This is a genomic window from Vibrio sp. SCSIO 43136 (assembly GCF_023716565.1).
Taxonomy (GTDB): Bacteria; Pseudomonadota; Gammaproteobacteria; order Enterobacterales; family Vibrionaceae; genus Vibrio.
Genome location: NZ_CP071848.1, coordinates 1,671,822 through 1,725,729, shown reverse-complemented (window position 1 = coordinate 1,725,729; position 53,908 = coordinate 1,671,822). Strand labels below are relative to the sequence as shown.

69 protein-coding genes and 1 pseudogene (1 of these 70 running past the window's edge) are annotated in these 53,908 nt (G+C 44.6%); 57 read left to right on the top strand and 13 right to left on the bottom strand.

Translation table 11 applies throughout. The features are described from left to right. The first annotated feature begins 1,035 nt into the window (after positions 1-1,035). Both J4N39_RS08020 and J4N39_RS08015 read left to right on the top strand, forming a co-directional pair. Positions 1,036-1,389, top strand: coding sequence for a hypothetical protein (locus J4N39_RS08020; RefSeq protein ID WP_252017856.1), 354 nt, complete (start codon positions 1,036-1,038; stop codon positions 1,387-1,389). Between the two features lie 1,180 nt (positions 1,390-2,569). Beyond that, positions 2,570-3,175, top strand: coding sequence for a hypothetical protein (locus J4N39_RS08015; protein ID WP_252017854.1), 606 nt, complete (start codon positions 2,570-2,572; stop codon positions 3,173-3,175). A 116-nt stretch (positions 3,176-3,291) separates the two neighbouring features. On the opposite strand, the gene J4N39_RS08010 is transcribed toward J4N39_RS08015, so the two are convergent. From J4N39_RS08010 to J4N39_RS08000, 3 genes and pseudogenes are all read right to left on the bottom strand, one after another. Beyond that, entirely contained in the window at positions 3,292-3,582 is a 291-nt protein-coding gene (locus J4N39_RS08010) for a type II toxin-antitoxin system RelE/ParE family toxin (RefSeq protein WP_252017852.1), read from the bottom strand. Next, entirely contained in the window at positions 3,575-3,796 is a 222-nt protein-coding gene (locus tag J4N39_RS08005) for a TA system antitoxin ParD family protein (protein ID WP_252017850.1), read from the bottom strand. Before J4N39_RS08005 ends, J4N39_RS08010 begins: the two co-directional genes overlap by 8 nt. Positions 3,797-4,286: 490 nt before the next feature. Continuing rightward, positions 4,287-5,441: pseudogene (locus J4N39_RS08000) on the bottom strand (IS110 family RNA-guided transposase). Between the two features lie 181 nt (positions 5,442-5,622). On the opposite strand from J4N39_RS08000, the gene J4N39_RS07995 reads away from it, so the two are divergent. Beyond that, positions 5,623-5,904 (top strand): type II toxin-antitoxin system Phd/YefM family antitoxin, encoded by a 282-nt coding sequence (locus tag J4N39_RS07995; protein ID WP_252017848.1) that lies wholly within the window; start codon positions 5,623-5,625, stop codon positions 5,902-5,904. After that, entirely contained in the window at positions 5,901-6,188 is a 288-nt protein-coding gene (locus J4N39_RS07990; RefSeq protein ID WP_252017846.1) for a type II toxin-antitoxin system RelE/ParE family toxin, read from the top strand. Before J4N39_RS07995 ends, J4N39_RS07990 begins: the two co-directional genes overlap by 4 nt. Positions 6,189-6,333: 145 nt before the next feature. Here J4N39_RS07990 and J4N39_RS07985 read toward each other — a convergent pair whose 3' ends face one another. Beyond that, on the bottom strand, positions 6,334-6,612 hold the full coding sequence (locus tag J4N39_RS07985; protein WP_252017844.1) for a type II toxin-antitoxin system RelE/ParE family toxin: 279 nt from the start codon (positions 6,610-6,612) through the stop codon (positions 6,334-6,336). After that, entirely contained in the window at positions 6,609-6,893 is a 285-nt protein-coding gene (locus J4N39_RS07980) for a type II toxin-antitoxin system TacA family antitoxin (RefSeq protein ID WP_252017842.1), read from the bottom strand. Before J4N39_RS07980 ends, J4N39_RS07985 begins: the two co-directional genes overlap by 4 nt. 292 nt (positions 6,894-7,185) lie before the next feature. Here J4N39_RS07980 and J4N39_RS07975 point away from each other — a divergent pair, with 292 nt between their 5' ends. From J4N39_RS07975 to J4N39_RS07960, 4 genes are all read left to right on the top strand, one after another. Next, entirely contained in the window at positions 7,186-7,644 is a 459-nt protein-coding gene (locus J4N39_RS07975) for a GNAT family N-acetyltransferase (RefSeq protein ID WP_252017840.1), read from the top strand. Between the two features lie 37 nt (positions 7,645-7,681). Continuing rightward, positions 7,682-7,927: a Rho-binding antiterminator gene (locus J4N39_RS07970; protein ID WP_252017837.1), complete on the top strand. Its 246-nt coding sequence runs from the start codon at positions 7,682-7,684 to the stop codon at positions 7,925-7,927. 90 nt (positions 7,928-8,017) lie between these two features. Beyond that, positions 8,018-8,803 (top strand): protein-tyrosine phosphatase family protein, encoded by a 786-nt coding sequence (locus J4N39_RS07965; protein WP_252017835.1) that lies wholly within the window; start codon positions 8,018-8,020, stop codon positions 8,801-8,803. 46 nt (positions 8,804-8,849) lie between these two features. Then, the gene (locus J4N39_RS07960; protein ID WP_252017833.1) at positions 8,850-9,455 is read left to right on the top strand and encodes a sugar O-acetyltransferase; all 606 of its coding nucleotides are present in this window, start codon (positions 8,850-8,852) and stop codon (positions 9,453-9,455) included. A gap of 11 nt (positions 9,456-9,466) precedes the next feature. Here the strand turns inward: J4N39_RS07960 and J4N39_RS07955 are convergent, their stop codons facing one another. Both J4N39_RS07955 and J4N39_RS07950 read right to left on the bottom strand, forming a co-directional pair. Continuing rightward, positions 9,467-10,120 (bottom strand): cupin domain-containing protein, encoded by a 654-nt coding sequence (locus tag J4N39_RS07955; RefSeq protein WP_503063912.1) that lies wholly within the window; start codon positions 10,118-10,120, stop codon positions 9,467-9,469. A 248-nt stretch (positions 10,121-10,368) separates the two neighbouring features. Next, entirely contained in the window at positions 10,369-11,676 is a 1,308-nt protein-coding gene (locus tag J4N39_RS07950; RefSeq protein ID WP_252017829.1) for an outer membrane protein transport protein, read from the bottom strand. Positions 11,677-12,089: 413 nt separating this feature from the next. Between J4N39_RS07950 and J4N39_RS07945 the strand changes: the two genes are divergently transcribed. From J4N39_RS07945 to J4N39_RS07850, 20 genes are all read left to right on the top strand, one after another. Next, entirely contained in the window at positions 12,090-12,578 is a 489-nt protein-coding gene (locus tag J4N39_RS07945; protein ID WP_252017827.1) for a DUF1993 family protein, read from the top strand. A gap of 36 nt (positions 12,579-12,614) precedes the next feature. Then, positions 12,615-13,214, top strand: coding sequence for a GNAT family N-acetyltransferase (locus J4N39_RS07940; RefSeq protein WP_252017825.1), 600 nt, complete (start codon positions 12,615-12,617; stop codon positions 13,212-13,214). 68 nt (positions 13,215-13,282) lie between these two features. Further along, positions 13,283-13,582, top strand: coding sequence for a N(4)-acetylcytidine aminohydrolase (gene yqfB, locus J4N39_RS07935; RefSeq protein ID WP_252023671.1), 300 nt, complete (start codon positions 13,283-13,285; stop codon positions 13,580-13,582). Positions 13,583-13,590: 8 nt separating this feature from the next. Next, positions 13,591-14,205, top strand: coding sequence for a DsbA family protein (locus J4N39_RS07930; RefSeq protein WP_252017823.1), 615 nt, complete (start codon positions 13,591-13,593; stop codon positions 14,203-14,205). 51 nt (positions 14,206-14,256) lie between these two features. Further along, the gene (locus J4N39_RS07925; RefSeq protein ID WP_252017821.1) at positions 14,257-14,592 is read left to right on the top strand and encodes a DUF2834 domain-containing protein; all 336 of its coding nucleotides are present in this window, start codon (positions 14,257-14,259) and stop codon (positions 14,590-14,592) included. 114 nt (positions 14,593-14,706) lie between these two features. Continuing rightward, positions 14,707-14,949: a hypothetical protein gene (locus tag J4N39_RS07920; RefSeq protein WP_252017819.1), complete on the top strand. Its 243-nt coding sequence runs from the start codon at positions 14,707-14,709 to the stop codon at positions 14,947-14,949. Positions 14,950-15,126: 177 nt separating this feature from the next. After that, positions 15,127-15,693, top strand: a complete 567-nt coding sequence (locus J4N39_RS07915; protein WP_252017817.1) for a hypothetical protein — start codon at positions 15,127-15,129, stop codon at positions 15,691-15,693. A 112-nt stretch (positions 15,694-15,805) separates the two neighbouring features. Further along, positions 15,806-16,210 carry a GFA family protein gene (locus J4N39_RS07910; protein WP_252017815.1) on the top strand — a complete coding sequence of 135 codons (405 nt, stop codon included), beginning with the start codon at positions 15,806-15,808 and terminating at the stop codon, positions 16,208-16,210. A 35-nt stretch (positions 16,211-16,245) separates the two neighbouring features. Then, complete coding sequence (locus J4N39_RS07905) at positions 16,246-16,566, top strand: heavy metal-binding domain-containing protein (protein ID WP_252017812.1); 321 nt, start codon at positions 16,246-16,248, stop codon at positions 16,564-16,566. A gap of 88 nt (positions 16,567-16,654) precedes the next feature. Then, complete coding sequence (locus tag J4N39_RS07900; RefSeq protein WP_252017810.1) at positions 16,655-17,023, top strand: VOC family protein; 369 nt, start codon at positions 16,655-16,657, stop codon at positions 17,021-17,023. 67 nt (positions 17,024-17,090) lie between these two features. Then, a complete protein-coding gene (locus J4N39_RS07895; RefSeq protein ID WP_252017808.1) occupies positions 17,091-17,312 on the top strand; it encodes a VF530 family protein in 222 nt (73 codons plus the stop codon). 56 nt (positions 17,313-17,368) lie between these two features. Further along, a complete protein-coding gene (locus J4N39_RS07890) occupies positions 17,369-18,145 on the top strand; it encodes an aminoglycoside phosphotransferase family protein (RefSeq protein ID WP_252017806.1) in 777 nt (258 codons plus the stop codon). Positions 18,146-18,198: 53 nt separating this feature from the next. After that, the gene (locus J4N39_RS07885; RefSeq protein WP_252017804.1) at positions 18,199-18,930 is read left to right on the top strand and encodes an SDR family oxidoreductase; all 732 of its coding nucleotides are present in this window, start codon (positions 18,199-18,201) and stop codon (positions 18,928-18,930) included. Positions 18,931-19,034: 104 nt separating this feature from the next. Then, positions 19,035-19,877: an alpha/beta hydrolase family protein gene (locus J4N39_RS07880; RefSeq protein ID WP_252017802.1), complete on the top strand. Its 843-nt coding sequence runs from the start codon at positions 19,035-19,037 to the stop codon at positions 19,875-19,877. Then, positions 19,874-20,161, top strand: a complete 288-nt coding sequence (locus tag J4N39_RS07875) for a hypothetical protein (RefSeq protein WP_252017800.1) — start codon at positions 19,874-19,876, stop codon at positions 20,159-20,161. The genes J4N39_RS07880 and J4N39_RS07875 overlap by 4 nt, the downstream gene beginning before the upstream one ends. 50 nt (positions 20,162-20,211) lie before the next feature. Further along, positions 20,212-20,721, top strand: a complete 510-nt coding sequence (locus J4N39_RS07870; protein ID WP_252017798.1) for a GNAT family N-acetyltransferase — start codon at positions 20,212-20,214, stop codon at positions 20,719-20,721. A gap of 72 nt (positions 20,722-20,793) precedes the next feature. After that, a complete protein-coding gene (locus J4N39_RS07865; RefSeq protein ID WP_252017796.1) occupies positions 20,794-21,126 on the top strand; it encodes a zinc ribbon domain-containing protein YjdM in 333 nt (110 codons plus the stop codon). A gap of 147 nt (positions 21,127-21,273) precedes the next feature. After that, positions 21,274-21,612 (top strand): hypothetical protein, encoded by a 339-nt coding sequence (locus tag J4N39_RS07860; protein ID WP_252017794.1) that lies wholly within the window; start codon positions 21,274-21,276, stop codon positions 21,610-21,612. A 23-nt stretch (positions 21,613-21,635) separates the two neighbouring features. Beyond that, the gene (locus J4N39_RS07855) at positions 21,636-22,325 is read left to right on the top strand and encodes an SDR family oxidoreductase (protein WP_252017792.1); all 690 of its coding nucleotides are present in this window, start codon (positions 21,636-21,638) and stop codon (positions 22,323-22,325) included. Positions 22,326-22,420: 95 nt separating this feature from the next. Beyond that, complete coding sequence (locus J4N39_RS07850) at positions 22,421-22,870, top strand: YHS domain-containing (seleno)protein (RefSeq protein WP_503061866.1); 450 nt, start codon at positions 22,421-22,423, stop codon at positions 22,868-22,870. A gap of 43 nt (positions 22,871-22,913) precedes the next feature. Here J4N39_RS07850 and J4N39_RS07845 read toward each other — a convergent pair whose 3' ends face one another. The 3 genes from J4N39_RS07845 to J4N39_RS07835 form a co-directional block, all read right to left on the bottom strand. Further along, entirely contained in the window at positions 22,914-23,435 is a 522-nt protein-coding gene (locus tag J4N39_RS07845; RefSeq protein ID WP_252023667.1) for a YeeE/YedE family protein, read from the bottom strand. A 6-nt stretch (positions 23,436-23,441) separates the two neighbouring features. After that, positions 23,442-23,864, bottom strand: a complete 423-nt coding sequence (locus J4N39_RS07840; RefSeq protein WP_252017789.1) for a YeeE/YedE family protein — start codon at positions 23,862-23,864, stop codon at positions 23,442-23,444. A 231-nt stretch (positions 23,865-24,095) separates the two neighbouring features. Further along, a complete protein-coding gene (locus J4N39_RS07835) occupies positions 24,096-24,617 on the bottom strand; it encodes a DUF2058 domain-containing protein (RefSeq protein ID WP_252017787.1) in 522 nt (173 codons plus the stop codon). Positions 24,618-24,727: 110 nt separating this feature from the next. On the opposite strand from J4N39_RS07835, the gene J4N39_RS07830 reads away from it, so the two are divergent. From J4N39_RS07830 to J4N39_RS07810, 5 genes are read left to right on the top strand one after another with little or no spacing between them, the layout of a single operon-like run. Beyond that, positions 24,728-25,156 carry a GNAT family N-acetyltransferase gene (locus tag J4N39_RS07830; RefSeq protein ID WP_252017785.1) on the top strand — a complete coding sequence of 143 codons (429 nt, stop codon included), beginning with the start codon at positions 24,728-24,730 and terminating at the stop codon, positions 25,154-25,156. Continuing rightward, positions 25,156-25,524 carry a VOC family protein gene (locus J4N39_RS07825; RefSeq protein ID WP_252017783.1) on the top strand — a complete coding sequence of 123 codons (369 nt, stop codon included), beginning with the start codon at positions 25,156-25,158 and terminating at the stop codon, positions 25,522-25,524. Before J4N39_RS07830 ends, J4N39_RS07825 begins: the two co-directional genes overlap by 1 nt. A 30-nt stretch (positions 25,525-25,554) precedes the next feature. Further along, positions 25,555-26,253 (top strand): aspartate/glutamate racemase family protein, encoded by a 699-nt coding sequence (locus J4N39_RS07820; protein WP_252017781.1) that lies wholly within the window; start codon positions 25,555-25,557, stop codon positions 26,251-26,253. Further along, positions 26,240-26,722 (top strand): GNAT family N-acetyltransferase, encoded by a 483-nt coding sequence (locus J4N39_RS07815; RefSeq protein WP_252017779.1) that lies wholly within the window; start codon positions 26,240-26,242, stop codon positions 26,720-26,722. Before J4N39_RS07820 ends, J4N39_RS07815 begins: the two co-directional genes overlap by 14 nt. A gap of 33 nt (positions 26,723-26,755) precedes the next feature. Then, the gene (locus J4N39_RS07810; RefSeq protein ID WP_252017777.1) at positions 26,756-27,697 is read left to right on the top strand and encodes a CE1 family esterase; all 942 of its coding nucleotides are present in this window, start codon (positions 26,756-26,758) and stop codon (positions 27,695-27,697) included. A gap of 370 nt (positions 27,698-28,067) precedes the next feature. On the opposite strand, the gene J4N39_RS07805 is transcribed toward J4N39_RS07810, so the two are convergent. Further along, entirely contained in the window at positions 28,068-29,030 is a 963-nt protein-coding gene (locus tag J4N39_RS07805) for a calcium/sodium antiporter (protein WP_252017775.1), read from the bottom strand. A 331-nt stretch (positions 29,031-29,361) separates the two neighbouring features. On the opposite strand from J4N39_RS07805, the gene J4N39_RS07800 reads away from it, so the two are divergent. The 17 genes from J4N39_RS07800 to J4N39_RS07720 all read left to right on the top strand — a co-directional run bounded on the left by J4N39_RS07800 (position 29,362) and on the right by J4N39_RS07720 (position 41,576). Further along, positions 29,362-30,987 carry a mechanosensitive ion channel family protein gene (locus J4N39_RS07800; RefSeq protein WP_252023665.1) on the top strand — a complete coding sequence of 542 codons (1,626 nt, stop codon included), beginning with the start codon at positions 29,362-29,364 and terminating at the stop codon, positions 30,985-30,987. Positions 30,988-31,262: 275 nt separating this feature from the next. Then, entirely contained in the window at positions 31,263-33,014 is a 1,752-nt protein-coding gene (locus J4N39_RS07795) for an ABC-F family ATP-binding cassette domain-containing protein (protein WP_252017773.1), read from the top strand. Between the two features lie 124 nt (positions 33,015-33,138). Further along, a complete protein-coding gene (locus J4N39_RS07790) occupies positions 33,139-33,504 on the top strand; it encodes a GFA family protein (RefSeq protein WP_252017771.1) in 366 nt (121 codons plus the stop codon). Between the two features lie 97 nt (positions 33,505-33,601). Then, positions 33,602-33,979, top strand: coding sequence for a VOC family protein (locus J4N39_RS07785; RefSeq protein WP_252017769.1), 378 nt, complete (start codon positions 33,602-33,604; stop codon positions 33,977-33,979). Positions 33,980-34,153: 174 nt separating this feature from the next. Then, positions 34,154-35,119: a D-2-hydroxyacid dehydrogenase family protein gene (locus J4N39_RS07780; RefSeq protein ID WP_252017767.1), complete on the top strand. Its 966-nt coding sequence runs from the start codon at positions 34,154-34,156 to the stop codon at positions 35,117-35,119. Continuing rightward, positions 35,119-35,502: a nuclear transport factor 2 family protein gene (locus J4N39_RS07775; protein ID WP_252017765.1), complete on the top strand. Its 384-nt coding sequence runs from the start codon at positions 35,119-35,121 to the stop codon at positions 35,500-35,502. The genes J4N39_RS07780 and J4N39_RS07775 overlap by 1 nt, the downstream gene beginning before the upstream one ends. A gap of 32 nt (positions 35,503-35,534) precedes the next feature. Continuing rightward, positions 35,535-35,993, top strand: a complete 459-nt coding sequence (locus J4N39_RS07770; RefSeq protein ID WP_252017763.1) for a GNAT family N-acetyltransferase — start codon at positions 35,535-35,537, stop codon at positions 35,991-35,993. Next, the gene (locus tag J4N39_RS07765) at positions 35,990-36,580 is read left to right on the top strand and encodes a class I SAM-dependent methyltransferase (RefSeq protein WP_252017761.1); all 591 of its coding nucleotides are present in this window, start codon (positions 35,990-35,992) and stop codon (positions 36,578-36,580) included. The genes J4N39_RS07770 and J4N39_RS07765 overlap by 4 nt, the downstream gene beginning before the upstream one ends. Before the next feature lie 35 nt (positions 36,581-36,615). Beyond that, the gene (locus J4N39_RS07760) at positions 36,616-37,002 is read left to right on the top strand and encodes a tautomerase family protein (RefSeq protein ID WP_252017759.1); all 387 of its coding nucleotides are present in this window, start codon (positions 36,616-36,618) and stop codon (positions 37,000-37,002) included. A 2-nt stretch (positions 37,003-37,004) separates the two neighbouring features. Next, positions 37,005-37,535, top strand: coding sequence for a GNAT family N-acetyltransferase (locus J4N39_RS07755; RefSeq protein WP_252017757.1), 531 nt, complete (start codon positions 37,005-37,007; stop codon positions 37,533-37,535). 3 nt (positions 37,536-37,538) lie between these two features. Continuing rightward, positions 37,539-38,138, top strand: a complete 600-nt coding sequence (locus J4N39_RS07750) for a LysE/ArgO family amino acid transporter (protein ID WP_252017755.1) — start codon at positions 37,539-37,541, stop codon at positions 38,136-38,138. Positions 38,139-38,162: 24 nt separating this feature from the next. Further along, positions 38,163-38,453, top strand: coding sequence for an antibiotic biosynthesis monooxygenase family protein (locus J4N39_RS07745; RefSeq protein ID WP_252017753.1), 291 nt, complete (start codon positions 38,163-38,165; stop codon positions 38,451-38,453). A 25-nt stretch (positions 38,454-38,478) separates the two neighbouring features. After that, a complete protein-coding gene (locus tag J4N39_RS07740; RefSeq protein WP_252017751.1) occupies positions 38,479-39,102 on the top strand; it encodes a LysE family translocator in 624 nt (207 codons plus the stop codon). 9 nt (positions 39,103-39,111) lie between these two features. After that, positions 39,112-39,723, top strand: a complete 612-nt coding sequence (locus tag J4N39_RS07735) for a GNAT family N-acetyltransferase (RefSeq protein WP_252017749.1) — start codon at positions 39,112-39,114, stop codon at positions 39,721-39,723. Between the two features lie 12 nt (positions 39,724-39,735). Then, positions 39,736-40,053, top strand: coding sequence for a YciI family protein (locus tag J4N39_RS07730; RefSeq protein ID WP_252017747.1), 318 nt, complete (start codon positions 39,736-39,738; stop codon positions 40,051-40,053). Between the two features lie 134 nt (positions 40,054-40,187). Then, positions 40,188-40,733 (top strand): GNAT family N-acetyltransferase, encoded by a 546-nt coding sequence (locus tag J4N39_RS07725; protein ID WP_252017735.1) that lies wholly within the window; start codon positions 40,188-40,190, stop codon positions 40,731-40,733. 45 nt (positions 40,734-40,778) lie between these two features. Further along, on the top strand, positions 40,779-41,576 hold the full coding sequence (locus J4N39_RS07720; protein WP_252017733.1) for a substrate-binding periplasmic protein: 798 nt from the start codon (positions 40,779-40,781) through the stop codon (positions 41,574-41,576). A gap of 21 nt (positions 41,577-41,597) precedes the next feature. On the opposite strand, the gene J4N39_RS07715 is transcribed toward J4N39_RS07720, so the two are convergent. Continuing rightward, positions 41,598-42,362, bottom strand: coding sequence for a TetR/AcrR family transcriptional regulator (locus J4N39_RS07715; RefSeq protein ID WP_252017731.1), 765 nt, complete (start codon positions 42,360-42,362; stop codon positions 41,598-41,600). Positions 42,363-42,518: 156 nt separating this feature from the next. Between J4N39_RS07715 and J4N39_RS07710 the strand changes: the two genes are divergently transcribed. The 7 genes from J4N39_RS07710 to phaC all read left to right on the top strand — a co-directional run bounded on the left by J4N39_RS07710 (position 42,519) and on the right by phaC (position 52,283). Further along, positions 42,519-43,598: an efflux RND transporter periplasmic adaptor subunit gene (locus tag J4N39_RS07710; RefSeq protein WP_252017729.1), complete on the top strand. Its 1,080-nt coding sequence runs from the start codon at positions 42,519-42,521 to the stop codon at positions 43,596-43,598. Beyond that, complete coding sequence (locus J4N39_RS07705; RefSeq protein WP_252017727.1) at positions 43,598-44,662, top strand: efflux RND transporter periplasmic adaptor subunit; 1,065 nt, start codon at positions 43,598-43,600, stop codon at positions 44,660-44,662. Before J4N39_RS07710 ends, J4N39_RS07705 begins: the two co-directional genes overlap by 1 nt. Continuing rightward, entirely contained in the window at positions 44,659-47,712 is a 3,054-nt protein-coding gene (locus J4N39_RS07700; protein WP_252017725.1) for an efflux RND transporter permease subunit, read from the top strand. The genes J4N39_RS07705 and J4N39_RS07700 overlap by 4 nt, the downstream gene beginning before the upstream one ends. 386 nt (positions 47,713-48,098) lie before the next feature. Beyond that, positions 48,099-48,839, top strand: a complete 741-nt coding sequence (locus J4N39_RS07695; RefSeq protein ID WP_252017722.1) for an SDR family oxidoreductase — start codon at positions 48,099-48,101, stop codon at positions 48,837-48,839. 10 nt (positions 48,840-48,849) lie between these two features. After that, positions 48,850-50,055 carry an acetyl-CoA C-acetyltransferase gene (locus tag J4N39_RS07690; RefSeq protein ID WP_252023663.1) on the top strand — a complete coding sequence of 402 codons (1,206 nt, stop codon included), beginning with the start codon at positions 48,850-48,852 and terminating at the stop codon, positions 50,053-50,055. A gap of 41 nt (positions 50,056-50,096) precedes the next feature. Beyond that, positions 50,097-50,444: a phasin family protein gene (locus J4N39_RS07685; protein WP_252017720.1), complete on the top strand. Its 348-nt coding sequence runs from the start codon at positions 50,097-50,099 to the stop codon at positions 50,442-50,444. Positions 50,445-50,507: 63 nt separating this feature from the next. Next, positions 50,508-52,283: a class I poly(R)-hydroxyalkanoic acid synthase gene (gene phaC, locus J4N39_RS07680; RefSeq protein ID WP_252017718.1), complete on the top strand. Its 1,776-nt coding sequence runs from the start codon at positions 50,508-50,510 to the stop codon at positions 52,281-52,283. Positions 52,284-52,422: 139 nt separating this feature from the next. Here phaC and pulA read toward each other — a convergent pair whose 3' ends face one another. Beyond that, a protein-coding gene (gene pulA, locus J4N39_RS07675; RefSeq protein WP_252017716.1) for a pullulanase-type alpha-1,6-glucosidase crosses the window boundary here: on the bottom strand, positions 52,423-53,908 show its end. 2,480 nt of this gene lie beyond the right edge of the window; 1,486 of the gene's 3,966 nt are visible here — the last part of the coding sequence; the start codon falls outside the window, past its right edge; its stop codon occupies positions 52,423-52,425.

The window sequence follows — 53,908 nt, the reverse complement described above, 5'->3', positions numbered from 1 at the left end:
TCATTTTTTCTAGTTTGGTTCGTCGTAAGGGTACTGAGTTCTACGTCAGTGCTTTTCACCTTTCAGTCTTCAAAATTTTTGGTGTTCAAGCACGCTGTTTCTTTGGGGGGGGGGATGCCCGCCTGTAAACCGAAATTTCCGTGTTCGCTGTGGTCAGCTTCAGTGAAAGTATCCTTGGTCATGTGAGTGCAACTGGTGTGGGAACGTCCTCAAATGTCGCTTCATTGCCAAGTGCGTTAATCGAGTCAGTTCAACTTGGGCAGCTGTCCGTTTTACTTCAGTGGCAGGGTCTAGTAATGTATTCTAAATCAACACCTTGTCACTATGCCTTTAGGTTCATCGCACTGTCTCGCAACATAACAAATTGCTCAAGAATGACGGCTAACCTTTGGCATTTTTAGTTCGTTGGGTTTAGTGATTACGGTGGCTTTGCTTAGGTTTTGTGGCAGTTAGCCGCATCTTAGCAAGGCGTTAGTTTGCGGTTAGAAAAAGCCAATTCAAATAAGAGCTTAGTTCAGTGTTCTGGGTGTTCACCTGTCCTTTCTCACCAAGCCATATTCTTTCCGGTGGCACTTTGATTTAGGTGTTTGTGGTTCGCTCGTCATTTACTGTAGCTTTCATTCGTTTGGTGTTCGGAGGCGCTGCTTCTTTTTCGCTGAAACAGTGTCGGTAGAGTAGGGGCTTTTCTGGTGCTGTTGTTGGCAACAGTGAAAGTATCCTTTGCCATTTTATCACAGTGTTTGATCGCAAAACTCTGCGATTGTCTCTTCATTCCCAAGTTCGTTTGAGCTGTGTATTCAAGTTGGTCAACTGTCCATTTACATCAGCGTACGGTTTAAGTATTGTATTTTAAATCAGCACCTTGGCACCCAGCCTTTAGCTTAGGGTGTGTTGGCAAACTAACAAGTGCTTGAAGTCGGACTGCCAACCTATGGCATTTTTGGTTCGAATTGGGTTTAGTGATTACGGTGGTTTGTTTGGGTGCCGTGCATTGGCAGCCGCTTAAGCAGGCGTTAGTTTTCATTTGGAGTTACAGTGATAAAAGTACCTGATTATTGGCTAAGTTTCCTTCGAGACAACGAATTGACGGGTAAAACATGTGAAATCCCTGATGAGCATGATATCTCAGAGTTGGGAGCGGATTTTCAGCTGTTCAGCGAATTAGAGATTGTCGATGAAACAGATAACTGTTACCCAGGTATAGCAGTGTCAAGTATGGGGTACATCGCAGTAGCTAGTTGTTTGACGGGTTCAGGTGATCCATATTTCATAAACACAAACGATGGTGAAGGCGGTAAGTTGTATCGCATCTACCATGATGACAACTCTGTAGACATTGTCGCTGAAAAGTATCAAGAAATCTTAGGCTTCATCGAATCAGAAAACTAACAATCGCTTCAACCTGACTGCCAACCTATGGCATTTTTGGTTCGGTTTGGCTTATGTGATTATGGTGGTCTGTTTAAGTATGGTGCAGTTGGAAAAAGCTAATCCAAATAAGAGCTTAGTTCAGTGTTCTGGATGTTCACCTGTTCGTCTTCACCAAGCCACGTTCTTTCCGGTGGCACTTTGATTTAGGTGTTTGTGGCTCGCTCATCGTTTACTGAAGCGACCATTCTTTTGTTGTTCGAAAGCGCTGTTTCTTTTTTGCTGGAACACTGTTCATCGAGTCTGGGTTTTACTAGTGCTGTTGTTGGCAATAGTGAAAGTATCCTTTGCCATTTTGTCACAGTGTTTGCTCGCAAAATTCTGCGATTTTCTCTTCTTGCCACGTGCGTTTGTGCGGTGTGTTCAAGTTGGTCAGCTGTCCATTTACATCAGCGTACGGTTTAAGTATTGTAAGTTAAATCAGCATCTTGGCACCAAGCCTTTAGCTTAGGGTGTGTTTGCAAACTAACAAGTGCTTGAAGTCGGACTGCCAACCTATGGCATTTTTGGTTCGGTTTGAGTTTAGTGATTACGGTGGCTTGTTTGAGTTCGGTGCAGTTGGCAGCAAGTTAAGCGGGCGTTAGTTTGCGTTTAGAAAAAGCCAGTCCAAATAAGAGCTTAGTTCTGTTTTTCGGGTGTTCACCTGTTCGTCTTCACCAAGCCACGTTCTTTCCGGTGGCACTTTGATTTAGGTGTTTGTGGTTCGCTCGTCGTTTACTGTAGCTTTCATTCGTTTGGTGTTCGGAGGCGCTGCTTCTTTTTTGCTGGAACACTGTTCATCGAGTTTGGAGTTTACTAGTGCTGTTGTTGGCAACAGTGAAAGTATCCTTTGCCATTTTATGCCGGTGTTTGGTCAAAAAACTCTGCGATTGTCTCTTCTTTGCCACGTGCGTTTGTGCGGTGTGTTCGAGTTGGCCAGCTGTCCGTTTACAACAGCGTACGGTTTAAGTGTTGTATTTTAAATCAGCACCTTGGCACCCAGCCATCAGGTTAGGGTGGGTTGGCAAACTAACAAGTGCTTGAAGTCGGACTGCCAACCTATGGCATTTTTGGTTCGAATTGGGTTTAGTGATTACGGTGGTCTGTTTGAGTGTTGTGCATTGGCAGCCGCTTAAGTAGGCGTTATGTGCTAGGAGGAGTTATGTCATCGGAAGATTGGTACAGAAATGAAGACTGGAATGAAGCTATAGAGAAGGCGTTTTACTCTAAGCTGAAAAGAGCACGAACTCAAAGGTACCAATATTTGGTAATTCAAGCATTGAGTTTGAGTGGAAATCATCCAGATGTAACGCTTAGGTTGGTAGAAGAATACTTCGAAATCAGGATAGATGCCTCTGAAGATGTTCGTGCTTTGTTAGCAAAAGCATCAGCCTACAAAAAACTTAATCAATTAGATAATTGCATTTCAACTTACAAAGAAATTATAAAACGTGAAAAAGCATCTAACACTTACCAGACTCAAGCATATTTAGATTATCCATATTTGGTGGCAACACAGAAAATTGAAAGTGAATACACTGAAGCTTCAAACGTCTTACGAGAGTGTTTTGAACAATTAACGTTTCCGTTGGATTATTTTAAGTGGCATACGACTTTCGCAATAATTAATCACGACAGTTTAGAAGCTCAAAAAGCTTTAGATGTAGCTCAGATTAAACGTTCAGGGTTTCGTTTTCACCAAAGTTTAGGGTTGGTTGGTAAAGAGCATGAGAGGGCTGTACGTATATTACGCAAACTAAGCACATAACAAGCGCTTGAAGTCGGACTGCCAACCTATGGCATTTTTGGTTCGAATTGGCTTATGTGATTACGGTGGTCTGTTTGGGTGTTGTGCATGGCAGCTGCTTAAGCAGGCGTTATGGCTCAGTAGAACCTTTTGACATCCCGGTAGAAATTTTCGTGAGAGCCCAGTGCAATTAGCTCTAAAGTAACAGTACCGTCTTCGTAGCTGTATCCGAGTAAGGTAAGTTGTTTTACCATCTTGAACTTGTGTACACGAAGAAAGGATAGATCGCCTTTCTTTTGCTCGCCCAAATACGGATCTTTCAGAAGTTCTCTGATAGCGTTATCAAGATCCGTTTTTTGGTTTTTGTGCAGCTTTTTGACTGCTTTTTTGAAGCTAGGGGTTTGAAGTACAGAGGTGATCTTAGTCAAAACTGTATTCCTCTAACTTGCCAGCTTCTTTTTCAGCTTTTGCAATAATCGCTTGTTTTACAAATTCATAAGGTAGGTCTGGGTTATCTTCCATCATTTCACCGATTTTAGCCCAGTGTTCAATTTGCTTTGGAGTAGTGCGGTTAAGTGCTTTCGCCATGATAGCGGCTTTGTCAAAAAGGTCTTGGTCAATACGTACGCTTGCAGTTGGCATATTTGTAGTCCTATGGGTGTGTATATTTATCCAATTGTAGTAACCTGCTACAATTGTTGCAAGTGGATCCGTAACAAATTGCTTAAGAGTGACGGCTAACCTTTGGCATTTTTGGTTTGGTTGAGTTTAGTGATTACGGTGGCTGTGCTCAGGTTACGTGGTGTTAGCCGCACCTTAGCAGGGCGTTGATATGACCCCCACTGTCAATTAAAACGTAGAAGTTTCTGCCCCTACATTTTCAGAGCCTTTGTCTTTATGAGAGATAGTGTTAACGCATAGATGAAGCAAGTAATTTCGTCGGTTCTCATGCTGATATCCGTGGATTACTCATCGCTGATGAGCAGAGCCTACCTTACTTGTTCCGTCGTGGCACCTGGCTTCAGTCTATGCTCGTGGTTCAATAAAGCTTTTGCTTTACTGCCGTCCTAACGCCTTCGGTGGTTTTGCCACACCCGATGCTTCATCCAATGCATTAACACTAATTCGATTTTCATGATGGCAACCTTGCGATGCGAGCTTTTTGGTCGGCTTCGCAGATGATTACCTCTCGAGCAATCGCCCAGATATAGGCGATCATCTCTCTGGCGATGGCCGTGACAACGACATTTCGATGCTTACCTCTTTGAAGCAGTCGCTGGTAACGGCGACAGAGTCTTTGCTGAGCTCGCCAAGCAATATCAATGACTTCTTTGGGTAAACACTCTTGCCGACGCTGTAACTCAACAGAGATGTTGGCTTTATGCTTGTAGGTTTGCGCACCTTCAATCAGTAGTCGCCTTGCTCGGCTATTGCCACATTTTGTTAAGCTTCCTCGCCTTGTTTTGCTTCCACTTGAGCTTTCAGTTGGTACGAGCCCTAGGTAGGCCATCAACTTCCTAGGGTGGTCGAACCTACGCAAGTCTCCGAGTTCGGCGACGGTTCCGAGTGCGACTAACAAACGGACGCCTCGCATGGCTTGTATGGCCTTAACGACAGGATAATATCGCCAGTTTTTGGCTTGCTGTAGCAGTTCGTTGTCGAGTCTTTGCAGGCGTTGGATTCGTTCGCTGATGGTAATAATCATCTCTTGGTGAACGATTTGTTGGCTGTGATGAGGCATGATGAGGTCAGTCAGCCACCGTAGATGCTTTTTAGACCAGTTGTCGTTCACAGTGGCTTGAACATTATTGCGTAGAAGGAAGCCTTTGAGCTGGAGCTTGGCATCCTTTAAATCCTGCATGGCAGTTTCTCTAGCTCGGGATAAGTCTCGAATGGCTTCATCTTCTGCTTCAGGGACGTAAATAGGGGGTAAGTTCTTCAGCTTTAAAAAGCTTGGCGAGTTTAGCCGCATCACGCTTGTCGGTTTTGATTCGGTCGCCAGACTTTTTAGGAATGAGGGAGGGGCCACGACATAGCAGCAGTGCCCAAGGCTAGTAAGTAGTCGGTAAGTCCAGTATCCACATGGTCCTGCTTCGTAGACAAAGTGTAAGGTTGCCTTGGGAAACTTCGATTGTAATTGCTGAGCTAATTTAATGAGAGCGGACTTATTGGCCTTAATCTTTCCAAGGTGCTCTGGCTTAGCACCACGATGACCTTGTAGAACTGCGACTTGAATAAATGACTTGTGCGTATCTAAGCCTATGAAAATTATGCTATCGTTACTCATGCTAGCCTCCAAATTTAGCTGTTTGCACACTAATTATGGCTCTGGCTTCAAGCTAATCCACGATATTGGAGGCTAGCACCTCGTGGGGGGCATTATGTCTATAACACAGTGCACTGTTCTTGCTCATGATGACGAATTGAACTATCATTTGTACACTATTTTGTACCATTAGGAGTTCAATATGAGCCGTATTCATTTCGATCAGGACATTCAGCCGCTATCTGAGTTCCGAGCAGGTGTAGCTTCATACATCAAACAAATCAATGAAACTCGTCGGCCTTTGGTTATTACGCAACGTGGCAAAGGGGTTGCAGTTGTTTTGGATGTTGCTGAATACGAAGCTATGCAAGAGAAGATTGAGTTACTTGAAGAGATGCGAACTGCTGAGGCTCAGTTAGCTTCTGGCTTAGGTGTAACAAATGAAGATGCTCGTGCTCAAGTGCTAGGGCGCATTAAAAATTGAAAGTAGTTTGGTCTCCTTTAGCCCTTCAAAAGCTCGGTGATGCTGCCGAATTCATATCTTTAGACAATCCACCTGCTGCTGAAAAATGGGTTAACGAAGTTTTCGACAAAACGGAGTTGCTTGGAAGCATGCCCGAAATGGGGCGCTTTGTTCCAGAAATGCCTAATACCAATTACCGTGAAATCATTTTTGGCCACTATCGTATTATCTACAGCTTGAGCCACGAGGTACGAATTCTTACAGTGAGAAACTGTCGTCAAATTTTGACAGAAGGTGATGTTTAACAATGTGTTATAACAAATTGCTCAAGAATGACGGCTAACCTTTGGCATTTTTGGTTCGGTTGGCTTTAGTGTTTACGGTGGTTTGGTGTGGGTTCCGTGGTGTTAGCAGCACTTTAGCAAAGCGTTAGTTACCCAGCGCCGGAAGTTAGCTTATCGGGAACTTCTGCTTTTGATGGAGTACACGCATGATACGAATGCTCTCACCCTCAACCCAGTACGAGACAATCATCGAAATTTCAGGAATGATAAGCAGCCTGCCTTGTATTCCATCTCGCTGAACTCCCATTAATGGTTGCTCTAACGAGCACTCAACCTTTGACTCAATGAGGTCATCAGTTTTCTCGGCCGCTGCTGGGTTAAAGTCGTATAGAAATTCAAAGATCTTCTCACGATCATTTAGAGATTCTTCTTCCCAGACAATCATTGGTTGCCTCGGTTACGAATTCTTGCTTTACGCTCTTCCATTCGCAACTTTGCTGTATCGTGGTCAATAAAAACGGCTTTACCTGAGTCATACTTCTCAAATGCTAGGTTTACCTGTTCTGTCAACCAAGCATCATGCGATAATGCTTTTCTTTGCTGTTCAGCTAGTTGCTCAGTGAGTTCACGGCAAGCATCACTAAGTGTTCGGCCTTGGCTCTCAGCCATTTGCTGGGCTAGACGTTTGGTTTCCTCGTCAACACGAAATTGAATTCTAGTGTCCATAATGCATTCCTCTTGTGTGTGTACAAATGTTAGCACCACGCATTGGGGCGGGCAACTAACAAACGACTATGGCGTCAAAAGCTAATTTTTAACTGTGTTTTCATCCCATACGGCGCTAACTCGCGGTTTCACGCTTTTAACCTTCGACTCTTTTGCCTGGCCTTTTAGTAGTAAAAGAAGCTGCCAACCTATAGAAAACTTAGTTCGGTATAGTTAATGTATTCACACAAGCCAGCTTAGTTTGCTAGAGGCTTCAAGTGACTGAACCAACATACTTTACTATAGGGCGAACATGGAAATTTCAATTAAGCGGATCGACACAGGAAATGCTGAGGAACAGCAGATTTTTGAGGGACTGTTCAGTGACTATGTAGCTGGCTCAACTCTAGAGGTAGACTCCAATGTAGTTAACCAGCTATTTGCATTGCCTTATTTTCATGGATTTGTCAGTTCTGTAGACAGCAAGCCTGCAGGTTTTGCGGTTTGCTTTGAGTCGTTCTCAACGTATCGAGCGCAAAGAGTGATGAATATCCATGACTTTATGGTGTTGGATAACTTTCGTGGTAAAGGTGTTGGAAAGGCGCAACTCGATGGTATAGAACGGTATTGTCGCGAACACGACTATTTGAAAATAACACTAGAAGTCGGTGAGGATAACCTCGCAGCTAAAAAGCTATACAGCTCATGTGACTACGAAGACTACCGAGTGGTCTTGAAAGCTCAGCAACATTGGCAAAAATACCTAAACTAGCACACATGCAAAAAACAACCTCTAGCAAGGAAAATTCATGATCAGCTGCGAAAAATACGATTACGTCGAGATAGCCTGTATGCATCGTTATCCAGTTAAACTCTCCTTGAAATCAGGTGGCGTTGTGATGGGCACGGCACTTGATACTGCTCGCAATGACGATAAGCAAGAATGCATTTTGCTCCAAACAGATGAGCAACAAACACTTGTGGTACTGGATAAAATTTCTGTACTGGAGGTTTGTGTTGATAACCCCCACTTTGTGCGTGTAAACCTCAGTTAAGTCCTCTACTAGGCGTTGAACGCTAGGGATTATGCATTGTTACTAAGGTGAAGTAGAATTGGGCTGGAACGTATTTCTATTGAGTGAACTATGCAAGACGATATCCCTTCAACAGCGCAGCTGCTAATGGGAATAAAAGGAGCCGCTCGACGTATTCCTTTTAACCCTAAACGTGACCGATTTAACCTCACCTTCAGTTTGAACACGAGTGTTCGTCAGGACTTAAACGCCAATTACATCATGGTTGATGGCAAAAATGTCGCCATAGCAACCCAATACCCATTCCCCCACCAAATTGAAGCGCAGTTGCAACTTATCGTCGACAACAGGACACCTGTTTTAGTTGTTCTGGCCAGTTATCAAGATATGGATCGAGGTCAACTGCCTGAGTACTTTTCACAATCTGCGAGCTATGGTGGAATTACTACGCATTCAGAGTTACTCGACGTTGTTGATTTAGGGGAATCAATAGAGGCTAAGATTTATCAGCTCAACATCGTCGGGTATCAAGCAACAGTCAGTGTGCCTGTTGTGCACGTACACAATTGGCCAGATCATCATACGATTCCTGCTGCTGTTACGATGAACTTAGTGACATTGATAGATTCCATTGTCGAAGAAAAGAAAGAGTTTTATTTCCAGCGAGGAAGTCGAGCCGTGACGGACCCAGATAAGTTGCTGCCTGTGATACATTGTCGGGCAGGGGTTGGTCGCACCGGGCAAACCATCGCAGCTATGGTTATGCGTCGAAGTCCCAGTTTGAGTCTGTCATCAATCACTAGGGATCTAAGAGTGTCTCGAAATGACTACATGATCCAGACACAGGTCCAGATGGAAACCTTAGTTGAACTAGAACGCAAGGTACGCAATTCCTAGTAAATGCAGCGATATCAGCTCGGGAATATAATTGAGGAGGGAAGTGATGGGTTTTAAAGAACAAATGCATAGTCAAAAAGTTTACTTCTGTGAGGATGAAGCGCTATTTGCTAAACAGCAACAGTGTTTGGAAGTTTTATACGACTTTAACCACTCACGCCCGTCAGAAACCGTCAAACGCAAAGAGTTAATGAACCAGATCTTTGCAGAAGTTGGTGATGATTGCTACATCGAACCACCCTTGCAAGCCAATTGGGGAATACACACTCATCTAGGCAAAAATGTGTATGCGAACTTTAACTTAACCTTGGTTGATGACAATCACATTTATATTGGTGACTATGTGATGATTGGCCCTAACGTGACCATAGCAACCGCAGGGCATCCGATTGACCCGAGCTTGAGAAAGCGTGTTGCTCAATTCAATATTCCTGTGACGATAGGCAATAATGTATGGGTGGGTGCAAACTCAGTTATCCTGCCGGGGGTTAGCATTGGGGACAACTCAGTGATTGGAGCTGGCAGTGTTGTGACGAAAGATATTCCGGCAAATGTGGTAGCGGTAGGTAATCCGTGCCGTGTCTTGCGAGAGATAGGTGAGCACGACCGAGAGTTTTACTATAAAGATCGACGTATCGAGATTGAATCGTAGAACAGTCGAGCCTACAAATGTCCAACTTTTACCAATATCAACGCCCCATCTTGCTTGGTAAATGGGGTATGTTGGCTTAAATGAGGGCTACGGATCCAACTGCCGGCTGGGTATTGACCATGTTCGTCATGAAAAGATCCTTCGAGCACAAATATCTCCTCGCCTCCCCAATGCTTATGGGCATGAAATTGAGTATTGGGGGCCCATTTGACGAGGGCAACTTGTTCAGTTTGGAAGGAGTGCAGTGGCATGACTTCGAGCCCCTTAGCGACACCCTCCTGCAATGGTTGTTCTAGGGTGTTGATGACTTTTTGTTCGTTATCATCTTGATCAAACTGTTGCAGTTTCACCAGTATGGTTGCGCCTTCTTTACCGATCTTTGGGGTATGAGATGTGCCAATGGGGTTTCGTACATAAGTCCCCTTGGGATAGTCACCGTGTTCATCTGAAAATACCCCATCTAGTACAAAAAATTCTTCACCACCAGTATGGAGGTGTTCTGAAAAGCGGCTGTTTGGTTGGTATTTTACAATCGAGGTGGCTCGGGCAACTTCATCACCGATGCGATCCAACATCATACGTTGTACGCCAGGCATTGGTGAATCTACCCATTGGTAGTCGTTGGGAAGAATGACTACTCGTTGGTCAAAGTTTGCGTTAATCAAAGTGCTCATGTTGGTGGCTTATCCTCGATATTGAAACAACAGCCCTTTGTGCTGGAATTGCTTGAAATGAATGATGAACCTTTTCATATTAGTTGATTCGTAACGGTTTAAGTAAAAGATCTTGGCCAACGGGGGAGAGTAGAGAAATGTTATCCTGCTGGCTGCGGGCCCAAGTTATCTTTGCATCAATAGGATAAAGAAGGCTTGGATAGTGCCAAGCCTTTGTTTCATCGATAGTAGTTACCGAGTTAGAAAGTGTAGTTAGCTTGCAATCCAATCAACCATACGCTACCTGATACCTCACCTGTAAAGGCGCCACCAATAGCCGCCGCAGTTTGGTCCGAGGCATCACGAGGCTCATTAACAGAGGCATCTTTTGCGATAATGTACGTTGCACCTAAATCAAGCAAAAGTGATTTACTTGCTTGGTAGGTTGCACCCACGCTTAACCATGTACGGTCAGTCTCTGGGATTGTGGCTGTTCGGTTTGCATCAGACACCGCAGAGGTGTCGTAGGCAATACCAGAACGTAAGGCAATTGCTGGGTCTATTTGATAAGTCGCACCCACGGCAAAGCGATAGTTGTCTTTCCAATTTTCAGACTTAATAAGGTCAGAGCTGCCATCATCAAACTCCGCTCGCAGTTCTTTAAAGGAGCTCCAGTCGGTCCAGTTTACACTGGCATGAACGGCAAGTTGTTCATTTAGCTGATGGAAACTCGCAATTTCGGCAGTCGCTGGTAGAGCGATAGAGAGTTTGCCTGGTTTATGGTCGCCGTAGGTTAATCCTTTGGCAAAGCCTTTGAAGTCCATCATTACTTCAGATTTGTAGGCAAAGCCAAGACGATTGTCGTCGTTGATCTGCCAAGCTGCACCGACTTGCCATCCCCAAGAGGTGTCATCGCCTTCCATGTATTTCAAGGTGGTGCCTTGTGGTACGGAGATAGGTGCTCCGGTAGTCGGGTGTTGGCCGACAATGTTTGTGGCCGGTGCCGTTGCACCAAAGTTTCCTTCACCAGTGACGTAACGAAGGCCACCACCAAGGCTTAACTGCTGAGACACTTGGTAGGCCAAGTTGAGGTTAGCTTCCATTGTGGTAATACTCGCTTCATTGCCAAAGTGAGATGCCGCAAAGTCAGTGCCAAGGTCAGTTTTCATGCCGTAATTGGTGCTCAGCGCAAAACCGACTGCCAATTTGTCTGAATATCGGTGCGAGATGTAAAGATTAGGGATGACCGCATCATCAGCAAAATCATTAGCGTTCGCGGTTGTGGTCTTACCGAGAGTTTGATGATCAACTTGGCCAGAGATATCTATATTTGGGTTTACGTAGATAGCACCTGTCGAAATCTGCGTGCCTTCCAAATACATAAGCATGGCTGGGTTGCGCCATTGTGCGCTTGCATTGTCTGCTATCGCCGCTTCTCCGGCATAGGCTCTCCCTAGACCCGTCGCTGAGTATTCAGCGAGCTGAAATCCTGCTGCGTTAACGTGTTGAGAGGCGCATGTCAGGCCGATGGTCACTGCTAGTGATAAAAGCTTTTTATTGTTCTTCATTGAGATGTTCGCTGAACTGATATTATTTGTGAGGCGCAATCATAGGGTTAGAGCTATTACTTTAAAAGCAAAATTCTGCATGATTCATCAAATTGGTGACTAACACTATCAAGTTTATTCTTACAGGTAATAGCTCTGTTTGTTGGCGATTTGTTGAATTTTTTGGGCGAACATCTGTAGCTTGTTTTTCGTGGTTATGGCTAACGTATGTACGCTGAAACCGGTGCGTAAAGGATATCTTTCGGCCTTTCCACCGAAGTTTCTAGGCTAATACACCCGGACCTTCAGATTGAGATAGAGGCAGTTGTTGCACTTTAGGTACACTCAGGTAATTGAATAAACGTTAGTTTGTATTAATCTCACTCACATGGTTACACTGACACTTCATTGTCGGTGTAACACATGGAGATGTGATGGACAGTTCAATTCAGTCACTATTTATCGGTTATCTTGACCAACTATCTACCGTTATTGAAAAAGTACCTGTAGACCTATTTGGGGAAACTCTCGTTGAAGGGATGTTCCCATTGGGTGTGCAGGCACAAGTTGCGGCGAATTTTCTGATTCGAGGTTATTACCCGCTAGTTGGGAAAAGTGTTGAATTGGTTGAACCTTCCACCCTAGACAAGTCGTCGATTCAAGCCATGCTGGCTGAAATCCAACTCCAGTTAAAAAGCCTTCCAAAAATTGATGAGTTAGACGACAGCATAACCCTTTCAGACAAAGCCGGTTTTAATCAGGTTAACTTACCTCAAAGCAGCTATATCTTTCGATATATCATTCCTAATTTCATGTTTCATCAAAGTATGGTTTACGCCATTGCAAGGGCGCATAACGTTGCGTTGAGTAAAGGGGACTTTGATGGATTCCATTCCTACCCTGATGGGTTTCGCTTTACTTAGATGAACTGCATGATTGACAGTGAGTAGGTGGCTTTTATGAAGGATATATCTATTGAACAAGGTTGGAGCAGAGTACACGCAATAAAAGTGGCTCAGCTCTACGAAGAGGCCTTTGGACGCAAATTTCTGCTCGCGATCCCTAGTAGAGCTCAGCGTATTGAAATACTTGCAAAAAGTTTTCAACCGGACTTCTCCTTTGTTGCCATTAAAGATGGTCGAATAGTAGGGTTAGCGGGTTTTAATGTTACGTCAGGCTCACTGACGGGTGGAATCGATGCGCAGGGTCTGATTAATCACCTTGGTTTGTGGAGTGGGTTAAGGGCATGCGCTATTTTTGGCTTGTATGAAAGAGCGGCAAGTAAAAATCAGTTGGTTATGGATGGTATTGCGGTTGAAAGTGACAGCCGAGGAGCCGGAATAGGTTCGTTGTTGCTCGATGCGATTATTGCCTACGCCACGCAAGAAGGATATCAATCTGTCCGGCTTGATGTGATTGACAGTAACCCAAGAGCCAAAAGGCTTTACGAAACCAAAGGATTCGTTGCGACCAAGGTGGAACATTTCCCATATTTAAAATGGCTGCTGGGCTTTTCTGGGTCGACCACAATGTTATTAAAGCTTGATAGTAAGCATTAAACGACGATTGAAAACCGTCCCACATAATACAAGTAAGTGAGTTTGGAGCTGATATGAGTTTGACTGAAATGACCTTTTTTGAGCGCTTTGAGAGTGACATTTTGTCAGGAAAAAAGACGATTACCATTCGAGATGCAGCTGAAAAGGACTATGCACCCGGTTCGGTCGTTCAGGTATCGGCATTTGAAGATGGGAGATGGTTTTGCGCTTTGCAGATCGTCTCTGTTACCCCCGTTCTGTTTGAACAATTATCTGATTTTCATGCCACCCAAGAAAACATGACCTTAGAGCAACTACAGCTGGTAATTCGAGAAATATACCCAAACACTGACGAGTTGTATGTAATTGAATACCAACTGGTAAGTTAGGAGCAAAGATGAGATTTGTTTACGTGATGGACCCTATGTGTGGCTGGTGTTATGGATTTCAACCCGAGTTAGATAAGCTAATTGCACAGCACCCAACCGCTCAAATTGATTGGATTATGGGAGGATTAGCGCCAGATACCGACCAACCAATGGACGAAAGCCTTAAACAAACCATTGCATCGTATTGGCATGACATAGAATCTAGAGCCGGCGTCACCTTTAATCATGATTATTGGCGAGTAAACACTCCGTATAGATCCACTTACCAAGCTTGCCGAGCCGTGATAGCAGCTGAATCTCTTGAAGAAAATAGTTCAGTAAAAATGGCTAAGGCAATCCAAGCTGCTTATTACCAACAAGCTAAAAATCCGTCATTGGATGAAGTTTTGATTGGCTGCGCTACATCTTTTGGACTCGATGCTACGACCTTTGATCAATCGCTTAAAAGCAAAGAGACAGAAACACGATTTCAGCAGCATTTATATATTGCCCATCAACTGCAGGTAAGGGGTTTTCCAGCACTGTTTTATGTCGACGAAAACCATCAGGCGTACTCGCTAGCTCAAGGCTACTGTACTGCTGAAGATCTAGAACAGCGTCTTGCACATGTCACTGGAAGGTGAAGTCCGTTGAATTTCTCAATAGATACGATAGTCTCGAGGTAGTTTAAACTTATGACGAAATTCTACCTAGCATTAACAATCCTTGGTGTGATACTACCTTACGGTGCGCTCGTACCTTGGCTAGCGACGAATGGATTGGATGGCTGGCGATTAATACAAGATGCGATTGCTAATCCAATCAGTACCCTAGCGTGGTTGGATATTTTAGTTGCGGCGGCAGCATTAATTGGGTTTATTATTGTTGATGGCAATCGTCATCAAGTCAGGTGGCGTTATTTTGCTATTCTTGGCACGTTGACTGTTGGGGTTTCATGTGGGCTACCGCTTTATCTGTATTTAAGAGAATTACAGCTCTCTCAGGCTATGGAAAAAAGTAAATGCAATTAATCATTGAACAGTGGTTTATAAATTCCAGGGCCAATCGAGAAAAATAATTACTTCTCTCAACTGGGTTTAACTTGAGGGAAGTATGGTAAGAAATTAAATAGTCGAGAGTATTTGATGGATGAGTTATTTAATGCAGTGCTAAAAGGCATTGCGTGGTTTGTTAGGATTACAGTACAGTTTTTTATTATTGATTTTATTGCTTATGGCGTCGGGTACGTCACGTGTAAGTCTTTGACTCTTGGTCGGTTCCCTTCGGGTGAAAAAACCGAGGCAGATAAAACGAAAGTGGCTGTTGTCGGGGGAGTAATCATCGCCTTAGTTCTGCTCGCAATTGCTAGTTATAACAGTATGAGTTAGCTAACACTGTTACCTTCTCACCACACAATCAGCATATTTATATTCCAATTCTCAGTTTAGATTCGAAAATTGCATTCAGTACTGACGTAGAATGAGGTTAGCTCCTATTTCAAAATACATTCACTAAAAAGAGCGGGACAACTCGTCAAATATGGATGTTTAAACTAAGGATTTCTTATGATGTTTCCCCGTGCTCATCAACCGTCAGGCAAGCTAGTGTTGGTGTTATTCTTTGTGACCAATGCTGTTTTTTCGCTCATGCTTATCTATTCCATTCCTAAGTTAATGTCTTATGCATCTGGCTTGGAAATATTTGATATGTCACCCACAGGTTATAACTATGAAATGGCGGTGGCGCTATTGAATGGATTGGGAGAGGAGGGGCGAGCCTTTTACTATCGTCATCTTATGCTTGATACTCTATACCCAGCACTATTTGCGGTATGTTACTACCTACTATTTCATTGGGTAGCAAATAAGTCACAACTTCAAAGTAATGGATGGTTGTGGCTGTCAGCCTTACCTCTACTCTCGGCGCTTTTTGATTACCTAGAAAATATTGGCATATATGCCATGTTACAGAGCTACCCAGATCTTTCGGCGAATTTGGTTGAGATGACCTCTTGGTTTACGGTGGTCAAAAGCATGTCGGCGACACTGTATTGGTTTGCTTTATTGACGGTTGCCGCAGTTGGCTTGGTGAAATGGCTCAAGAAGCGGCGTGTAGCGACGGCTGGTGGCTAATAATGTGAGGTCATTTATCGGTCACTGATCGAGCCCATCAGAGCTTATCTTAAGTGACTAAGATGGATTAGGCTTGATGCCAAAGGTAAGTTGAATATTAAGGGAGGGCATTATGGATATTACTGGAGAGTGCTTTTGTGGCACTGTGTCGTACAAGATCTCAGGCAAGCTTCATGATGCTCGCTCATGTCACTGTTCACGATGTCGTAAAGCATTTAGTTCGCAGGCATCGGCTTATGCTTTGGTCAAAGATGATGAATTCGAGTGGGTAACTGGCGAAGAGAAGCTGACCTCCTATGTAGGGAAGCATGGATTTGGCTTACAGTTTTGCTCGATATGCGGGTCGACCTTAGTTGGCGTGTTTGACGGCAATGTTCACGGTGTGACATTAGGGTGCGTCAATGGCGACCCAGAGGTGACGCTAAGTCGACATATCTATGTCGATTCCAAGGCTTCTTGGGAGCTTATCGCTGATGGCATACCACAATATAAAGCTGCTGGGCCCGAAAGGAATTGATAATTGATATATCAAAACAAATCACTGAGGTATAAATGATTTTTACAACGACAGAATATGTACCAAACCGTGAGATTGAAGCAGTATTAGGCGTAGTGACGGGTAACGTCGTGCAGTCTAAACACATTGGCCGAGATATTATGGCAGGTCTCAAAGGGATCGTTGGTGGTGAACTTAAGGGATATACCGAGATGTTGACCGAAGCGCGTAATACGGCGATTCAACGTTTGGTTTCCGACGCTAATGATCTTGGTGCAGATGCGATAGTCGGTATTCGATTTACCACCAGCGCAATCATGGACGGCTCGTCGGAAATTATGGCATTTGGTACTGCGGTGAAACTAAAGGCCGATTAGATATCACTCTCAAATTTTTCTGAGTGGTTTGTCAAAGTGCAGTGATGGTGAATATTCTAGCCAGATAGTGATGGTATGGAGTAGGTTCATGATCTTAAATCATATTTCTTTGGGAACAGAAGATGTTGGTTTAGCAGCCACATTCTATGATGCCGTATTAGAAACTTTGTCGATAAAGCGCACCCATAGCATTGAAGGTGTTGCCATCGCCTATGGTGAACAGTTCGAATTTTGGGTTGGCTTGCCAACAGAAGGGCGGCCAACGGCAGGTAATGGCGTGCATATCGCTTTTAATGCGCCGGATAGGCAAGCGGTTGATAAGTTCTACCAAGTGGCCCTGAACCATGGTGCAACTTGCGAAGGCAAGCCTGGGCTTCGGCCTGAATATGGTGAAACATACTACGCCGCTTTTGTCCGTGATCTTGATGGGAACAAAATTGAAGCTGTTAATAGCTAAGTGATGAGGTGTTTTAGTGGGAGTTCAGGTAGTATGGCGCATTAATTGAGGCTAACTGGACTTTGTGATGAGCCAAGAACAACCAAATAACCCGCTGCATGGGGTAACGCTTGAAATGATGTTGGTGCGATTGCAGGAGCATTATGGATGGGAAGGCTTGGATGCTGAAATTCAGATCAACTGTTTTTACAACAATCCATCAATCAAATCTTCTCTGAAGTTTTTGCGTCGTACGCAGTGGGCCAGAGATAAAGTAGAGGCGCTCTACTTGGATACATTTTGCAAGTAATACATTATTGGGTGCTATAAATTAGCGCCCAATTTTTACAATCAACTAGGAGAATTATGGAAGAACTTTCTGGCGGAAGAGAAGCGGCAATATATCGCAAGGGAGACGTTATTTATCGTAAAGCACAGCGGTTTAGCCCGACAATTCATCGAGTCCTTGAACACCTACACTCCCAAAACTTTTTACAATCCCCCCAGTTTTTAGGCATTGATGGACCTTATGAGAAGCTCTCTTATGTCGAGGGTGACTGTTACAACTACCCACTTCGAGGAGCTATTGCATCGGATCAAGCGATTATCTCTTCAGCCAAGCTTCTGCGTAGCCTTCACGATGCAACGGTCTCTTTTATTCACCAGAATGACATTGAGCAAATGGATTGGATGTTAGAGGTTAGAACACCCGTTGAGGTGATATGCCACGGCGATTTTACGCCTTATAACGTGGCATTAAAGGGCAACGAAGTGACGGGTGTGTTTGACTTTGATACCGCACACCCTGGGCCAAGAATTTGGGATCTTGCGTATTCTATCTACTGCTGGTCACCATTTAAAACAGACCCAAACGATAAGCTAGGCAGTCTTGACGACCAAATTGCTCGTGCCAAGCTGTTTTGTGACAGTTACGATGCCTCAACATCGATGCGTCAGCAACTTGCGGCAGCCATGATTGAACGCCTTCAAGCCTTAGTTGATTTTATGCGCCAGCAAGCCGCTCAAGACAATCAACAGTTTGCACAAGATATAGAGCAGGGTCACTTAATCGCTTATCTCAATGATATTGAGTACATTAAGGAGAATCGTGTTGCGATTACACGGGGCTTGTTAGGTTCTTAATATAGGGCCGCTTTTTAATGAATAGCTCTCACTAAAAGAATAAGGAATTTCAGATGGATAAAGTTGCTATTGTGACGGGTGGTAGCCGCGGAATAGGCGCAGCGACATCAAAGCTGCTGGCAACGCAGGGGTATGCTGTGTGTGTCAATTACCTCAGTAACCAAACTCGTGCAGAGCAAGTGGTGCAAGATATCCTTGACCAGGGCGGCGAAGCATTTCATTTTCAGGCGGACGTTTCCATCGAAGAGGAAGTCTCGCAATTGTTTAGTGCAGTATCTAAGCGGTATGGGCGAGTCACTCATCTAGTGAACAATGCTGGGATCTTGTCCACCCAATCTCCGCTTAAAGAGATTGACTATGCCCGTTTTAATCAAATCATGGCGTCTAACGTCGGCAGTTGTTTTCTCTGCTCAAAAGCCTTTATCAACCAGCAAGATGCTAGTGGAGCAATAGTGAATGTCTCTTCTGCGGCTTCTCGGATTGGCGCACCATTTGAGTATGTAGATTATGCAGCGTCAAAGGGTGCCATGGATACCCTTACTAAAGGGCTATCATTAGAGCTTGCATCAGAAGGTATTCGTGTCAATGCGGTGCGTCCAGGCTTTATCTACACTGAAATGCATGCAGATGGTGGGGAACCTAACCGGGTAGATCGCCTTGCTCCCAACATACCAATGCAGAGAGGTGGCAGCGCAGAAGAGGCGGCACAGGCGATTGCATGGCTGCTGTCGGATGATGCATCTTATGTCACGGGCACCTTTATCGACGTGGCTGGTGGTCGATAACTTGCTGATTGTTTTAACTAGGTCGAATTTTAACTAGTGGCTCGGAGATAATATGCGCTCAGTTGTTTAATATGGGCGCAAATTCCTAAATTGAGCAAGGTGTTATGAAGATCCTTCCACCGTTACTCGTCTCTGTTTGTGTAGCGTCTACCAGTGCTATCGCCAATAACTATGGTGATATCGTCAAAATTCCCTTGCAAGAAGATGATGGACAAATTCTGCTTGAAGCTCGAGTGTTTAAGCCTACTGGGGACGGGCCATTCCCTACCGTCATATTCAGTCATGGCTCAACTGGGCCAAATGCAATTCCGTTAGACTACACGGTTAACCCTTGGGTGTTTGGTGACTATCTTAACCAGCGCAATATTGCATTGATTGCGCCTATGCGACGAGGCAGAGGAAACTCTCAAGGTCAGTATGAAGAAGGTTATACCTGCTCTCCTGAAGGGATAGAGAAAGGTATTAACTATGCCGACAAATCACTAGATGCCACATACCAGTACTTAGTCGGCCAGCCTTGGGTCGATAAGAGTAATCTTGTTTTATCGGGTAACTCTAGGGGCGGGATACTATCGCTCGTTCATGCAGCAAGGCAGCCCGAAAAGTTTGTTGGTGTGATTAACTTCTCTGGTGGCTGGGTAGGTGATGTATGCAAATACCAAAATGTGTCGCCCAACGAGTCCATATTGTCAATGATTGCCAAGTCTCTCAAAACACCAACGTTATTTATCTATGGACGAAACGATCCTTATTACGCTGACCAGACTATTCAAAACATGGTTAAAGCGTATACGGATGCCGGTGGTAACGTCGATTTTAAGTTTTACTCCTTCGGTCAGGGTGTCTCTGGTCACAATGTGTTTTACGAACAGTTAAGTCGTTGGAGTAATGCCGTTGAGCGCTATCTCGAACAAGTGATGGAAAATAAATTGGAGGGACGCAAATGAGAAAATTATGGGTATTAGTTGCAGTATTGGTTGTAAGTGCGCCATGGGCTGCGAAGGCGGATATCAAGCTCAATCTAAGCTGTGAAGGAGAGGTTTACGTTTGTTCTTTGACTCCTTTTAATGAAACCCATATCGAAGTGGGTGTAACGGAAGAAATCGCTCGTTATAAAACTGCCAAGTTATGTCAGGAATCGCAAGGTGAATACAGTATTTTCTGTAAGCCCCAAGATGCAGAGTGCAAAAAGAGCTCAATCTCACTTGGACTGGGTGACGCCTTTAAGTAATCTATTTGTGGCTATCGGCGATTTGTTTGGATTGAAGGGAAAACAAAGTGATGGACATTCGGTTTGGCAGATTAGGGGACATTGAAGGTATCACCAAAATCTTCAATTACTACATAGAGCACACCAACGCACGTTTTGAAACTCAGCCTCTGAGTGTGAGTAACCGAACCGATTGGTTTGCCCATTTCTCTCCTCAAAGCAGATATCAGATATTTGTGATGGAAGATGAACAGGAGATTTTGGGGTTTGCTTGCTCTCAGCCTTACCGACCATTAGAGGCATTTGATGATACTGCTGAAGTGAGTGTCTATCTGTCCCCTCATGCGGTAGGTAAGGGGGTAGGAAAGAAGCTTTACACCGCACTATTTGAGGCTCTTGCACAATCTGGTTTACATCGGGTGCTGTCAGCCATTGCACTCCCTAATGAGGCTTCTGTTCGATTGCACCAATCCTTCGGTTTTCGAAAAGTGGGTGTTTTCGACCAATATGCCAAAAAGAACGGTGAATACATCAGTTCACTATGGCTAGAGAAAAGGTTGGAAGTAAAAGATAACAATTGATAGGTGATGGCAAAACAACTTTAGAGGGTTTATCATGCGCCTCCTGATTTCGAAAACACAGAAGTGATCATTATGTCTTTCCCTCCTTGCCCAAACTGCAGTTCAGAATACGTTTACCCAGATCAAGACAATTTGGTCTGCCCTGAGTGCGCCTATGAATGGAACCCAAATGAAGTTCAGGACGATGCAATTACGGTCAAAGACGCAAATGGCACCCTGCTGGCTGAAGGCGATAAAGTGACGGTTGCTAAGGATCTGAAAGTGAAGGGCAGTTCAATGGTGATCAAGATTGGCACCAAAGCAGTGATTCGTCGCATCAAAGATGGAAAAGACCATCAACTAGACTGCAAAGTCGATGGTGCGGGTGAAATGATGGTTACCGCCGCATTTGTGAAGAAAGCCTAGCCGCCAACCAGATAGGCCAAGTGTTGCAATGATGCTTGGCCGTACAAGATCGTTTGGTTTCTACACTCATATCCTTGAAGCAACTCTAAAATATCTAGACTAACTTAGCGTATGATATGCACCTTGTTACGTTACTAAGGGGTAAACATGCTCGGTTTACTTGCGTTTATTGTCATTACTCAGGGCGTCCTAATACTCGGACTCCATTTGAGCAGTATCTTTATTGGATTGCCGGAGCTTAATTTTGTTAGTGACTATTTCTTCTACTCTTTAGTGCTTCAGTGGTCACTCGCTACTTTGCTAATGGTCTCTTCACCAAGTAACCAGCGACACATGAAATATAGCGCTTCCAAGGCCACTAAGGTTGCTGCGTCAATGGCTGAAGAGCCAGAAACTGATCATTTGTTACAAGGTATCAATGGCAATTTAGGTGTTAAACTATACCTTTCTGGTGCGGTCAGTTTGCTGGTGTGCTTTTTACTTTAATTTGCTGAAGGGAAATATCTATCGTGGGCAAGGAAACCATATTTATCACAGGTGCGAGTCGTGGGATTGGTCTTGAGTTAACCAAACAATTTTTGCGTGCTGGCAATTGCGTCGTTGCAACGTATCGGAACCAAATATCTCAACAGCTTCATGATCTTAGCGCAAATGAAAACCTAACCTTGGTCGAACTGGATGTTTCGAATGAGCAATCGATTAACGAACTCTCCAGCAAGATCAAACTGGAACACATCGATCTACTTATAAACAATGCGGGTGTGATCGGCCCCGAGCAGCAATCACGACAGGATGTACGCTCACAGCCTTGGTTAGAGACATTTGCCGTGAATACCATCGCACCACTGTTAGTTAGCGAGGCCCTGCTGCCATGGCTAGAGAAATCCAACAATCCTCGGATCCTGACTATCTCAAGTCAAATGGGTTCACTTAATCGTGAAAGTACTGGCATGTATGCTTATCGAAGCTCAAAAGCGGCGGTGAATAAGGTGATGCAAGTGCTTGCAATTGAGTTGCGAGATAAGCGAATCACGGTATGCCCAGTCCATCCTGGGTGGGTAAAAACAGATATGGGTGGGGAAGAGGCTGATATCAGTGTCGAGCAGAGCGCTGCTGGCATTCTCGCTTTGGCCGATAAGGTCTCATTTGCTCAATCGGGCACATTTTTCACTTGGGAAGGTGAGGTTCACGATTGGTAGGTGGGGATGTTTTTCGTCTAGGCTTAGTCGACGTGAAATTTTCTTAACGTTTTACGTATCCTTCTATTAAGACGTTTAAAACACGGAGAGTGCAAATGATATCGATACCACGCATTTGGGGGCTGTTTGTGTTGGCTATGGTGTTTGCCAAACCAGCGCTGGCGTTAGATCCTGTTTACAATGATTTTTTTGGTAATGCGATAAAAGGATATGACCCAGTAGCCTACTTTACCGTCGGTAAGGCGACGAAAGGGGATAGTGACTTTGTTTATGAGTGGCAAGGTGCAGACTGGAAGTTTTCATCACAACAAAACCTTGAGGCATTTAAGGCAAACCCAGATAAATATGCGCCGCAATATGGTGGTTACTGCGCTTGGGCTGTCAGTAAAGGATATACTGCCAAAATAGATCCACAGGCGTGGCATATCCACGATGGGAAACTCTACTTAAACTACAGCAAGTCTGTACAAGCGGATTGGCTAGAGGACATACCGGGCAATATTGCCAAAGGGGACCGTAATTGGCCAGCGCTACTGGCAGAATAAGAAACTATAAGGGCTAAGTATCAAATACTTAGCCCTTTGAATTTTAGCGGGCATTGACTTGTGCAGTCACACCAGTGTTAGAGGTAGTCAATGGCGTCGGGTTTTTTCTGTACCCAACGAAGGGGAGTGGAAAGCGACCCGCAAGGTATTGGCTTGCGTGGACCATGCCGACGAGCATACTCAGTATGAACGCTAAAATGACGTTGCTGCCACCACTCATGCTGGCCACGGCAGGCCCCGGACAGATACCAACTAACCCCCAGCCAACACCAAATATCGCAGCGCCAGACAGCAGGGTTCCATCCACCTTGGTATTCGTCGTCCATTTGAATTCGTCACCGCTAATGGCTGTTTTTCTTGGCTTGATCAGAAGGTGATAAAATGGGACGAATACCGCCAATGCACCCCCCATAACAAAAGCCAGTGCAGGATCCCAGTTACCAGTAAGATCTAAAAATGCTATTACCACTTTAGGGTCCACCATGCCTGAAATAGTCATTCCTGCGCCAAAAAGAAGCCCAGAAATCATGCCAACCGTAATGCGGATCTTCTTAGATTTCGACATTGACATTTAGAGTACCCCCAGCGTTCGACGAATGAAAACGACAACAATTGCAGCGGCCATGAACGTCAGCGTTGCAGCGATGGAACGTTTAGAAAATCGACCCATACCGATGATGCCGTGACCACTAGTACAGCCGTTACCTAAACGTGTACCAAAGCCCACCAATAAACCTGCGAGAACAACGATTAGGAGGTTATTGTCGCTGACATCAGGCAGTGCGAAACCGAAGGGTGCCACAATCACGGCACTTAAGATCATTCCAGTAAGAAATGCCGCTCTCCAACTTGATTCATGCTTAGGTGGATTTAACAAACCACCAATCGCACCACTGATACCAGCCACCTTGCCACTAAACAGCATTAGAAGCCCTGCCGATAGGCCAAGTAACATGCCGCCAAACAGCGCATGCCAAGGAATGAAAAGCTCCACTGATAGTCACCTCTATTTATACCGATGGGAGTGAACGAGGGGCATAATTAAAATTAGCACCTCCTAATATTCTGGTATGATGAGTTAATAGGCTAAATTAGTCAATACTAATTTAGCGTTTGATTGTGTAAATTTGTTTCGAGGTTTCGAACACGCTGGGTGAGGTTTAGTGATCAGCGGGCACAAAAAAGGGCTCGAATTCGAGCCCTAGGTGTGATTAGTTCGTTGCAACTACCACATGAGATCATCTGGTACAACGAAGTCTGCATACGGGTCATCTTCATCGATAGCGTCTGTTTCAGGTGCTTTTTGATCGATGATGCTTTCTTCATCACGTTGTGCGATCTTGTTTGCGACACTGCTTGGGATCACAGCATAACTCTCGTTATAGCGTGCGATGGCAAGAATGCCCTTAGCGAGTTGGTCACGGACTAAGGTTTCAACGTAGAGAGATTTAACTAAGGTTCCATCGGTAAAATTGTATTTGATGTCTCCATCTTTAAGATCAATCTTGTTCATCTCAATCAGCTGTTTAACCTGAGCTTGGACTTCTTTGCTTAGGCGCTCTTGTTTTTGTTGTGCAACCAACTCTTTGTCTCGTTCTTGCTGTTGGCGCTTTTGCTCTTCAACAGCAGCCTTAACTTCTTTCGCCTGAGTGCGAGACTTTTTCGATCCTTTTTTGGCTTTTTTTAGTTTTTTTTCATTCACTAAGCCAGCTTTAAGCATTTGCTCTTGCAGCGATAATTTTGACATGGTAAATCCAATCTAATCAGTTTGCCGATATTTTACGGACTCATTTGCAGCAAATAAAGACCTGTTATCGATGAGGTGGGTGCTTTGTAACAAAATAAAGGGATATTGCTATGGTCATGATTCGACAAATGGGTATCGATGATACTGATGGTGTTCACCGAGTGAGTCAGTATTTAGGGTACAGTCCACGTAGTATGGATCAGACAAGAGCTTCAATTGAGACAATCTTAGCTTCACCTACTGATGTCGCTTTTGTCGCCATAAAAGACCAACAAGTTGTTGGTTGGATTCACTGCGTTACTGCACAGCGTTTAGCGTCGGCAAGCTTTTGCGAAATTGTCGGCTTGGTTGTTGCCCCAACACAGAGAAACTGTGGGGTCGGTAAGGCGTTAGTGAACCATGCAATGAATGACCAACCGGGTGTTTGGCGGGTTAGATGCAATGAGGCCCGCACACAGTCACACCAGTTCTATCAGGCGCTAAACTTCACACAGAGCAAAACTCAGTGTGTCTTTGAAATACAGTACAAGGAGACGTAATGCCAGAGTTGAACAAGATCGACCATATTCATATTTATGTTCCCGATCCTTTAGAAGCCGAGGCTTGGTATCGGGAGGTGATGGGTTTTGAACGAGTCAAAGCGCTTGAGTCTTGGTTTGTAGACGGTGGGCCGCTAACGATAGCAAATGGTGGCGTGCATATCGCAGTCTTTAAAAAGGTAGGCTGTCTAGGCAATACGGTGGCTTTTGGTTGTGATAGCAATAATTACCATGGTTGGAAGCAGCAACTCATCGATAACAAGATAGAGTTTCGTGAAGAAGATCATACCTTGTCTTGGTCACTCTATTTTCGTGACCCGTATGGCAATCCCTATGAGATCACAACTTATGATTTAAGTGAGAATTAATTGAGTTCTCAAAGCTAAAAGGAAATGCAGATGAAAACCATTGGGCTATTAGGTGGCATGTCTTGGGAGTCTACGACAAGCTACTATTCGGCACTAAACCAAGGCATAAAGCAAAAACTGGGTGCACTACATTCGGCAAAAATTTCGCTTTATAGTGTCGATTTTGAAGAGATAAAACAACTTCAACATCAGAATAAATGGGATGAAACCGCCGATATATTGGGACAGGCAGCGCAATCGGTGCAAGCCGCAGGCGCAGATTTTTTACTTATCTGCACTAACACTATGCACAAAGTAGCCCCAGAGATCGAAGCTCAGATTGATATTCCAATTTTGCACATAGCCGACGCGACCGCCTATCAACTAAAGCAAGATGGTGTCACTAAAGTTGGTTTGCTAGGTACTCGCTTTACTATGGAGCAAGATTTTTATAAACAAAGACTTATCGATAGGTTTGGCATTGATGTTGTGGTGCCAACGGCCGATGATCAAACTTTAGTACACGATGTCATTTATCAAGAGTTGTGTCAGGGGGAGATCAAAGATTCATCACGGCAGGCTTATGTCGGCATCATTTCCAAACTTGCTGATGAAGGCGCACAAGCGGTGATTTTGGGTTGCACTGAGATTGCGCTGCTAGTTAAGCAATCGCATACCAAGGTTCCGCTGTACGACACCACTCAGATTCACTCAGAAAAAGCAGTGGAGTGGGCACTTGAAGATCAGTAATGCGGAGAACAGACACAGCCCCGTCTCTTTTGTCCCAGTGAAGTCAGATGAGTTTGAATCTCTGTTCGCTGTGGTTAAAGATGCACTTTTTGGTTTAGTTGATGAGGTGTTTGGTTGGGATGATGAATACCAACGCCATCGGTTGCAGCATGAGTATCAACCCGATTGGTTTTATTGGCTAGAGCATGATAACCAACGTAAAGGAATGATTTGCTATAAATTCGATGGCAGTCATGCTCATGTACATTTGCTGGTGGTGTTCGCTGCGTTTCGCAATCAGACCTTGGGAGAGGCGGCGATGGAAAAAGTCATCCAACTTGCTCACAAGCGTGATAGCGACAAAGTGACGTTATCAAGTTTCCTTTCCAATAGTGCAGCGATTCGCTTTTACTTACGATTGGGGTTTGAGCAAAGTCCAAGTGATGAAAATTTTTGCACCATGCAGCTCAGCTTAGCCTCAAGGATCTAAACTTATATTAAGTCAGGTCTCTAGGTGATTGATATGATTCGATTGTCGCTTCAAATGGTAAAACTGGTGTTGGGTTTGGTGCTGTTAACCTGGGTGCAAGTCGTAAATGCTTCTCCTGAACACGTAAAACATTACCTTAAGATTGATGGTTTAGAGAGAAGCTTTTACCTTTATCAACCTGAAGCGAATGTAGAGACGAAAAAGCCAGCACTAGTGATGGTATTGCATGGAGGTGGACGGGGAGATGGTGAAACCCCTTCAAAATACTTTGGTTTTAATCAATTGGCCGACAAGCATGGCTTTATAGTAGTTTACCCCAATGGTGTTGATGCGTTTTGGCGAGATGGGCGAGGGTATACCCACAGAGGAAAAAGCCAAGGGCAAGTCGATGATGTCAGTTTCATTCGCCAGCTTATCGATCACTTAGCGCTGAACTTCTCCATTGATATAAGCAAGGTCTACCTAACGGGTATCTCTAATGGTGGCATGATGAGCTTTCGTTTAGCCTGTGAAATCCCACAATACTTTGCTGCAATTGCACCCATCGCTTCAAACATGCCGCTCAACATTGTTGCCACTTGTAAGCCCGAGAACTTCGTCCCCATGTTGATCATGAACGGCACTGATGACCCACTGGTGCCATACTACGGAGGTTCGGTAGGTTATAAAAATAAAACCATGGGTGAAGTGGTCTCAACCTATGACTCGGTAAACTTTTGGGTAAATCACAACCAGTGCAACCTCAACTCAAAAGCTTTCGCTCTCCCTGATATTAACAAAAAAGATAAATCGACAGTCAGTGTCGAGCATTACACCAACTTGGATTCGACCTGCGATGTTTGGCTATATCGAGTTGAAGGAGGTGGGCATACCATCCCTGGTAGCAATATCCCCAATCTGCCTCGGTTGTTAGGGCGCAAGAATATGGATTTCTCCGGTGCTGAGCATGTCTGGCGATTTTTTGAGCGCCACTAGGATGTGTTGATCTCTTATCAGTCGCCCCAGTTTTTTAGTTTATTTTGTTGTTACTTTGAATGTATTTCTGATTACCCACAGATGTTGCGCTGACGTATACTTGGCAAGTTTTAGATAAAGAGCAGAAGACTATGCGAACGTATTATGTGGTTGATGGTGACCTTAGCCCCGGTAAGTACAAGGCTGCTTACCCAAAACTTGCTTTGTGCGAAAAGTGCGTGCGGGATTTTGTTGTAGTCAGTGAAGGAGAAAGAACTTATCAAGCTTGTGATCATTGTGGGGAAGAAGAGTAGCTCATAAGGTACCAATACCTCTGTCATCGATAACAAAGAGCGACACTTAATGCCGCTCTTTTTTATTGATAGCGGGGCTAGCTAGTGAACAACCAAAGGTTATAGCCGATGTAAGTCGAGATAAGGACTATGCCTTCACCTCGACTAATTCTTCCTTGGTGTTTTATGCCGATAGCCATTATGAAAAGCATGCTGGTCAGCACAGTCATCGTGAGCCAATCTCGAGCGAAAAGCTCTGTGTGTAGATTTGCAACGGGTGCTATCGTTCCTGCTATGCCGACTACGGCTAAGCTATTAAACAGATTAGAGCCGACAATATTTCCCAGTGCAATATCGTGCTCGCCTCTACGAGCGGCGATAATTGAAGCCGCAAGTTCGGGAAGCGATGTGCCAATGGCTACAATGGTTAATCCTATGATTAAATCGCTCACCCCCAGCTGCTGCGCAATAGCGACAGCCCCCCAAACTAGTAGCCTTGAGCTGAGGATCAGAAAAACCAGCCCCACAGCCAAACCAACTATGGTTTTCGATAGTTTGAGCTCTGAGTTTGCTAACCCTTGCTCGATATCTTGTTCAAGTGGTTGGTCTTTACTTTTTAGCCCTGCGTATATGCTCCAAACTATCAACATTACAAAACCAGCAAGTAAGGCCAATGATTCGATACGCAGGAGAGCACTGTCTTTCACGACTATGCCAACGCCCACGCTGACCAACAACAAAATTGGCAGTTCTTTCCTTACAATGTTTGATTGCACGGCAATCGGAGAGATAATCGCCGTTAAACCTAGAATTAGCCCTATGTTGACGATGTTTGAACCGAGAGCATTTCCCAGTGCTAACTGAGGGTTACCATCTAAAGCCGCCATGACCGACACCACTATTTCTGGTGCCGATGTCCCAAAACCAACCACCAACATGCCTATCAGCAAGGGGGGCATTCCAGCAATTTTTGCTGTGGCAGCCGCATTGTCAACAAAGCGGTCCGCACTCCACATTAAAACACCAAAACCAACCAAAACAGCCAGTATTGCAAGCGCCATGAAGTAACCTCAATCAGTGATGTAATTAATTAAACCAATGCTATCTAGGTCGTTAACTTTGTCCGGTCACGACCAAAATTTGGGAGGTGTGTTATAAACCCAAATGTGCAAAGTGCATACATTTATTTCGCAGTAGAGTTGCAATTATTAGCCACCTGAACTGGCCACATTTGTTTACGCTTTTGAGACAGAGAGGATGCGATGCAATGTGAGTGTTTACGTGTAATTAACGCACTGATAAATCGAAGATTACTATCTATACTTGATACTAAATGTACCTACTTCTTATGTCAGCGGAGAGTGGCTTGTGACTAGAATTTCAATCAACTGCATGGCGCGAAGCTTGCCGTTGCTTTTAGCGTTCGCATTATTAGTTTTTTCTAGCTTGGTTCTTGCCAATCAAACCAACCGTCTGCAAACGTTGAGTAAAGAACTCGAGGTTTTGGCCGCAAGTATCGAGCAAACCAAGGGAAGTGAACGCGAGGCAGTGTTACTGCAGCTTTTTCAAGTTAACACTGAATTGAGAAGAGTCTTGGCGGATAGCTTTCGCAACAAAACCATCACTTCGGCAGAGTTTATCAAACAAGTACGGACTCAAGAGCAATACGTTAACGGCACATTTACCTACTTAAAATCTACCGCTCAAAAGCTGCTATCTCAAATAGACGAGGCAAAAGTCGAGGATAGACTGCCGATTCTTAGTAATTACAAAGAAGCGCAGACGATACTTGATGGGCTCTATTTAGTGAGTTTACAAAATACACGGTGGCTAGCGCAGGCGGGGTTGGATGAAGAGGCAACCCAAGCCAGAAAATTACTTGAGGAGCGATTATCCAACCGTCTAAGACAGTCATCGGCATCGTCAGAATATCTATCTCAGCAAATAGAGATACTGAATCAGCAAATATCTTCGAGTCCCGATTCAGAAAAAGCCTCGCTCGAGTTAAAGCGATTGGTGGTTAATCAGCGACTCGACATTGCTACAGATACCTTGTCAGCGATGATTAACGTAGCTGGTCAGTTAGGGCAAGACACGTCTGAGTACAAAAAACAGCTGTTTGAGATCACTGGAGATATCACTCAAGACCTACTCGATGTACAAGTAATACAGGCCATTGCATTCAGCTGGATGTCTTCCGTTGGCGATTGGATGAGTAACAATCTATCTCAAGTGCTGATCCAATTGATGGTATTTGGTGCAGTGCTTTTGACTACCTGGTTTGTTGCGAGATTGGTGAAGAAGTTAGTCAGTAATCTTGTTGCAACAGAAAAGCTAGGTTTATCAACACTGATGCAAAATTTCTTCGAATCGATTTCGACGAAAGGTGTCTGGTTTCTAGGCATACTTATGGCGTTGTCGCAAATAGGACTAAACCTCACCCCAGTGTTGACTGGCTTTGGTATTGCAGGGGTAGTTATTGGTTTCGCACTGCAAGATACCTTGTCCAATTTCGCCGCAGGTATGATGCTGTTGATCTACCGTCCTTTTGACGTAGGAGATTTTGTACATGCCGGCGGAGTCGATGGCAAGGTGTCATCAATGAGTTTGGTCAATACCACCATTAAGACATTCGATAACCAAATCATCATTGTGCCTAACGGCAAGATTTGGGGTGATGTGATAAAAAACGTGACTCACGAAAGGGTGAGAAGAGTAGATATGGTGTTTGGCATCGGCTATGGCGATGATTTGCTTAAAGCCGAGACTATACTCACGGAAATTGTCACGTCTCACCCCAGTGTTCTTCGTTCGCCAGAACCCAATGTAAAGGTCCATACATTAAATACATCATCGGTCGATTTTATCGTGAGACCTTGGGTAAAAACGGATGACTACTGGGATGTTTATTGGGATGTGACAAAAACGGTCAAACTCAGGTTTGACCAAGAGGGGATCTCAATACCATTCCCGCAGCAAGATGTGCATTTGCATATGGTGAAAGATGACAATGGCTAAGGGTATTGTGGACATACAACTCAAGCTTGCTAAAATGAGCCCACTTATTCACCAGATTAAATAAGGAGGTAACCGATGAACCAGTGTGCACAATTTTTTGCATACATTTTTGTTTACGAAGCTCGCTCAAGTTTTACCAGCATCGTGCTGCGATAACCTAGCTTGAGCGAAGTAGCAAACCATACAGACTAGAGTCTCTTCTCTCTAGCTTACGAGGTTATTGTCAGCGACTTCTGACGATAGGCGTCTTAGCGCCTTAAAACTTGAGTAAGCATATGAGCACTTTATTATCCGCCCAATCTATTCACTTCCACACCACTTCAGCACCTCTGTTTGAAGGGATTTCCTTTACTCTAAAGCAAGGCGACCGTATCGGTTTAGTTGGCCATAATGGCTGTGGAAAAAGTACTTTATTACAGATCCTTTGTGGCAATCTCGAGCCACGTTCTGGCGACATCTCTATTGCTAACCACTGTTTACTTCAGCAAGTAGAGCAACATCTTCCTATGGAGCTCGAACCTCTATCTATGTTGCAGGCCGTGGTGGCTAAATTACCTGAAGATGAGCAAGAGCAGCAGCAATGGCGAGCCGAGATGATCCTATCAGACATGGGATTCGCACCACAGGATTGGCACCTGACCGCAGGGACATTGAGTGGCGGGCAACACACACGCCTATTACTGGCTAGAGCTTTAATTTTACAACCCGACTTACTGCTTCTCGATGAACCAAGTAACCACCTAGACTTACCGACGTTACTTTGGTTGGAGCAGTTTTTGTTGAGTTGGAGGGGCAGTTTCGTGTTGGTCTCCCATGACCGACGTTTGTTAGATAAAGTCACCAACTGCACCTGGATATTACGTGACCAATCTTTAAGCTATTTTCAACTACCGTGCACTTCGGCACTTCAAGAGCTTGAAAAGGTCGATGAAGCTGCGTTGCAACGCAACTTAGTTGAACAAAAAGAGATTGATCGTATTGAAAAGAGCGCCAAGCGATTAGCGATTTGGGGACGTGTTTATGACAATGAAGACTTGTCTCGAAAGGCAAAAAATATGGAAAGGCGTATTGAGCGTCTTAAGGATTCTCAAACGCAGGTAACATCGGGTACACCTTGGCAGTTGACACTCCGTGGTGAGGCGTTAAAAGCCAACCGTTTACTCAGCTTGGATGGTTTGATAGTTAAGCCAGCCCCAGATGCACCTCAATTGTTCGAGGTAAACGAGAAGCAAATCAAGAGTGGTGACCGCATCGCCATACTTGGCGGCAATGGTTGTGGTAAGTCGTCGATGTTAAGGATGCTATGGCAACAATATCAACTTGAACAGTTTGATTCTGCTGCTCAGTTTCATCCTCGTTGTCGCATGGGGTTTTATGACCAAAGCCTGAAGCAGCTCGAGGATGATCACTCGCTGATGGATGCGTTAAGAGTATTTACTAATCTCCCTGAAGAGCGCCGTAAAATGGCGTTGATCAGTGCAGGTTTTGAGTTTTCACGACATACACAAAAGGTGGCATCTTTAAGTGGTGGTGAACGTTCTCGTTTACTGATGCTTGGATTGTCTATGGCTAATTATCACTTAGTGATGCTTGACGAACCAACTAACCACCTTGATTTGGATGGTAAAGATGAGTTAGCTGATACTTTGCAGCAGTTTGAAGGGGGGGCATTACTTGTTACCCACGACCGAGAGCTGATAGAAAAGAGTTGCAATCGTTTTTGGTTGGTACAAAACGGGGCGCTCAGTGAGTGGCATGACATAGAGAAGCTTTATCAGCATCTCGATTCGGGCATCGAGAGTGCCTTTGAGTTGACAGCACAAGTTTCAGGCAATCTCTCGAGAGGTACGCTTCAAAATAGTTCGTTTGATCAACCTTGCGAAGAGCAGCTCTTGGAGACTTTAGTTTGCTTAGAGAGCTTGCTTGAAGAAGATAAAAGGCGCAAACCTAAACATCAGAAACCTAAATTGCAAAAGCAGTGGCGTGAGGAAATTGAGCGTATTAGCGCACAGTTAAGTTTGGATTAGCCAACTGAGGAAAAGAGATAAATGTACCGCTGCCAAGCGGTACATTTTCACTTCCAGTCTACGCCTGTTCTAATCAGGACTATTAATAGCCCATGTTGAAGGGCTTACTATAAAGGAACTAACCATGCACACCGGACAATGCCATTGCGGCAACGTAACCATTTCTATCTCAAAAGTTACTCCCACGGCAGTGAGCTGTAACTGCTCAATATGTCATCGCTATGCGGCGATTTGGGGATTTTTCACTGAGAAAGAGGTATCACTCGATGTGGGGAGTGTTGGGCTAGATACTTATTGTCATGGCGACAAGATGATCAATTTCAACCGATGCAAAGGGTGCGGTGTTGTGACTCATTACACTTCGACTCAACCTTCACCAGAGGCACGATTTGCAGTCAATTACCGAATATTTCACCGTGAAGTATTGGATATAACGAAAATCCGCCTATTTGATGGTGCGGACAGCTGGGAATTTATTGAGTCAAACTAAGGTTGTATTTTGGGAGCAAAATCGCTCAATTAAGCTTTCTTTTTTGTCACAGGGTCTACAATTACCGAGATTGTCGCATTGTCAAAAGGAGAGCGTCATGGAGTTTAACCCAGTTGGATGGTTTGAAATATACGTTGATGATATGCATCGTGCGCAGAAGTTTTATGAAGCGGTACTCGATGTTTCTTTAGAGGACTTGAGTGACCCTGCTGGTGGAGACTTAATCATGAAGGCATTCCCAGCGTCAATGGAAAGTTATGGAGCAACAGGAGCATTGGTCAAAATGGCGGATATGCCAGCGGGTGGTAACAGTACCTTGGTCTATTTTAGCTGCAAGGATTGTGCGACTGAAGAATCGAGAATTGCAGCGGCGGGAGGCGAGGTCCTGCAAAGCAAATTTTCAATCGGCCAACATGGTTTTATAGTGATTGCTCAAGACTCTGAGGGCAATACATTTGGGCTTCACTCTTCTTAAATAAAGGTTGTCTTCTACGTTACTCAATTCGGCGTGCCTCAAGGTATTCCTTAAGGTTTTGGGCACGCCATTTCAGCACAGCGCCCTATAAACACTCAGTATCTTTTTTGACCTAAATCAGTTATATATGAAACCCTATGTATTATTGGGTTGCTTAGCTTCTAAGGATGGAAGGTGAAAATCGCTATACTTGATGACTACCAAGACGTAGTTAAAAATCTCAATTGCTTTTCTTTGCTTAACCAGCATCAAGTGTTGGTACTCAACAAATCTTACCCCTCTGTCCAAGAGCTTAGTCAGCAGCTTCAAGATATTGAAGTATTGGTGCTAATTAGAGAGCGAACTGAGATTACCGAAGAACTGTTGCAGCAGCTGCCAAACCTACAACTGATCAGCCAAACAGGTAAAGTTAGCAACCATATCGATGTTGGCCTATGTGCGAGCTTTGGTGTCAAAGTGGCCGAGGGTGTTGGTTCACCCATTGCACCGTCGGAGCTATGTTGGGCTTTGGTCATGTCAGCGATGCGCCATATTCCTCAGTATGTAGGTCATCTGAAACAAAGTCAGTGGCAAGATTCAGGCTTGTCGGTGCTGGGAAAAACGCTCTATGGTAAATCATTCGGCATTTGGGGATATGGCAAGATAGGTAAAAGGATCGCAAAGTATGCTGATGCATTTGGTATGCGAGTTGTGGTTTGGGGCAGTGATGCTTCACGTAAACAAGCGGAATTAGATGGTTACAATGCGGCACTTTCTAAGCAAGAGTTTTTCTCCGACTGTGATGTAGTTTCGCTACATTTGCGGTTGAATGATGAGACTCGTGCCATTGTCACCGCACAAGATCTTGCTTTAATGAAGTCAGATTCTTTGTTGGTCAATATTAGTCGTGCTGAGCTGATAGAAACAAATGCACTCTACGCTGAAATGCTTGCCAACCCTTTAAAAAGTGCTGCGGTGGATGTTTTCGAACAAGAGCCGATCGATCTTGTTTCTGAACCACTGCTGCAGCTTAAAAACGTGATTTGCTCTCCCCACCTAGGGTATGTTGAGCAAAACAGCTATGAGCTTTACTTCCAAGCCGCTTTTGAAAATATTTTGGCCTTTGCTAATGGAACACCAAAAAATATTGCAGGGGATTGATGAATATTAAAGATCACCTTATCCAATTAGAAACGGACCTGCACAAGTACGACGTGCGTTCGAACCTTGCTTTGTGTCATAAAATCCTTCATCCAGAGTTTGAAGAAGTAGGGCGCTCAGGCAAGTATTGGAATCTTAGTCAGATTATCCAGATGATGTCTGAAGAGCAGCCCTCTCAAGACATTATTCACTCCCAAAATTTCAATGCTGCACCGCTAAGTGATTCAGTATGGATGCTGAACTATGAAACGGTAGTGAAAAGTGAATCTGGCGAGTTATCTGGTTTTGCTAAACGGAGCTCTATATGGGTCAATTGTGATGATTCATGGCAGTTGCGTTACCACCAAGGCACAGCCTGCGAGCCTTTCGATTTGCACATTTAAGTCAACCTTCGCTTTAATCATCAAGGAAGAATATGGACATTAAAACTGACGCTTTACGAGACGGTAAAGTTGCCGCTCTGCTTGAGGAGCACCTGCGTGATATGTATTCCACCTCACCACCAGAGAGTGTGCATGCACTAGATATTGATCAGCTGAGACACCCTAGCATCACCTTTTATTCTGCATGGAAGGATGATGAATTGCTCGGATGCGCAGCGATTAAGATGTTAACGCCAACTCATGGTGAGCTGAAATCCATGCGTACGAGTGATAAGGCACGTAAGCAGGGGGTTGGCAAGACGTTGCTCGAACACGTAATTCAACAGGCTCAGCAAAATGGCGTTGAGCGTTTAAGTTTAGAAACGGGCTCAATGGCATTTTTTACTCCCGCTCGAAATCTCTATTCTCAATATGGTTTCGATTACTGCGGGCCATTTGCTGATTATGTGGATGATCCCAATAGCCGATTTATGACTAAGGAGCTAGTTTGAGTCAACAACCTCCATGGGATGCGTTTTATGAAAAAGCCAAAAGTCGTCGTCACAACCCCAAGACAGAGCAAGCATTAAAACACAACCAATCCCACTATCAGGTAGCGATTGACGCAGGGTGTGGTGTAGGAGCTGACACTCGTTATCTGCTAACCCAAGGCTACAGTGTGCATGCTTTTGATAACAATGATAAAGCCATTTCGATGTGCAGCGAACTTACACCCGAAAGCCCATTCATCGAGTTTACTTTAGCCAGCTTCGAGCATTTTGATTATCCTAGCTGTGGTGTGTTTGTCGCTAACTCCAGCCTGTTTTTTGCCGATCAACAGCACTTTGAGTCGTTGTGGCAAAAAATTACTGACTCCATTGTTTCTGGAGGGGTTTTTGCGGGTGACTTTCTTGGTGAAACGGATTCTTGGGTCGTGAATGGTCGCAGTGATGTCATGGGCAAAACTCGCCGCGAGCTAGAAACCTATTTGGCTGGATTTGAGATAATTGAATGGCAAGAAAGCGCTAAGCAGGGCATGACTTTAGTGGGCCATCCGAAATATTGGCATACCCATTCCATCATCGCTCGCAAGCGTTAGGCTTACACAATCCCCTTCATTCAAGGAAGAGAATAATGATCCACGTATACGGAATCGATACCGAACTAAATCCAATCAAAGCGAAGCTGTCTGATGTTATCCATCAGTGCATGCATGATGTTCTAGGGCTCCCACTAGATAAGAAAGCGCAGCGATTTTTTCCAATGGCTAAGGAAGACTTTTATAGTCCATCGGGTAGAAGTGACGCCTATACAGTGATTGAGATTAATATGATGGAAGGCAGAAGCGTTGAAGCCAAAAAAGCATTGATCAAAGCGTTATTTAAAAGTGTTGAACAGCACCTAGATATTGCGCCTATTGATCTGGAAATCACTATTAAGGAGCAGCCATCTCACTGTTGGGGCTTTAGGGGCATGACCGGAGATGAGGTGCGAGATCTGACGTATAAAGTAGAGGTTTAAGAATGTCCGTTCGTGTCTCGATTCGGCCAGCAAAGCTTGAAGAGCTCGCATCCATTCATCGGTTGATCACAAGCCATGATGAATGGACTAAGTTTAATGGCCCTTATTTTCCATACCAACACCCGACGCTAGAAGAGTTTGAGCAGACTAAGTTTCAAAAACTTCTAGCAGGCGATGAGATGCAGCTAATTTTGTGCGATGGCAACCCGGTCGGTAGCGTGAGTTTTTATTGGGAGTGTGAGCAGACACGTTGGTTGGAAGCTGGCGTGGCGATTTATGATGCCAATCACTGGTCTGGTGGGATCGGTCGTAGAGCGCTCTCGCTATGGATCACGTACCTGTTCGATACTCAAGACATTGCTAGAGTGGGTTTAACCACATGGTCTGGCAATCCACGTATGATGGCTTGTGCTGAAAAGTTAGGGCTGACCTTGGAAGCGAGACTGCGTAAAGTGAGGTACTTCCAAGGTGAGTATTATGACTCGGTCAAATACGGAGTGCTCAGGGAAGAGTGGTTCGCTCAAAAAGGATAATGGATGCAAGCGTATTTTTCTGGCCTATTTTTGGGTCTTTCGTTAATTGTCGCAATTGGCTCACAAAACGCCTTTGTGATGAAACAGGGCATTCGACATCAGTATGTGTTTTTGGTCTGCACTTTGTGCGCAGTGTCAGATGCCATATTGATCACCTTGGGTGTTAGTGGCTTTGGTATTTTTGTCGAAAAGTATCCGCAAATTGAAACGCTTGCCCGTTATGGTGGTGCGCTGTTTTTGACTACATATGGAGTACTTAGTCTTAAGTCTGCGTTTACACAAAGCCACGCCATGGGAGAAAGCGATCTTTCGGCGGATTCGCCATTAAAAGTTGCGATGATTTGCCTGGCATTTACCTGGCTTAACCCTCACGTTTACCTTGATACCGTTGTGCTGCTAGGTTCTATTTCGACCAGATATCAAGGAGAGCAATTTAACTTTGGGCTGGGTGCAGTCACTGCATCTTTTCTGTTCTTTTTTAGCTTGGGGTATGGTGCGAAGAAGCTCGCTCCTTGGTTTAGAAAACCTCAAGCGTGGAAGGTGCTGGAGGTTATCGTGGGCGTTACTATGTTGCTGATTGCTTGGTCTTTAATTTCGAGTTAGTCGCAATTTCGAGGAGGATTTATTATGTATGCGGTGATTTTTCGTGCTACGGTGGCTAAGTTGGATGAAGAATATGCAACACAGGCTGCGGCACTTCGCCAAACAGCGCTGACAGAATATGGGTGTTTGGAGTTCGTTTCTGTTGCGGAGGGGGAGCAAGAAATTGCTATTTCCTATTGGCCTTCAGAGGAAGCCATCAAGCAGTGGCGCAGTGACCCACAACATAAAATTGCTCAGAGCAATGGAAAAAATCGCTGGTATCGAGACTACAAAGTGGAAGTCGTAGAAATTACTCGTCAATACCAATTCCCTTAATCTAGCCTTTAGGAAAGGAGTTCCTATGACTATTGAAACATGGATTGTTTATCTTTTAGCAGTATTAGTATTAACCGCCTCACCAGGCCCTAGCTCACTGCTGTGCATGACGAAAGGTGTCACGCAAGGTATGAGGGATGCCAGCGCAACGGCGTTGGGTAGTCTTACTGCAATCACCATCATTTTATCGCTCTCGTTCACTGGTCTTGGTGTGTTGATCGCATCGTCTGAGGTGGTGTTTAACGTCATCAAATGGATGGGGGCGGCTTACCTTATTTATCTTGGTTACAAGTCCTTCATCAGTAAGCAGGAGAGCTATCAGCTTGATAAAAACAGTGCGAGTAAAGCAGGCTGGATCAGCCACTACGTCAGCGGTTTTATCGTCGGGGCGAGTAACCCGAAAGCGATACTATTCTTTACGGCATTGTTTCCGCAGTTTATTAACCCGCAAGCCTCGATGTTTAGTCAGTATGTGATATTTGCATCAACGTTTGTGGTGATGGAGCTGTCTTGGCTACTGCTTTATGCCTACTTAGGAAGTAAGTCTTCTACTTGGTTGATGGTTAAAGGTCGTGCCAAGTTATTTAATCGCTTGAGTGGCGGTGTTTTTGTTGGCGCAGGTGCGCTGTTGTCAACGACGAGCCGTTAAGAGCGCAGTATGGCAAAAAAGGTGAGGATAGAGACGGAGCGATTGATATTGCGCCAGTGGCAACCAAGCGATTACCCAGAGTATGCGAAGCTAAATGCTTGCCCAAAAGTAATGCGATATTTTCCCAAGCCTCTATCTGAACCTGAGAGCAACGCTCAAGCATCAATTATCCAAGGACTCATCGCAAAACGAGGATGGGGGTTTTGGGCGGTAGAGCTTAAATCTACCGGGGAGTTTATCGGGTTTATCGGCCTTCACCAACAATCTCACTATAGCGGAATTCCGAATGCGCCACTGACTGAAATCGGCTGGCGGCTCGACACTCGTTTTTGGGGGAAAGGATACGCACCCGAAGGGGCAAGAGCGGCGCTGAAATACGCATTTGAGCAGCTTAGGCTAGAGCAAGTTTATGCGTTTACGGCGCTGCAAAATCAACCGTCCCAGCGGGTAATGGTAAAGATTGGGATGAAAAACTGCCTGCAAGACTTCGATCACCCTAAATTGCCCCTTGGACATGAATTACAACGTCACTGTCTATATGTAATGTCAAGCCGTCAATGGCATCTCCAGCAACAAATAGAATCATCTTCAGTTGATGGTCTAAACTTGCTAGACGAATAGTAGGAGAATTCTATGGCGAAATTCATGTTGACGTATGTCGGCGGCAACCCTCCGAAAAGCCCAGAAGAAGGCCAGCAACATATGCAAGCTTATCAGAAATGGTTGGCGGATTTAGGAACTGCGGTGGTCAGTCCGGCAAACCCTCTTAAGGCGACTCACGTGGTCAACTCTGATGGGTCGATAGAGAAAACAAGTATCACAGGGATGTCCGGTTACACTGTCCTTGAGGCACAAGACATCGAGCAAGCTCTCGAAATGGCTAAGTCCTGTCCATTTTTATCTATTGGTGGACAGCTCGAAGTCTCTGAGATGGTAGTGATGCAAATGTAGCGTCACCAAATGACGAAAAGGAGCTGATAGAGCTCCTTTTTTTGTGTCTGTGAGAGTGCTGCTCAAGGCTTACAGGGGCATCTGGTTGTGTTAGGGTAAACTAAATTATTAATAACAATCATAGGGATATAGGTATGTTTTCACTTAGAGTCGATGAAGAGCTTGAAATTGCCTTGGTACAACCAAGCTTTGCTAAACAGTATTTGTCGCTGGTTTCAGAGCACAGAGATGCCTTGTCCGAATGGTTAGTGTGGCCAGAACACGGAAAAGACGAAGCTTTTTTCCAATCTTTTATTACACGCTCGCTGCACGGATATGCGGATGGAAAATCTCTGACGTGTGCGATGGTTTATCACGGAAAAGTTGTTGGAAGCATTAGTTACAACTCGATCGATACCTCGCTGGGTAAAGTGACCATGGGCTATTGGTGTGCGCCGAGTTATCAAGGTAAAGGTATTGTTACTCGATGCGTAAAAAAACTGATTGATTACGCTTTTGAGCATTACCAGGTGCATAAAGTTGAAATCCATGTTGCGACCGGAAACCTGCCAAGTCAGGCGGTGTGTCAGCGGTTAGGTCTAGAACAAGAAGGGGTGATCACTCGCGCCGAAAACCTTAATGGACGAATCGTCGACCATATTATTTTTGCTATTCATCGCAACGACCTTGCTGATAGCTAAAACTATCGCTAAGTTTATAAAAAACAAAGTGATGAGGTATTTGCGATGAAAAGTTGGTTGCAAAAAATTGGAGTGCTAACTGCGCTGGGTATGCTGTTGCTTCCAACGTCAGCTGTGGCTGAAAGAGCGACATTAAAGGTCGGTATTTTCTTTTTGGCTCCTCATATGGTCATCGATGAGAAAGAGGGTAAGCATTCTGGGGCGACCGTTGAGTATTTCGCCAAAATTGCTCAAGAAATGGACGTCGATGTTGAGGTGAAAGGCTATCCGTTTCCAAGAATGATGCAACAGCTTTATCGTGGAGAACTCGATGCAGTGCTGTTTCTGGCCAAAAATAAAGATAGGGCACATCGCTTGGGATATCCCCGCATGTCTTACTATGAAACTGAGTCAACTTTGGCGGTGATGAAAGATTCACCGTTAGAGGATGTCTCCAATGTTGAGACACTTAAGGGGCTGACGATCGGTACAACAGCCAAAGTGTATAAAACCCCTTCAATGAAACACGATTGGTTAGTCTTTGATTCTATTACCGCAGGTCAGTCATTGTATTGGCAGCACTTTCGAAAACTGCATGAAGGTAGGATTGATGCTATCTATTTCCCTGACAAAGCGGCATTAATGTTTGAAGCTAATCGAGCGGGATTTGACAACAACGCCTTGAAATACCTTTCTTTGCCCGATCCAAAAACTGAGGTTTTCGTCGTTTTTTCTGAAGCGGCTTCCTATGAATATTTACCTCGCTATGAGCGAGCTTTGATAAAAGTAATGCGTGAACAGACGTACCAGCAATTCTTGTTGCAGTATGTTGTAGACACCGTCGGTGAGAAAAACTCGCCATAGAGGCGAGTTTTAGGATCGATTCTAAATAGCGCTATTTAGGTACCCATCACAAGGACAACCTTCTTCTCCTTCCCAGTTATAGCATGGGACGTGATAGACGATATCTGCTAGCTTTTCTGTGTGTAGTCGATTTTCTTGCTTGATCGATAGCTTTTCATGAATGATTCCTTCATACATTCGCCATTGCTTAAGAAGGCATTCTTCATCGCTTACCTTGTTTTCTTCATCCGACCACGTTTCCTTAAGAAACGGTCTCAAGCTGGCGGCACTGTGGGCGAACATGATCATTAACCACTTGATTTCTGCCACGTCTACAGGCTTCTCTGGGAACATTTCGTTATGGTCATCGGCAAGGCCTAACACGATGTGTTGAACGCTTTGCGTAGTAGAAATGAAATAGTCAAACAGAGCATCTTCCTGACGTACCGCATCGGCAATCAACTGGATTGGCTGAGGGTAGGTGAGCATGAAAGCTAAAATTCTGATTGTCAGAGTGTATAGCCTTTGGTTAGCTGGTGTGCCGTCGGGCATTTGATCCAGTGTGTGAGCCATATAGCGCTGGATATAGTCATGCAAACCATCACTGATCTCATACCAAATCTTTTCTTTACTGCCAAAGTGATGGCGGATAAGGCTGTGTGATACGCCTGCCTGTTCACTGATACTGCGGAGAGAGACTCGCTCATAACCATGTACGCAAAACATTTCGGTAGCGGCCATCAGGATTTTTTGTTTTGTCTCTTCGGCATGTTGGGCACTGCGTCGCCCTTGCTTACGTTCTGTCATTGCTTCTCGATCTTTTATTGCTTGCTGCACGTTGTAACAAAAATTGGTGTGGACGTCATAAAAATTTATTGTCCACATGGAAAATATATATTGATTCTCACAAAGATCAACATATACTGCACGCATGGACAATATAAAAATCATCAGGAGATAGTGATGAAGCTCAGCGAATCTAGATGGATGAAAGGTGTAGCGATTGCCTCACTCACGCTGGCAGTGGCAACTGGACTTAGTGGTTGTAACCCTGCGCAGTCAGAAGTGGCTGAACAGGTAATCACACCAGTCAAGTTGGTCACTGTGCCCGCAGTATATGAACAAAGCACCGATAACTTTTTGGCTCGTATTGAAGCGACAGAACGTGCTCAGCTGGCTTTTCAAGTCGCTGGAGAGCTGAGTTCTGAGACGGTACGTATGGGTGAGAAAGTTCAACGTGGCGAAGTGATCGCACGTATTGACTCGACAGACTACCAGCTGGCCGTTGATGCGGCGCAAGCGCGCTACGACCTAGCAAAAGCTCAGTTTAATCGTGACGAGCAGCTTTTCGACAAGAAGCTAATCAGTGCGGATGCTTTTGACCAAAGCTCTAGCAACCTAGACAGCAGCCTAGCAAATCTAGAGAAAGCACAAACCGACCTTGGCCATACCCGCTTAATCGCACCTTTTGATGGTTTAGTCTCTCAAACATTTGCTAAACAATATCAGCTAGTTGCGAACAACCAAGTTGTTGTTCACTTGATCAATAACGCCAAAATGGACGTCTCTTTCACTATGCCGATTGATTACGTCAAGCACGTTGGTGTGAGCGATCTACAATCAAAACAATTTTGGGTGCGAATGGATAACTTCAGTTCAGTGGTTATCCCTGCGCAGTTTAAAGAAATGTCCACTCAACCAAATGTAGACACGAATACTTTTTCCGCTACGGTGACTATCGAACGTCCAGAAGCGGTTAACTTGCTTGCAGGGATGACGGGTCAGGTTCTGGTAGAAAATAGTGATGGTAGTAAACCTTTCTCACTACCAAACAGCGCTTGGGTTTCAAAGACAGACAGCACGGGTGAAGTATGGTTATTTGATGCTCAGTCTCACCAAGTTTCAAAGGTATCCGTTCAGCTAAACACCAATGGGGATGTGATTGGTGGCGTCAGCCAAGGAGACATGATTGTGTCTGCCGGGGTAGAAAACTTGGTAGAAGGCCAAACAGTGAAAGTATGGCGTCGTGAGGGAGGCATTTGATGAAGAAGTTAGCAATTGCGGCGGCAGTAAGCTCTATTTTGCTACTGCAGGGGTGTAAGCCAGAAGTACAGTTCTCCGAGCAGCCAACACTTACGGTTTCGACACTAACTGTCGATGCGCCGGTACAAAGTCAGTTTCGTCATTTCAATGGTTTGGTCATTCCTGCAGAACAAACACCGCTTGCATTCCGACTTTCTGGTGAGGTGGTGCAAATTGGAGTGAAAGAAGGCCAATCGGTTAAGAAAGGTCAGCTGTTAGCTAAGCTTGACGATCGCAAATTGAGTCAACAACTTGCAGAGGCCAAAACTCAATATGAGTTGGCTAGAAAGCAGCGTTCGCGTGCAAAAGAGCTAGTCAGTAAGGGGATGGTTTCTCAAGCGGAGTTCGATGAGTTAACCGCCAACCTTAAGCTTGCTAAAGCTCAATTTGAAATGCAGCAAAAACAAATGGATTACACCGAGTTACATGCGCCTTTCGATGGAGTGATTTCTAATGTCGCTGTAGAGCAGTTTGAGCCTGCTCCTCAAGGTACAGCGGTGGTTACTATGTATCGCAATGACAAAGTCTACGTGCAGATCCAAATGTCTGACACGGTACTTTCTATGCTGAACCCGGACGCCAATAAAGGAGCTTACCTTCCGAATGTCACGTTTTCAGGGTATGAACAGTCTCATCGCATGACCTATTTAGAGCATACCAGCGAGCCATCTCAACAGTCGAAGTCTTACGAACTTTGGCTGACGATGGATCAAGTACAACCTGCGATCCTTCCTGGTACATCTGCTGTGGTGGATGTCGACATGAAAGCGGCTGGCTTAGGTACAAACGCAGGATACTTGTTGCCGATGACGGTTCTGCAAGCAGGAACAACTGATGGTGAGTTCTACGTCTGGAAATGGCAAGAAGGTAAAGCCGTCAGAGTCCCTGTGGGAGTTGACCAAGTGACTGGTAATGGTGTGCTGATTAGCACAGGAGTAGAGCAGGGTGACGAGCTTGTTTCAAGTAGCTTGAAGAAACTGCGTGAAGGACAACCGGTAGTAAAAGCAGAAGGTAAAGCACTATGACCATCGCTGAATATTCAATAAAACATAAAGTTATCAGCTGGATGTTCATTATCATTCTTGCCATTGGCGGAGTGAGTTCATTTAGTAATTTGGGTCGACTAGAAGACCCAGCATTTACCATCAAAGATGCCATGGTAATTGCAACGTATCCAGGGGCGACATCGACAGAGGTTGAAGAGGAGTTGACCTATCCTCTAGAAAAAGCGATCCGTGAGCTGCCATACCTCAAAAATATTCGTTCCACCTCTTCTGGTGGCATGGCTCAGCTTATGGTGAGTATGGAGATGGATTACGGCCCGGACGAGCTACCTCAAATTTGGGATGAAATGCGTCGCAAGATCAACGATCTACGACCAACGCTGCCATCTGGTGTGCAATCGGTACAGATCATTGACGACTTTGGTGATGTATTCGGTGTGATGCTTATGATCACTGGTGACGGTTATGACTACGTTGAGCTTAAGCGTTACTCTGATTATTTGCGTCGTGAACTTGAGCTGGTCGATGGCGTGGGTAAAGTCTCGGTTTCTGGTGATCAACAAGAGCAACTCTTTGTTGAGATCTCTTTGGAGAAAAGCAGTGCACTTAACCTAGATACTGCCACCATTGTTGGCTTAATGACCCAGCAGAACAGCGTAGTTCAAGCGGGCGAGGTTATGATCAATGGCGAGAGCCTAACTATCCGCCCAAGCGGCACTATGTCATCGGTTGAGGAGCTTGAAAACCTTATCATTCATGGGCGTGATACTGGTAATTTGATCCGCCTCAAAGATGTTGCAACCGTGACTCGTGGTGTACAAGACAAACCATCTCACTTACTCACTTACAATGGAGAGCCTGCGATTAGCTTGGGCATCTCTTTTAGTTCTGGAGTGAACGTTGTTGAAGTGGGTAAACGTTTAGACGTGGAACTGCAATCTCTTGAAAGTATCAAACCAGCAGGGGTAGAGATCCACCACTTCTATAACCAAGCCAACGAAGTGGATAAATCGGTTAACGATTTCGTTGTAAGCCTAGGGCAAGCGGTAGCCATCGTTATCGTGGTACTTCTATTTGCAATGGGCCTCAGAAGTGGCGTGATTATTGGTACGGTGCTGCTATTGACCGTATTTGGTACCTTTATCTTGATGGAGTGGAATGGCATTGAGCTTCACCGCATCTCGCTTGGGGCACTGATCATTGCACTAGGTATGCTGGTAGATAATGCTATCGTAGTCGTTGAAGGTATCTTAGTTGGGCTTAAACGAGGTCGTACTAAGCTTCAAGCAGCAAAAGATATCGTTGTTCAGACTCAGTGGCCGCTGCTAGGTGCAACGGTGATTGCAATCACGGCATTCGCACCGATCGGGTTATCACAAGATGCGACGGGTGAGTTTATGGGCTCATTGTTCTGGGTGTTGTGTTACTCCTTGTTCCTAAGCTGGATCACTGCACTGACAATCACGCCTTTCTTTGCCAACATACTGCTCAAAGATGGTAAGGCTGAATCTGATGCTGATGAAGACCCATACAAAGGTGCGCTATTTACTGTGTTCCGCTGGTCTTTGAATCTAGCGCTTAAACTGCGTTGGTTGACAGTCGCTGGCATGATCGCTTTGTTGGTGGCTGCTGTGATGGCATTTGGTATGGTGAAGCAACAGTTCTTCCCAGCATCGAACACACCAATGTTCTATGTCGATATGTGGATGCCACAAGGCACTGATATCCGTAAAACACAAGAGGTGGTGGGAGATGTAGAACAATACATCCGTAGCCAAGATAACGTAGATTTTGTTACGACCTCTACAGGCCAAGGTTTGCCACGCTTTGCGCTAACCTACCAACCGGAAAAGAGTTACGAGTCATTCTCTCAGCTTCAAGTACGTGCGACTGACCGTGAAGCGATGTTTGAGTTGCTTGCTGTGTTGGATAAAAACTTATCCACTGAGTTCGTAACTCCAACGTTCCAATTCCGATTGATTGAGTTTGGTCCTTCACCTGCATCGAAAATCGAAGCGCGTATTAGCGGTCCTGATCCTCAAGTGCTGCGTGACATCGCAACACAGGTAGAAGATGCCTTTGCTCAAGACCCGGGTGCGCGTAATATTCGTCACGATTGGCGCGAAAGAACGAAAGAACTTGTACCAGTGTTTAACGAATCTAAAGCTCGACGCTTAGGGATTTCGAAGCAAGATTTAAGTAACACGCTACAAACAGCTTTTGGCGGCAGCACCATTGGTGTTTTCCGTGATGGTACACAAATCCTACCTATGGTAGTGCGTCTTCCAGAAGAAGAGCGAGTGGACTTTAAATCGGTTGAGAATGTGAAGATCTGGAGTCCTAGCCTTCAAGCATACGTTCCAATTGACCAAGTGATTGACCGTGTAGAACTGGCGTGGAATGAACCGCTGATCCAGCGCCGTGACCGTAAACGTACGCTAACTGTGATGATGGATCACGATGTGTTGAGTGACGATACGCCTGCAAGCTTGTTTGCTCGAATTCAACCGAGCGTTGAAGCAATCACTTTACCTGACGGCTATGAGCTTTCTTGGGGTGGTGAATACGAGTCTTCTAAAGATGCAAACGAAGCCTTGATGAGCTCACTACCTATGGGTTACTTGATAATGTTCATTATCACTGTATTCCTGTTTGACTCATTCCGTAAGCCTTTGGTGATTTGGTTTACTGTGCCGCTGTCTATCATCGGGGTATCTATGGGACTGTTGGCGGGTAATATGCCATTTAGCTTTACCGCTTTCCTCGGTCTTCTCAGCCTATCTGGAATGATCTTGAAAAATGGCATTGTGTTGATGGACCAAATCAATACTGAAATTGATACAGGCAAAGATAAGTATCTGGCCGTGGTCGATAGTGCTGTCAGCCGTGTGCGCCCAGTAAGTATGGCGGCATTGACAACCATACTCGGTATGATCCCATTGATGTTTGACGCATTCTTTGGCTCGATGGCGGTGACAATCATGGCTGGTTTGGGCTTTGCAACCGTGCTGACACTGATCGTTGTACCAGTGATGTATGCGATTTTGTTCAGAATCTATCCGAGCAAATAATCTATAAAATACTGCCTAAAAGAGCGCTTGGTGTTTTCACTAAGTGCTCTTTTTTTTGTTTTAAATAGAATATTTGCACTACAACTTTTGACTTGGATGCAAGTTGGAAAAATCGAGATAATACTTTGGGGTTACAAGAGGATATGTTGATAAAATTATATATAGATAAGTTTGTATTTATTTATTTGTAATAAAAACTACCCGTAAATTAAATAAAAACTTCCTACGCAATGCGAATTTTATATTGAAAATGTAATAATTGAAGTCTAGATTTAAACAAAAGGATTTGGAAGTCCACTTATAAATTAATTAATAATCGTCAGTTGGCAACTTGGTTGCCAATAAGTTTTGTTTAAATTTATTGTAAAAGCTAAGGATAGTTTCGAATGAAAAAAGTTGCTTTAATCACTGGTTCCAAAGGTGGGATCGGTTCTGCAATCTCGTCTCAATTAGTCAGTGATGGCTACCGCATTGTTGCTACATACTTCACCGGTGCACATGATTGTGCTCGCAAGTGGTTTGAGTCTAAAGGCTTCACAGAAGAACAGGTCAGACTGTTTGAATTGGATGTTACAAATACTCAAGAGTGCGCTGAACGTTTAGCGAAACTTCTTGAAGAAGAAGGCACTATCGATGTGTTAGTTAATAATGCAGGTATTACTCGTGATGCGACGTTTAAAAAGATGACAGCAGATAATTGGAATGATGTTATTTCTACAAATCTGACGAGTTTATTTAATGTAACGCAACCACTATTTGCAGCAATGTGTGAGAAAGGTAACTGTCGAGTCATTAATATCTCATCCGTTAATGGAATTAAAGGGCAGTTTGGTCAAACGAATTATTCCGCTGCAAAAGCTGGAATGCTTGGATTTACCAAAGCTTTAGCACAAGAAGGTGCGCGAAATGGAGTCACAGTGAATGCTGTTGCTCCAGGGTATACAGCGACTCCTATGGTTGAAGAGATGAAAGAAGAAGTTCTTGAGTCGATAAAAAGCCAAATTCCTATGAAACGCATGGCCACACCAGAGGAAATCGCAAGTGCGGTCGCATTCTTAGCCAGTGACTCTGGTGCATATATTACAGGTGAAACGCTGTCGGTGAACGGCGGCCTACACATGCACTAGGAGATTCATGATGGAAAAAGTATATATCGTAGCCGCGAAACGTACGCCAATTGGTGCATTTGGTGGAACACTTAAAGACGTATCAGCCGGTGATCTAGCGGCACTGGCCATTAAAGGAGCGCTTGAGTCCGCAGACCTAAACCCTGCCAATGTTGATGAAGTCATTGTTGGCAACGTCGTAGGAGCAGGGCAGGGTATGAATGTTGCTCGTCAAGCATCTATTGGGGCAGGCGTACCAGAAAGTGTCCCCGCTTACTGCGTCAATATGGTGTGTGGTAGTGGCATGAAAACCGTCATGGATGGCGTGTCTCACATTCGTAGTGGGGACGCTGAAATTGTCGTGGCGGGTGGTGTTGAAGTGATGTCGCAAATACCGTTTGCAGTGTCAACCATGCGTGATGGTCAACGAATGGGTCACTCACAGCTCACTGATCTACTAATCAACGATGGGCTTACCGATCACTTTAATCAATACCACATGGGTGTGACGGCGGAAAATATTGCCAAGGAAGTAGAGATCAATCGAGAAGATCAAGACGCCTATGCACTGGCAAGCCAGAAAAAAGCAACCGCAGCACTAGAAGCTGGGAGGTTTGATGCGGAAATTGTACCCGTTGAGGTCAAAAAACGTCGCGAAACCATCCTCTTCGACCAAGATGAATACCCTAAAACAGATGCCACGCTAGAAGGTTTGCAGCGTTTGAGACCTGCTTTCGATAGAGAAGGGTCTGTCACTGCGGGCAATGCCTCAGGCATTAACGATGGCGCAAGTATGGTCATCTTGGCCTCACAAACGGCCATTGAGCAATATGGGTTAAAACCGATTGCTGAGGTTGTTTCTTACGCTCAATCAGGATTGGCTCCTAGAATCATGGGCCTTGGGCCTGTGGAAGCAGTTGCCAAAGCACTGCAGAAAGCTGACTTAAATCTGAGCGATGTTGATTTATTTGAACTTAATGAAGCCTTTGCAGCGCAAGCGCTCGGTGTGATTCGCCTGTTAGCGCAAGAGTTTAATGTTGCTCCAGAGTCAATTGCAGACAAAGCCAATGTGAATGGTGGTGCCATTGCGCTTGGTCATCCTCTTGGGGCTTCTGGTAACCGTATTTTAGTGAGCCTGATCCATGAGATGCATAAGCGTTCTTCAGGCTATGGTGTTGCATCGTTGTGTGTCGGTGGCGGTATGGGCACGGCGATTGTAGTGAAAGCTATTGCGTAAATTTAACAGCGACTAATTTTTTTAATCTAGGAGAAATAATTATGTACACGGATTTTTTCAAAACATTTACTGATCAAACTGAAAAGACATTTGCACCGTACGTGAAGTACAACAAGCTAGTCGCTAAGAATGTTGAGATTCTTACTGAGCTTCAAGTGAATGCAGTGAAATCCTACAGCGAACTAGGTTTGACTCAAATGAAAGCGGCAAGTGAAGTGAAAGATGTTACATCACTAACTTCATTTAATAGCCAACAACTTGATGCGTTGGCGAAGCTTTCACAGCAAATGCTTGACGACAGCAATAAGCTACAAGCAGCTGCGAAAGAGTTTAAAGAAGACTTGGAGCAACTTGCGACTGAAAACGTGAAAGCGACTACAGTGGCTTAACCAACCGGTGAAATTACGCCGCCTTGAAAAAGGCGGCGTTTTTCCGATTGAAGGAGAAATACTATGTTTCAAAACTTCTTCTCGGACTACCTTGTCAAGCTTCAAGAATCTAACATGCAATGGTTAAACAGCCTTGAAGAAAATAAGGTAGCCATGGCTTCCCCTCTCCATAAAGCACTGCAAGAACTTAATGTAGAAGACACAAAGCAGATGTTTGAGCATGCGGCGAATCAGCCGATGTCTATGCTTAACATGCAAGTCCAGTGGTGGGAACAGCAGATGCAAATTTGGCAAAATGTCGCATTAAACGGTAGTGCCGAGAATGTGATAGATGCTGAAAAAGGGGATAAGCGTTTTGCTGATGAGTCTTGGCAATCCGAGGCAATGTATAGTTTTATTAAGCAATCCTATTTGCTGTTTAGTAAAACCTATTTAGATACTATCAACTCGATCGAAGGTCTGGATGAAAAGAGTAAAGAGCGCTTAGCCTTCTTCTCTCGACAGACCATCAATGCTCTCTCACCTTCCAATTATATTGCCACCAACCCAGAGTTACTAAAATTAACCATGGAGCAAAATGGGGAAAACTTGGTTGCGGGTTTAGAGCAGTTTAAGGAAGACGTCGAGAGCAGTGCCGATATCGTCAAAATTCGCATGACGAACTCGGAAAACTTCCAACTTGGTCAGAACGTTGCGACGACCGAAGGTGACGTGGTGTTTAAGAATGAGCTGTTTGAGCTTATTCAGTACAAGCCATTAACCGAGCAAGTACATGCAACGCCATTGCTAATCGTTCCGCCTTTCATCAATAAATACTACATTCTTGATCTGTCACCTAAGAACTCTATGGTTCGTTGGTTACTTGAACAAGGTCACCCTGTATTTTTGATTTCATGGCGTAATCCAGGCAAAGAACAAGCTGCCGTTGAGTTTGGTGACTATGTTACTGAAGGTGTGGTCAAGGCCGTTTCTGCCATCGAAGAAATCACCGGTCAAGAGCAGATCAACGCTGCAGGCTATTGCATAGGTGGCACAGTACTGGCGAGTACGGTTGCTTACTACGCTGCCAAGCGGATGAAAAAGCGCATCAAGTCTGCAACACTCTTCACGACATTGCTTGATTTCTCTCAGCCGGGAGAGGTTGGCGTCTATATCAACGATTCTTTGATAGATGCGATGGAAGCACAAACCAAAGCGTTAGGGTATCTTGATGGTCGTTCTATGAGTGTTACGTTCAGTTTGCTGCGTGAAAACAGCCTGTACTGGAACTACTACATAGATAACTACTTGAAAGGTAAAAGTCCGGTCGATTTTGACCTATTGTACTGGAACAGCGATAGTACCAACGTCAGTGCATCTTGCATTAACTTTATGCTGCGAGAGTTGTATCTCAACAATAAGTTGGTTCAGGACAAAGGCGTAAAAATTGGTGGTGTATGGATTGATCTGAATAAGATCAATGTACCCACTTACTTCATCTCGACTAAAGAAGATCATATTGCTCTATGGCAAGGCACCTATCGTGGTGCGCAGGCTGTTGGCGGTAAGAAAACCTTCGTGCTTGGTGGCTCTGGACACATTGCCGGTATCGTTAATCATCCGTCAAAAAACAAATACGGTTTTTGGGTGAATGATAAGCTCGATGGCAGTGCAGATTCGTGGCTAGAAAGTGCAAAACATAATGAAGGCTCTTGGTGGGGACATTGGGATAATTGGCTACAGCAATTTATCCCAGATGAGCAAGTTCCTGCTTATAGTGCTGGCTCTGAGCAACACCCAGTGCTTGATACTGCGCCGGGGAGTTATGTTAAGCAGACCTTACCTGTTGATGTTGAGTAGGTACTGTATATATGTATTGAAAGGCAGCGCAAGCTGCCTTTTTTATTTAATATTGATACTCGTTACCTGACCAGGGATGAAACGATGAATAAAAAAGGAGAAGCACGATGCTTCTCCTTTTGATTAAGAACTCTAACTCTTAATTTTGTGTCACAGTTAGTACTGGAGCACTCTTGTCTTTGGCATTGAGGCTAAATGAATAGCTACCATCTTGAGGTAGAGTGATAGCGATGTCTTTACTACCACCACCCACGGTCATTTTATAGTCACCACCTAGACTTGTGATAGCAGTATCACCACCGAAGTTTGTGTCATCACCCCAGTTATCATCGGCGATCTTCATCTGATGTGTTCCAGCTTTAAGATCTACGGTTAGTTCATATACGTTATTACCAGCGTACGAGAACTTAGCCGACTCAATAGCTCCCCAGCTTGCGTCTGTAATAGTGCCGCGCAGATATAGGTCATAGTCGCCGAAAGGTGCAACATCTGGTGCAGTAACGACTGATAATTCAGCTTTGCCTTCACCTGACTGGGCGTGAGATGCATTTAAGGTGAAATTGAAATTACCTGCTTCTGCAACACTCAACTTACAGTTGTCGCCAGTACCTAAATCAAGCGAATCTTTTGCTTGAGTTGAGTTTTGACAGCCTAACCATTCACCACCGTGGAATTTGAACTCGTAGTCACCAGCTTCTAAGAAAGCTGTTAGCGAGTAAATACCGTTTCCAATGAACTTTGTTGCCCAAGCATCGTTGTCCGCCCATCCATTCATTTGTCCTTTGACAAATACAGTGGTGTCGCCGTAAGGAGGGATGCTTGAAACATCTTTGTTCGACTTATCAACAGCTAAACCAATACCTTGAGATCCGTTCTGAGGCTGAACAAACACAGCAGTTGTTAGAGCCGGAACAGAGAAGGTCCCTTCACTGAACGTGGCTTCTTGAACCGTGGTGTCTTCAGAAGCTTTTTGAACTTCATGCAGTTCAAAACCTGTTGCTCCGGTCACTTCAAAGTCTTGTGTGGTCGCAGTAGAGTTAATCACTACAGTGATAGCATCGTACTTGGTATCTAAGTCTTTTCCTGCTGACGTGCCATCATCAATTGTCATTACGATAAGACCTTCGGTCTGACCTTTACCTACATTACGGAAATCAACGCGGTTCATGACTTCTTCTGCGGTGTCAAGACGGAACAGTTCAGAATCACTGCGGATCTTCATTAGATCTAGGAATTGAGCTTTTGTCAGTGCAATATCACTTTCGCTTGGCATTGCCGAGCTATCAGCGATGATTTTCTTGATTAGTTCCCAGTTAGAACCGTCTTTGTCTTCACGAGGTAAGCCAACGTTCCAGTTGTTGTCTGAGCCATCAAACATTACTCGGTTGAACCAATCACCTGAATCGTATGAGTCACGTTGCATTGACTTAGAACGTAGAAGTTCAGAGCCCATGTGGATAAACGGAATACCCTGGCCCAGCATCACTGTTGAAAGAGATACTGTTTGCATGCGAGCTCGGTTTGCTGAAGAAGTACCTTCCGCAATCTTATACGCATTGTTATCCCATAGCGTTTGGTTATCGTGCTTAGATACATAAGAAATGTTCTCAGAAGGGTGTTTAGTA

Excerpts from the sequence above, each read along its gene's own strand:
- J4N39_RS07950 (WP_252017829.1), bottom strand. The coding sequence starts at position 11,676 with ATGAAGAACAATAAAAAGCTTTTATCACTAGCAGTGACCATCGGCCTG.
- J4N39_RS07685 (WP_252017720.1), top strand. The coding sequence starts at position 50,097 with ATGTACACGGATTTTTTCAAAACATTTACTGATCAAACTGAAAAGACA.
- J4N39_RS07880 (WP_252017802.1), top strand. The coding sequence starts at position 19,035 with ATGAAGATCCTTCCACCGTTACTCGTCTCTGTTTGTGTAGCGTCTACC.
- J4N39_RS07920 (WP_252017819.1), top strand. The coding sequence starts at position 14,707 with ATGGATGAGTTATTTAATGCAGTGCTAAAAGGCATTGCGTGGTTTGTT.
- J4N39_RS07870 (WP_252017798.1), top strand. The coding sequence starts at position 20,212 with ATGGACATTCGGTTTGGCAGATTAGGGGACATTGAAGGTATCACCAAA.
- J4N39_RS07940 (WP_252017825.1), top strand. The coding sequence starts at position 12,615 with ATGAAGGATATATCTATTGAACAAGGTTGGAGCAGAGTACACGCAATA.
- J4N39_RS07770 (WP_252017763.1), top strand. The coding sequence starts at position 35,535 with ATGGACATTAAAACTGACGCTTTACGAGACGGTAAAGTTGCCGCTCTG.
- J4N39_RS07915 (WP_252017817.1), top strand. The coding sequence starts at position 15,127 with ATGATGTTTCCCCGTGCTCATCAACCGTCAGGCAAGCTAGTGTTGGTG.
- J4N39_RS07820 (WP_252017781.1), top strand. The coding sequence starts at position 25,555 with ATGAAAACCATTGGGCTATTAGGTGGCATGTCTTGGGAGTCTACGACA.
- J4N39_RS07795 (WP_252017773.1), top strand. The coding sequence starts at position 31,263 with ATGAGCACTTTATTATCCGCCCAATCTATTCACTTCCACACCACTTCA.
- J4N39_RS07775 (WP_252017765.1), top strand. The coding sequence starts at position 35,119 with ATGAATATTAAAGATCACCTTATCCAATTAGAAACGGACCTGCACAAG.
- J4N39_RS07745 (WP_252017753.1), top strand. The coding sequence starts at position 38,163 with ATGTATGCGGTGATTTTTCGTGCTACGGTGGCTAAGTTGGATGAAGAA.
- J4N39_RS07735 (WP_252017749.1), top strand. The coding sequence starts at position 39,112 with ATGGCAAAAAAGGTGAGGATAGAGACGGAGCGATTGATATTGCGCCAG.
- J4N39_RS07810 (WP_252017777.1), top strand. The coding sequence starts at position 26,756 with ATGATTCGATTGTCGCTTCAAATGGTAAAACTGGTGTTGGGTTTGGTG.
- J4N39_RS07835 (WP_252017787.1), bottom strand. The coding sequence starts at position 24,617 with ATGTCAAAATTATCGCTGCAAGAGCAAATGCTTAAAGCTGGCTTAGTG.
- J4N39_RS07980 (WP_252017842.1), bottom strand. The coding sequence starts at position 6,893 with ATGGACACTAGAATTCAATTTCGTGTTGACGAGGAAACCAAACGTCTA.
- J4N39_RS07785 (WP_252017769.1), top strand. The coding sequence starts at position 33,602 with ATGGAGTTTAACCCAGTTGGATGGTTTGAAATATACGTTGATGATATG.
- J4N39_RS07975 (WP_252017840.1), top strand. The coding sequence starts at position 7,186 with ATGGAAATTTCAATTAAGCGGATCGACACAGGAAATGCTGAGGAACAG.
- J4N39_RS07960 (WP_252017833.1), top strand. The coding sequence starts at position 8,850 with ATGGGTTTTAAAGAACAAATGCATAGTCAAAAAGTTTACTTCTGTGAG.
- J4N39_RS07710 (WP_252017729.1), top strand. The coding sequence starts at position 42,519 with ATGAAGCTCAGCGAATCTAGATGGATGAAAGGTGTAGCGATTGCCTCA.
- J4N39_RS07845 (WP_252023667.1), bottom strand. The coding sequence starts at position 23,435 with ATGTCGAAATCTAAGAAGATCCGCATTACGGTTGGCATGATTTCTGGG.
- J4N39_RS07715 (WP_252017731.1), bottom strand. The coding sequence starts at position 42,362 with ATGACAGAACGTAAGCAAGGGCGACGCAGTGCCCAACATGCCGAAGAG.
- J4N39_RS07760 (WP_252017759.1), top strand. The coding sequence starts at position 36,616 with ATGATCCACGTATACGGAATCGATACCGAACTAAATCCAATCAAAGCG.
- J4N39_RS07965 (WP_252017835.1), top strand. The coding sequence starts at position 8,018 with ATGCAAGACGATATCCCTTCAACAGCGCAGCTGCTAATGGGAATAAAA.
- J4N39_RS07800 (WP_252023665.1), top strand. The coding sequence starts at position 29,362 with ATGGCGCGAAGCTTGCCGTTGCTTTTAGCGTTCGCATTATTAGTTTTT.
- J4N39_RS07690 (WP_252023663.1), top strand. The coding sequence starts at position 48,850 with ATGGAAAAAGTATATATCGTAGCCGCGAAACGTACGCCAATTGGTGCA.
- J4N39_RS07905 (WP_252017812.1), top strand. The coding sequence starts at position 16,246 with ATGATTTTTACAACGACAGAATATGTACCAAACCGTGAGATTGAAGCA.
- J4N39_RS07730 (WP_252017747.1), top strand. The coding sequence starts at position 39,736 with ATGGCGAAATTCATGTTGACGTATGTCGGCGGCAACCCTCCGAAAAGC.
- J4N39_RS07740 (WP_252017751.1), top strand. The coding sequence starts at position 38,479 with ATGACTATTGAAACATGGATTGTTTATCTTTTAGCAGTATTAGTATTA.
- J4N39_RS07900 (WP_252017810.1), top strand. The coding sequence starts at position 16,655 with ATGATCTTAAATCATATTTCTTTGGGAACAGAAGATGTTGGTTTAGCA.
- J4N39_RS07700 (WP_252017725.1), top strand. The coding sequence starts at position 44,659 with ATGACCATCGCTGAATATTCAATAAAACATAAAGTTATCAGCTGGATG.
- J4N39_RS07705 (WP_252017727.1), top strand. The coding sequence starts at position 43,598 with ATGAAGAAGTTAGCAATTGCGGCGGCAGTAAGCTCTATTTTGCTACTG.
- J4N39_RS08005 (WP_252017850.1), bottom strand. The coding sequence starts at position 3,796 with ATGCCAACTGCAAGCGTACGTATTGACCAAGACCTTTTTGACAAAGCC.
- J4N39_RS07925 (WP_252017821.1), top strand. The coding sequence starts at position 14,257 with ATGACGAAATTCTACCTAGCATTAACAATCCTTGGTGTGATACTACCT.
- J4N39_RS07750 (WP_252017755.1), top strand. The coding sequence starts at position 37,539 with ATGCAAGCGTATTTTTCTGGCCTATTTTTGGGTCTTTCGTTAATTGTC.
- J4N39_RS07805 (WP_252017775.1), bottom strand. The coding sequence starts at position 29,030 with ATGGCGCTTGCAATACTGGCTGTTTTGGTTGGTTTTGGTGTTTTAATG.
- J4N39_RS07875 (WP_252017800.1), top strand. The coding sequence starts at position 19,874 with ATGAGAAAATTATGGGTATTAGTTGCAGTATTGGTTGTAAGTGCGCCA.
- J4N39_RS07895 (WP_252017808.1), top strand. The coding sequence starts at position 17,091 with ATGAGCCAAGAACAACCAAATAACCCGCTGCATGGGGTAACGCTTGAA.
- J4N39_RS07725 (WP_252017735.1), top strand. The coding sequence starts at position 40,188 with ATGTTTTCACTTAGAGTCGATGAAGAGCTTGAAATTGCCTTGGTACAA.
- J4N39_RS07910 (WP_252017815.1), top strand. The coding sequence starts at position 15,806 with ATGGATATTACTGGAGAGTGCTTTTGTGGCACTGTGTCGTACAAGATC.
- J4N39_RS07885 (WP_252017804.1), top strand. The coding sequence starts at position 18,199 with ATGGATAAAGTTGCTATTGTGACGGGTGGTAGCCGCGGAATAGGCGCA.
- yqfB (WP_252023671.1), top strand. The coding sequence starts at position 13,283 with ATGACCTTTTTTGAGCGCTTTGAGAGTGACATTTTGTCAGGAAAAAAG.
- J4N39_RS07985 (WP_252017844.1), bottom strand. The coding sequence starts at position 6,612 with ATGATTGTCTGGGAAGAAGAATCTCTAAATGATCGTGAGAAGATCTTT.
- J4N39_RS07755 (WP_252017757.1), top strand. The coding sequence starts at position 37,005 with ATGTCCGTTCGTGTCTCGATTCGGCCAGCAAAGCTTGAAGAGCTCGCA.
- J4N39_RS07865 (WP_252017796.1), top strand. The coding sequence starts at position 20,794 with ATGTCTTTCCCTCCTTGCCCAAACTGCAGTTCAGAATACGTTTACCCA.
- J4N39_RS08015 (WP_252017854.1), top strand. The coding sequence starts at position 2,570 with ATGTCATCGGAAGATTGGTACAGAAATGAAGACTGGAATGAAGCTATA.
- J4N39_RS07945 (WP_252017827.1), top strand. The coding sequence starts at position 12,090 with ATGGACAGTTCAATTCAGTCACTATTTATCGGTTATCTTGACCAACTA.
- J4N39_RS07850 (WP_503061866.1), top strand. The coding sequence starts at position 22,421 with ATGATATCGATACCACGCATTTGGGGGCTGTTTGTGTTGGCTATGGTG.
- J4N39_RS07930 (WP_252017823.1), top strand. The coding sequence starts at position 13,591 with ATGAGATTTGTTTACGTGATGGACCCTATGTGTGGCTGGTGTTATGGA.
- J4N39_RS07830 (WP_252017785.1), top strand. The coding sequence starts at position 24,728 with ATGGTCATGATTCGACAAATGGGTATCGATGATACTGATGGTGTTCAC.
- J4N39_RS07695 (WP_252017722.1), top strand. The coding sequence starts at position 48,099 with ATGAAAAAAGTTGCTTTAATCACTGGTTCCAAAGGTGGGATCGGTTCT.
- J4N39_RS07790 (WP_252017771.1), top strand. The coding sequence starts at position 33,139 with ATGCACACCGGACAATGCCATTGCGGCAACGTAACCATTTCTATCTCA.
- J4N39_RS07720 (WP_252017733.1), top strand. The coding sequence starts at position 40,779 with ATGAAAAGTTGGTTGCAAAAAATTGGAGTGCTAACTGCGCTGGGTATG.
- J4N39_RS07995 (WP_252017848.1), top strand. The coding sequence starts at position 5,623 with ATGAGCCGTATTCATTTCGATCAGGACATTCAGCCGCTATCTGAGTTC.
- J4N39_RS07970 (WP_252017837.1), top strand. The coding sequence starts at position 7,682 with ATGATCAGCTGCGAAAAATACGATTACGTCGAGATAGCCTGTATGCAT.
- phaC (WP_252017718.1), top strand. The coding sequence starts at position 50,508 with ATGTTTCAAAACTTCTTCTCGGACTACCTTGTCAAGCTTCAAGAATCT.
- J4N39_RS07825 (WP_252017783.1), top strand. The coding sequence starts at position 25,156 with ATGCCAGAGTTGAACAAGATCGACCATATTCATATTTATGTTCCCGAT.
- J4N39_RS07860 (WP_252017794.1), top strand. The coding sequence starts at position 21,274 with ATGCTCGGTTTACTTGCGTTTATTGTCATTACTCAGGGCGTCCTAATA.
- J4N39_RS07890 (WP_252017806.1), top strand. The coding sequence starts at position 17,369 with ATGGAAGAACTTTCTGGCGGAAGAGAAGCGGCAATATATCGCAAGGGA.